Here is a 56,993-nt window from a genome sequence, read left to right as displayed (position 1 = left end):
ACCCGCCACCTCGCCGACGCGGGGTTCCTGGCCCGCATGAAGGACGGCGCCCTCCTCGTGAACGTCTCGCGCGGCCCGGTCCTCGACACCGACGCGCTCCTCGCCGAGACCGAGCGCGGCCGGATCACCGCCGCCCTGGACGTCACCGACCCCGAGCCGCTGCCCGCCGGACACCCGCTGTGGCACGCGCCCGGCGTCCTGATCAGCCCTCACGTCGGCGGCTCCACCTCCGCCTTCATGCCCCGCGCCAAGCGGCTGCTGGCCGAGCAGCTCACCCTCTTCGCCAAGGGAGAGCCCCTGCGGAACGAGGTGCTCACTACCACGTGAACACGCTCCGGAGCGGAACGCGCGCGGTACGCACCCGTAACTCCGATGATCGTCACGGAGCGTAGATAGGCCCTGTCCCTGAGTGACGGATCTGGTGTATCGTCCCGATCTGGGGGCACGCGTCGACACGGAATGACGCAGGGGAGCGACGTGATTGCCGATCAGAATCCGAGGGGGGCGACGGGCGATGCACGGTCGATGGACCAACGAACCGACGCGACGGGGCACTCGGCTGCGATCCCGCCGCACACCGGTCAGCACAGCGGACAGCGCGCCGGCCGGCGCACCGGTCCGCACACCTGCCGGCGCGTCGGCGCCCGCGTCGGCGCCGTTCCGGCCGCCCCAGCGCCGCCCGCTCGCCGGGGCGTTCCGATGAGCGCCCCCGGGATGCTGATCGAGCGCCCGTCCGTCGCCCACGGCGGCGGCCCCGGGCCGGGAGCGGGCGGCGAGCCCGGCGGTGCGGGCAGCCTGCTCTGCCAGTTCGCCCTCGCCCTCGTCTGCGCGGCCTACGCCACCGGCGCCGCCCTCGGCTGGGGCTCCGAGAAGATGGCCCAGGTGATGGGCGACTTCGGCCTCAGTGCCGCCGCCGTCACCGCCTCCGTCTCCTGCTTCCTGTACGCACGCGCGCGGGGCAGCCGCTTCCGCCCGGCCTGGCTCCTGTTCGCGTTCTCCTCCGCCATGGCCGCCGCCGGGAACTGTGTCTGGGGCTGGTACGAAGTCGTCCTGGACCGGCCGGTACCGAGCCCGTCCCTCGCCGACCTGTTCTTCCTGCTCTTCGCGCCGCCCGCCATCGTCGGGCTCCTCGTCCTCGCCAAGCGTCCGGTCACCCGGGCGGGCTGGGTCTGCCTCGCGCTGGACTCCTGGCTCATCGGCGGCTCCCTGCTCACCCTGTCCTGGAGCCTGGCCCTCACGCACACGGCCCGCTTCGACGGCGAGAGCGTCGCCCACGCCGCGCTCTCGCTCGCGTACCCGCTGCTCGACATCGTGCTGGTGAGCATGGTCCTGGCGCTGCACTTCCGGCGCTCGCAGGCCAACCGCTCCGCCGTCCACACGGCCATCGCGGCCCTCGCGCTGACCGTCCTGTGCGACGCCCTGTTCACCTCGCCGCTGCTGCGCGAGAACTACCGCTCCGGCCAGCTGCTGGACGCCGGCTGGTTCGCCGGGTCGCTGCTCCTCGCGTACGCCCCCTGGGGCGCGCGTCGCACCGTCGAGAGCGCCGCACCGCCGCGCGGCCCGCGCCACCTGGGGCACCCGCGCCACCCGGGCCGGCCCATCGCCGGCTCCCTCGCCGCCCTCACGCCGTACCTGGCGGCGGCCGTCTGCACCCTGGGGATCCTCTACAACGTCATCGAGGGCCGCCGCGTGGACCGCGTCGTGGTCTTCACCGGCTGCACCGTCGTCCTCGCCCTCGTCGTACGGCAGGGCATCATGCTCGTCGACAACATCGCCCTCACCCACGAACTGGCCCAGAAGGAGAACCACTTCCGGTCACTCGTGCAGGGCTCCAGTGACGTCATCATGATCGCCGCGCCCACCGGTGTCCTGCGCTACGTCAGTCCCGCCGCGTCCGGGGTGTACGGGCGCGAGGCCGACGAGCTCATCGGCTCGGAGCTCGCCTCCCTCATCCACCCCGACGACCTCGGAGCCGTGGTCCACGAGGTGCGGCGGTTCCTGGCCGCTCCTCCTTCGGAGGAGCCCACGACCCGGATCGAGTGCCGCTTCAAGTCGGGCACCGGCGAGTGGCTCAACGTCGAGTCCACCGTCAACCGCCACCAGGGCGGCCTGATCTTCAACAGCCGGGACGTCACCGAGCGGGTCCGCCTACAGGCACAGCTCCAGCACAACGCCGAGCACGACCCGCTCACCGACCTGCCCAACCGCGCCCTGTTCACCAAGCGCGTCCGCCAGGCCCTCAGCGGCCGCCGGGCCGGCGACTCCGGCACCGCCGTGCTCTTCATCGACCTCGACGGCTTCAAGGGCGTCAACGACCGGCTCGGCCACCAGGCCGGCGACGAGCTGCTCATCCAGGCCGCCCGCCGCCTCCAGGACTCCGTACGGGCCGGGGACACCGCCGCCCGGCTCGGCGGCGACGAGTTCGCCGCCCTCATCCTCGGCGACGGCGGCCACGAAGAGGGCGCTCGCGAGATGCAGGTCCACGAGATCGCCGACCGCCTGCGCCTCACGCTCTCGGAGCCGTACCGCGTCGAGGGCCAGGAGGTGCGCGTCGCCGCCTCCATCGGCGTCGCCTTCGCCGAGCCCGGCATCAGCGCCGGGGACCTCCTGCGCAACGCCGACCTCGCCATGTACCGCGCCAAGGCGGGCGGCAAGAACCGCGTCGAGCTGTACGCCCCCCAGATGCAGGCCGAGGTCGTCCGCCGTACGGCCCTGGCCACCCGGTTGCGCAGCGCGCTGAAGGACGGCGAGTTCGCGCTGCTCCACCAGCCCGTGGTCAACCTCGCCACCGGTCGGGTCGCCGCCGTCGCCGCCCAGGCCCGCTGGCGCTCCGCGCAAGGCATCCTCTTCACCCCGGCGGAGTACCTGCGGGTCGCCGAGGACGGCGAGCGCGCCGGCGAGCTCAACCGCTGGCTGCTCGAAGCGGCCGTCGAGCAGGCCGCCGAGCGCGGCCGCAGCGGCCACCACGTGCCCGTCACCGTCCGCCTTCCGGCCCGGGGGCTGCTCGACCGGTCCCTGCCGCTGTCGACCGTCGAAGCGCTGCTCGGCCGGCACGCCCTGCCCTCCGGCTCCCTGATCATCGAGCTCGCCGACAGCGATCCGCGGCTCTCCTTCGACGAGCTGGAGCACCGCCTGGTGGCCCTGCGCCGCCTGGGCGTACGCATCGCCCTCGACGGTTTCGGCAGCGGATACGCCGCCATCACCGCGCTCCGCCGCCTCCCCGTGGACATACTGAAACTGGACAGAGGTCTGGTCGAAGGTGTGGTCGAGTCACCCCGGCTGCACAAGATCACCAGTGGGCTGCTCCGCATCGCCTGCGACCTCGGCATGCAGTCGGTGGCCGAGGGCGTGGACGTACCGGAGCAGGTGCCGGCGCTGCGCGCGATGGGATGCACGCATGGGCAGGGAATGGCCTTCTCCGGGCCGCTCGACGAGTACCGGCTGCGCCGTGCGCTGGTCCGGGACGCCTTCCCGGTGCCCGGCGGCGGCGTCGGCCTCCCCGTCCTCACCGGCTCCAGCGTGCCCGCGTCCCTGCCCGTCCTGCCCACGGCCCTTCCCTCGATGCGCTCACATAATGAGACGCGCGTCCCACCCACTTGACACTGATGGTGCGCCGGGTGGAGGGTCAATGCCATGCGCACCCGAATTCTCGTACTTGGAAAGCGCGTCGGCTGAGCACGGCCCCTCGACGGCCGTGCGGACCCACACCGGCGCGCTCCCCTCGCTTGCCTCACGGCACGAGGGGTTTTTTGTTGCACTGGCACCCCGCCGAACCAGCTAAACCCACGCAAAAACCCTCAGCTTCGAGAAGAGAATGCCGATGACCGAGCAGGCCACCGGGGCCCACCATCCGCAGCCGCGGCCCCGTACCGGCGGACAGGGACCGTCCTCCGCCACCGTTGAGCACGTCACGGGTGCGCAGTCCCTCATCCGCTCTCTCGAGGAAGTGGGCGCCGACACGGTATTCGGCATCCCCGGCGGCGCCATCCTCCCCGCCTACGACCCGATGATGGACTCCACCCGGGTCCGTCACATCCTGGTCCGCCACGAGCAGGGCGCGGGCCACGCCGCGACCGGCTACGCCCAGGCCACCGGCAAGGTCGGCGTCTGCATGGCGACCTCGGGACCCGGCGCCACCAACCTGGTCACCCCGATCGCCGACGCCCACATGGACTCCGTCCCGCTGGTCGCGATCACCGGCCAGGTCGCCTCCAAGGCGATCGGCACGGACGCCTTCCAGGAGGCGGACATCTGCGGCATCACCATGCCGATCACCAAGCACAACTTCCTGGTCACCAAGGCCGAGGACATCCCGAAGACGATCGCCGAGGCGTTCCACATCGCCTCCACCGGCCGCCCCGGCCCGGTGCTGGTCGACATCGCCAAGGACGCCCTCCAGGCCAAGACCGTCTTCAGCTGGCCTCCGCAGCTCGACCTGCCCGGCTACCGCCCGGTCACCAAGCCGCACGCCAAGCAGATCCGCGAGGCCGCCAAGCTCATCACCCAGGCCAAGCGCCCCGTCCTGTACGTCGGCGGCGGCGTCCTCAAGGCCGGCGCGACCGCCGAGCTGAAGGTCCTGGCCGAGCTCACCCAGGCCCCGGTCACCACCACCCTGATGGCGCTGGGCGCCTTCCCCGACAGCCACCCGCTGCACGTCGGCATGCCCGGCATGCACGGCGCCGTCACGGCCGTCACCGCGCTGCAGAAGGCCGACCTGATCGTCGCCCTCGGCGCCCGCTTCGACGACCGCGTCACCGGCAAGCTGGACAGCTTCGCGCCGTTCGCCAAGATCGTCCACGCGGACATCGACCCGGCCGAGATCGGCAAGAACCGCGCCGCCGACGTCCCGATCGTGGGCGACGCCCGCGAGGTCATCGCCGACCTGGTCCAGGCCGTCCAGGCCGAGCACACCGAGGGCAACGCCGGCGACTACAGCGCCTGGTGGAAGGACCTCAACCGCTGGCGGGAGACCTACCCCCTCGGCTACGACCAGCCCGAGGACGGCACCCTCGCCCCGCAGCAGGTCATCCAGCGCATCGGCCAGCTCGCCCCGGAGGGCACCATCTACGCGGCCGGCGTCGGCCAGCACCAGATGTGGGCCGCCCACTTCATCGACTACGAGAAGCCGGCGACCTGGCTGAACTCCGGCGGCGCCGGAACGATGGGCTACGCCGTCCCGGCCGCCATGGGCGCCAAGGCAGGCATGCCGGACCGCACGGTCTGGGCCATCGACGGCGACGGCTGCTTCCAGATGACCAACCAGGAGCTGGTCACCTGCGCGCTGAACAACATCCCGATCAAGGTCGCCATCATCAACAACGGCGCCCTCGGGATGGTCCGCCAGTGGCAGACCCTCTTCTACAACCAGCGCTACTCCAACACCGTGCTGCACTCCGGCCCGGAGGCCACCGGCAAGGAGCCGAGCGCCGGCACCCGCATCCCGGACTTCGTGAAGCTGTCCGAGGCCATGGGCTGCGTCGCGCTGCGCTGCGAGCGCCCGGAGGACCTGGACAAGGTCATCGCCGAGGCCAACGCCATCAACGACCGCCCGGTCGTCATCGACTTCATCGTCCACGAGGACGCCCAGGTGTGGCCCATGGTCGCCGCCGGCACCTCCAACGACGAGGTCATGGCCGCCCGCGGCGTCCGCCCCGACTTCGGCGACAGCGAAGACGACTGAGAGAGAGCTGAGTCAAGAAACATGTCCAAGCACACGCTCTCCGTCCTGGTGGAGAACACCCCCGGCATCCTCGCCCGGATCGCCGCCCTGTTCTCCCGCCGCGGCTTCAACATCGACTCGCTCGCCGTCGGTGTCACCGAGCACCCCGACATCTCCCGCATCACCATCGTGGTCAATGTCGAGGACCTGCCGCTGGAGCAGGTGACCAAGCAGCTCAACAAGCTGGTCAACGTCCTGAAGATCGTCGAACTCGAGCCCAGCGCCGCGATCCAGCGCGAGCTCGTCCTGGTGAAGGTCCGCGCCGACAACGAGACCCGCTCCCAGATCGTCGAGATCGTCCAGCTGTTCCGCGCCAAGACCGTGGACGTCTCGCCCGAGGCGGTCACCATCGAGGCCACCGGTTCGAGTGACAAGCTCGACGCCATGCTGAAGATGCTGGAGCAGTTCGGCATCAAGGAGCTGGTCCAGTCCGGCACGATCGCCATAGGGCGTGGCGCCCGGTCCATCACCGACCGCAGCCTGCGGGCCCTGGACCGTTCCGCGTAAGCCTTCCGCGCAACCCTGGTTTCTCGCGTAGCGAGACCCCTCAACTTTCACATCCCTCCCCGCCGTACGGTGGGACGCACCATCAGCACACCAAGGAGAAACCCAGTGGCCGAGCTGTTCTACGACGACGACGCCGACCTGTCCATCATCCAGGGCCGCAAGGTCGCGGTGATCGGTTACGGCAGCCAGGGCCACGCCCACGCGCTGTCGCTCCGTGACTCGGGTGTCGACGTCCGCGTCGGTCTGCACGAGGGCTCGAAGTCCAAGGCCAAGGCCGAGGAGCAGGGCCTGCGCGTGGTCACGCCGGCCGAGGCCGCGGCCGAGGCCGACGTCATCATGATCCTGATCCCGGACCCGATCCAGGCCCAGGTCTACGAGGAGTCCATCAAGGACAACCTCAAGGACGGCGACGCCCTGTTCTTCGCCCACGGCTTCAACGTCCGCTTCGGCTTCATCAAGCCCCCGGCCGGCGTCGACGTCGCGCTCGTCGCCCCGAAGGGCCCGGGCCACCTGGTCCGCCGCCAGTACGAGGAGGGCCGCGGCGTCCCGGCGATCGCCGCCGTCGAGCAGGACGCCACCGGCAACGCCTTCGCGCTCGCCCTGTCGTACGCCAAGGCCATCGGCGGCACCCGCGCGGGCGTCATCAAGACGACCTTCACCGAGGAGACCGAGACCGACCTCTTCGGCGAGCAGGCCGTGCTGTGCGGCGGCGCCAGCGCCCTGGTGAAGGCGGGCTTCGAGACCCTGGTCGAGGCCGGCTACCAGCCGGAGATCGCGTACTTCGAGTGCCTCCACGAGCTGAAGCTGATCGTGGACCTGATGTACGAGGGCGGCCTGGAGAAGATGCGCTGGTCGGTCTCCGAGACCGCCGAGTGGGGCGACTACGTCACCGGCCCCCGCATCGTCACCGACGCCACCAAGGCCGAGATGAAGAAGGTCCTCGCCGAGATCCAGGACGGCACGTTCGCCAAGAACTGGATGGACGAGTACCACGGCGGTCTGAAGAAGTACAACGAGTACAAGACCCAGGACTCGCAGCACCTGCTGGAGACCACCGGCAAGGAGCTGCGCAAGCTCATGAGCTGGGTGGACAACGAGGAGGCGTAAGCCTCTTGGCGGCGGGTCCGGAGGAGCGCTCCGGCCCGCCGCCTTCGTGTCGCTCAGGGTTGGTTCGGGGTTGGACACCGAGGCCAACCACGGATGGGTGATCCTTCCGCAGTGGCGGAAAAGAAACCCCTCATCCGCACTACACTTCTGAACAACAACGCGTCAGGCCCACAGCGTCGTGCGTCTTCCACGCGGCATGCCCCCTCCACCGCCTGCGGCCGTCGGGACGGCCTCCGCACTGGACTTGTGAGGACTCACGTGAGCTCGCACCCCACGAATAAGCCGGTTGTACTCATCGCTGAAGAGCTGTCGCCCGCCACTGTCGACGCGCTGGGTCCGGACTTCGACATCCGGCACTGCAACGGCGCCGACCGGGCCGAACTGCTCCCCGCCATCGCGGACGTGGACGCGATCCTGGTGCGCTCCGCGACCAAGGTCGACTCCGAGGCCATCGCCGCCGCCAAGCGGCTGAAGGTCATCGCCCGCGCGGGCGTCGGCCTCGACAACGTCGACGTCTCCGCCGCCACCAAGGCCGGCGTGATGGTCGTCAACGCGCCGACCTCCAACATCGTCACCGCCGCCGAGCTCGCGTGCGGCCTGCTCATCGCCACCGCGCGCAACATCCCGCAGGCCAACACCGCCCTCAAGAACGGCGAGTGGAAGCGCAGCAAGTACACCGGCGTCGAGCTCAGCGAGAAGACCCTCGGCGTCGTCGGCCTCGGTCGCATCGGCGTCCTGGTCGCCCAGCGCATGTCGGCCTTCGGCATGAAGATCGTCGCGTACGACCCCTACGTCCAGCCGGCGCGCGCCGCCCAGATGGGCGTCAAGCTGCTCTCCCTGGACGAGCTGCTGGAGGTCTCCGACTTCATCACCGTCCACCTGCCGAAGACCCCCGAGACGCTCGGCCTCATCGGCGACGAGGCGCTGCACAAGGTCAAGCCGACCGTCCGCATCGTCAACGCCGCGCGCGGCGGGATCGTCGACGAGGCGGCGCTGTACGCGGCGCTCAAGGAGGGCCGCGTCGCGGGCGCGGGCCTCGACGTGTACGCGAAGGAGCCGTGCACCGACTCCCCGCTGTTCGAGCTTGACCAGGTGGTGTGCACCCCGCACCTCGGCGCGTCGACGGACGAGGCGCAGGAGAAGGCCGGTATCGCGGTCGCCCGCTCGGTGCGCCTCGCGCTCGCCGGTGAGCTCGTGCCGGACGCGGTCAACGTCCAGGGCGGTGTCATCGCCGAGGACGTCAAGCCGGGCCTGCCGCTCGCCGAGCACCTCGGCCGGATCTTCACCGCGCTGGCGGGCGAGGTCGCCGTACGACTGGACGTCGAGGTCTACGGCGAGATCACCCAGCACGACGTCAAGGTGCTGGAGCTCTCCGCGCTCAAGGGCGTCTTCGAGGACGTCGTCGACGAGACCGTCTCGTACGTCAACGCCCCGCTGTTCGCGCAGGAGCGCGGCGTCGAGGTCCGTCTCACCACCAGCTCCGAGTCCCCCGACCACCGCAACGTGGTCACCGTGCGCGGCACGCTCTCCGACGGTGAGGAGGTCGCGGTCTCCGGCACCCTGGCCGGCCCGAAGCACCTCCAGAAGATCGTCGCCGTCGGCGACTACGACGTCGACCTGGCGCTCGCCGACCACATGATCGTCCTGCGGTACGAGGACCGTCCCGGTGTCGTCGGCACCGTGGGCCGCATCCTCGGCGAAGCCGGGCTCAACATCGCCGGCATGCAGGTCGCCCGTGCGGCCGAGGGCGGCGAGGCACTCGCGGTCCTCACCGTGGACGACACCGTGCCGCAGCAGGTCCTGAACGACGTCGCGGAGGAGATCGGCGCCACGTCGGCCCGTTCGGTGAACCTGGCCTGACGCGTACCTCTGTACGTTCCCGCACCCGGCCCGCGGAAAGCTCCGCGGGCCGGGTGCGTTGCTGTTCGCGCTTCAGGTGCACGTCCGGACCGCACAGCACCGCAGCGAAAGGCCCTGGCATGAGCAACACCGACAAGCGGCAGCGGTTCGACGCGATCGACACGGACGGGGACGGTTACATCACCGCCGAGGAGCTGAGGGTGGCCCTCGATCGACTTCGAGGAGTACGCGCAGTTCGTCCGCTAGGGACCTCTGCTCCGCCAGGACCTCTGCTCACAGCCGGTGGGACTTGAGCGCCATGTGGAGCAGGAGCCGGTCCTCGCCCTCGTCGAGGTCGAGGCCGGTCAGCTGCTCCACGCGTGAGAGGCGGTAGTAGAGCGTCTGCCGGTGGATGCCCAGGGCCGCCGCCGTGCGGCCCGCCTGGCCCGCGCAGTCGAGGAACACCTCGGCCGTGCGGGCCAGTTCCGTATGGGCGGGTGCGAGCAGGGTGCGGACCGCCGGGTCGGAGGGCGCGGTCGCCGGGAGGGACGTCAGGAGCCGGTACGGTCCGATCGACGCCCACGGGGCGAGCGGCCCGAGCCGGGGCTGGGCCATGGCCGCACGGGCGGCGGACGTCGCCTCCCGCCACGCCCCCGCGAGGTCGCCCAGCCCGCGCCGAGGGTCGGCCACCCCGGCGACGACGCCGTCACCGGCGCTCCTCCCGGCCGCGGCGCGCGTCGCCCACGCGGCGGTGGGCGTGGCGGCCGACGGGGTCGGCGACGCGGCGCCGGCCGCGTCCCGGAGGCGGGCGGCCGCGGTGAGCGCGGGGGCCGGGGCGTCGGCCGAGCGGAGCCGGATCAGGGCGGCGAGAGCCTGTGGACCCGGGGCCGGGGCCGACTGCGGGGCCTCCCGGTCCGGCCACGGCAGCGTGCACAGAGCCGCCGCGCCCGGCGCGATCCGTACCGACGGGGTGTCCGCGCCCGGCCACGGGGCCACGCACACCAGCGCGTGCACGCCCTCCGCGTCCGGGCCCAGGGCCGTGCGCAGCGCCGCCAGCGCCATGTCGTACTGCCAGCCGCGCTCGGCCGTGAGGACGGCGCGCAGCTCGCGCGAGAGGTCGGCGCCCGCGCGCTCCTCGTCCGCCAGCAGCGCGCCGATCCGGGAGGCCACCTCCATGGCGGCCGTCAGCCGTTCGGGCGAAGGCCCCGGGTCGGCGTCGAGGAGCCAGACGTACCCGAGGACGACACCCCGATGGCGTACCGGCAGACAGATCCGGCCGCGGTAGACGCCCGCGTCCGGGGCGGCGGGGATGCGGACCGGGCCGGTCGCCCGCGTGATGCCGAAGCCCTCGAACCAGGCGCGCACCGCGGGCGTGGACTTCCGGGTCAGGATCGACCGCGTCCGGACGGGGTCCATCGCGGAGTCGTCGTCGCTGTCGTGCGCGCCGAAGGCGATCAGCCCGAAATCCCGGTTCTCCAGCGTCGCGGGGGCGCCCAGCAGCGCCGAGATCTCATCGACCAGGTCCTGGTAATCCGCCTTCACCCGGACATTCTGTCACCCCTCTCAGACAGATGTATGAGATGCGGGGCACGGATGCGTGACAGCTGTCGATGGCAGCGCATCCGCGCGATCCTTAGGTTTCACGGTGGTTCTCCGTGCTGTTCCGGATCTGTTCCGGAACGGCCTCCTTCCATCCGTGTTCCGTGGAGGTGCCCCGTGCTGGGTCCCGTGATCCTTGCCGCCTCGCGCAGCGACAAGATGCGCCGTTTCGTCTCTGCCGCCCCGGGCACCAAGCAGGTCGTCGCCCGCTTCATCGCGGGCGAGACGGTCGACCAGGTCGTCCCGATCGTCGAGGAGACCATCGCCAAGGGCCTGGAAGTCACCCTGGACGTCGTCGGCGAGGACATCACGACCCGGGAGCAGGCCGCCGCCGCGCGCGACGCCTACCTGGAGCTCATCGAGCGCCTCAAGGTGCTGGACCTCGGCGCGAAGGCCGAGATGTCGGTCAAGCTGTCCATGTTCGGCCAGGCGCTGGAGGGCGGGCACGAGCTGGCCCTCGCGAACGTCCGCCCGGTCGTCGAGGCCGCCGCCGCGATCGGCACCACCGTGACGCTGGACGCGGAGGACCACACCACCCTCGACTCGATGTTCGCCATCCACGAGGAGCTGCGGAAGGACTTCCCGCAGACGGGCTGCGTCATCCAGGCGTACCTCTTCCGCACCGAGGAGGACGCCCGCCGCCTCGCCGCGAACGGCAGCCGCGTACGGATCGTGAAGGGCGCCTACAAGGAGCCCGCCGAGGTCGCGTACCAGGACAAGCACGAGATCGACAAGGCGTACGTCCGGATCCTGAAGATCCTGATGGAGGGTGACGGCTACCCGATGATCGGGTCGCACGACCCGCGGCTCATCGCCGTCGGCCAGGAGCTCGCGCGCCGCGCCGGGCGCAAACTGGACGAGTACGAGTTCCAGATGCTGTACGGGATCCGCAGCGACGAGCACGTGCGGCTCGCCGCCGAGGGGCACCGGATGCGCGTCTACACCGCGTACGGAACGGACTGGTACGGGTACTTCATGCGCCGCCTCGCGGAGAAGCCGGCCAACCTGCTGTTCTTCGTCCGCTCGATGATCACCAAGAACTGAAGAATCAGAAGGAGATTCGGAACTCATGGACGCTGTGACCCAGGTCCCCGCTCCGGTCAACGAGCCGGTTCACACCTACGCCCCCGGCTCGGCCGAGCGCATCCGCCTCGAGGCCAAGCTCAAGGAGCTCGCCGAGAACCCGATCGACCTGCCGATGACCATCGGCGGCGTCAAGCGGATGGGCGGCGGTGAGCGCGTCGACGTCGTACAGCCGCACAACCACGCCAAGGTCCTCGGCACCTTCGCGGCCGCCACGCAGGCGGACGCCCAGGACGCCATCGACGCGGCCCTCGCCGCCGCCCCGGCGTGGCGCGCGATGTCCTTCGACGACCGCGCGGCGATCATCCTGCGCGCCGCCGAGCTGCTGGCCGGCCCGTGGCGCGAGACCATGGCCGCCTCGACCATGCTCGGCCAGTCCAAGACCGCCCAGCAGGCCGAGATCGACACGCCGTGCGAGCTCGTCGACTTCTGGCGCTTCAACGTCAAGTACGCCCGCGACCTGCTCGCCGAGCAGCCGCCGGCCAACTCCCCGGGTGTCTGGAACCGCCTCGACCACCGCCCGCTGGAGGGCTTCGTCTACGCGATCACGCCCTTCAACTTCACGGCCATCGCGGGCAACCTCCCCACCGCCCCGGCGCTCATGGGCAACGTGGTGGTCTGGAAGCCGTCCCCGACGCAGACCCACGCCGCCGTGCTGCTCATGGAGCTGCTGGAGGAGGCCGGGCTGCCCAAGGGCGTCATCAACCTGGTGACGGGCGACGGCATCGCCGTCTCCGAGGTGGCCCTGAACCACCCGATGCTCGCCGGCATCCACTTCACCGGTTCGACCAAGACCTTCCAGCACCTGTGGAAGACGGTCGGCAACAACATCGAGAAGTACCGCTCCTACCCTCGCATCGTCGGCGAGACGGGCGGCAAGGACTTCGTCGTCGCGCACCCGAGCGCCGACCGCGCCGTCCTGAAGACCGCGCTGACCCGCGGCGCCTTCGAGTTCCAGGGCCAGAAGTGCTCGGCGACCTCGCGCGCGTACATCCCGGCCTCGATCTGGAACTCCGGCTTCAAGGAGGAGTTCGCCACCGAGGTCGACGGCATCAAGATGGGTGACGTCACCGACCTGACGAACTTCATCGGCGCCGTCATCGACGAGCGGGCCTTCGCCAAGAACAAGGCCGCCATCGACCGAGCCAAGGCCGACCCGACCTGCACGATCGTCGCGGGCGGCACGTACGACGACTCGGTCGGCTACTTCGTCCGCCCGACCGTCATCGCGTGCACCGACCCCGAGAACGAGGTCTTCACGACCGAGTACTTCGGCCCGATCCTCGCGGTGTACGTGTACGAGGACGACCAGTACGACGCGATGCTGGAGCAGATGGAGTCGGTGTCGGCGTACGCCCTGACCGGCTCGGTCATCGCCAACGACCGCGCCGCCGCCGCGTACACGATGGAGAAGCTGCGGTACGCCGCGGGCAACTTCTACATCAACGACAAGTCGACCGGCGCCGTCGTCGGCCAGCAGCCCTTCGGCGGTGGCCGCGCCTCCGGTACGAACGACAAGGCGGGCGCCCCGCAGAACCTGATGCGCTGGACGCTGACCCGCGCCATCAAGGAGACGCTGGTCCCGCCGACGGACTACACGTACCCGCACATGGGCTGATCTCCGCCCGCTGAGCGGCGCTCCCTCGCGCGTCGCCCCCTGAGCGCCGCCCCCGTCCCGGCCCCCACGCCGGACGGGGGCGGCTCCCTGTGCGCGCACCCTTGTGCTCATGTGATGGACATGTCAAATTCCCGGTACCCCACCCGTCATTCACGACGAAGGAGACCCGGGATGAGACGACGCACCACCCGTGCGCGCATCGCCCTGTCCGCCGCACTCGTCTTAGGCTCGCTCGGCTTCGGCGCCACCCCCGCCGGAGCCGCGGACCCCGTCAGCGTCCACGCCGTCGACTCCGCCGTCGAGCGGCAGCTCGGCGCCGACAGCGCCGGTACGTACGTCGAGGACGGCCGGCTGATCGCCACCGTCACCTCCGAGGCCGCCGCCGAGCGGGCCCGCGCCGCCGGGGCCGTACCGCGGATCGTCGAGCGCGGTGCCGCCGAACTCGACGCCGCCATGGCCGCGCTGGAGTCCCGGGCGAAGATACCCGGCACCTCCTGGGGCCTGGACCCGCGCACCAACCAGATCGCCGTCGAGGCCGACTCCTCCGTCTCGGCCCGCGACCTGGCCCGGCTCCGGAAGGTCGCCGCCTCGCTCGACGGAGCGGTACGCGTCAGCCGCGTACCGGGCGTCTTCACGCGCGAGGTGGCGGGCGGCGACGCCGTTTACGGCGGCGGCTACCGCTGCTCGGCGGCCTTCAACGTCCAGAAGGGGAGCACCAGGTACTTCCTGACGGCCGGGCACTGCACCAACGCCGCCTCCAGCTGGTCGGCCACCTCCGGCGGTGCGCAGATCGGCGTCCGGGAAGGCACCAGCTTCCCCACCAACGACTACGGCCTCGTGCGCTACACCAACACGGCCGACACGCCCGGCAGCGTCACCCTCTACAACGGCTCCTTCCAGGACATCGCCTCCGCGGCGGACGCGGTCGTGGGCCAGGCCATCAAGAAGAGCGGCTCCACGACCAAGGTGACCAGCGGGACGGTCACCGCCGTGAACGTCACCGTCAACTACAGCGACGGCCCGGTCTACGGCATGGTCCGCACCACCGCCTGCTCCGCCGGCGGCGACAGCGGCGGCGCCCACTTCGCCGGCTCGGTCGCGCTCGGCATCCACTCCGGCAGCTCGGGCTGCACGGGTACGAACGGCTCGGCCATCCATCAGCCGGTGCGGGAGGCGCTGAGCGCGTACGGCGTCACCGTCTACTGATCCGCGCTCGTCAGGCGGCCACGCGGCGGGTGAGGAAGTCGTCCATCAGAGCGGCGATCTCCGCCGCGTGCGTCTCCAGCGCGAAGTGGCCGGTCGGCAGGAGGTGCACCTCCGCGTCGGGCAGGTCCCGGCGGAACGCCTCCGCGCCGGCCGGCACGAAGATCTCGTCGTACGCGCCCCAGACCGCGAGCAGCGGCACTCCGCTGTCGCGGAAGTACGCCTGGAAGGCCGGGTAGAGGGCGAAGTTGGAGCCGTAGTCGGCGATCAGGTCGAGCTGGATGCGGTCCTGGCCCTCCCGGGCCATCAGCGCCGCGTCGTGGTGCCAGGCGTCGGGGTTGAGCAGCGACCGCAGGTCGTCGGGTACGCCGTGGGTGTACTGCCACCGGATGCCGTCGAGCGAGCGGATCGCACGCACCGGCGCCTCGGTGTCCGGGGTGCGGTCGGCGATCAGTGCCAGGACCGGCGCCCACGCGTCGGCGCCGAGCCCCTCCTCGTACGCGTTGCCGTTCTGCGTCACGATCGCGGTGATCCGCTCGGGGTGGGCGAGGGCGAGGCGCAGGCCGATGGGGGCGCCGTAGTCCTGGATGTAGAGCGCGAACCGGGTGAGTCCGAGCTGCTCGGTGAACTCCCGCGTCAGGGAGGCCAGTTCGGCGAAGCCGTACGGGAAGGCGTCGGGGGAGGGCGCGGCGGAGCGGCCGAAGCCGAGGTGGTCGGGGGCGATGACGCGGTAGCGGTCGGCGAGCCGGGGGATCAGGTCGCGGAACATGTGCGAGCTGGTGGGGAAGCCGTGCAGCAGGAGCAGGACGGGGGCGTCCGCGGGTCCGGCCTCCCGGTAGAAGATCTCGTGGCCGCGGACGGTGGTGGTGCGGTGGTGAACGGGCATGCCTAACCCCCTGTAGATGCATGACTGGTTAGTCGAGAGATAACCACGCCGACATCCAACCCGTCAATGCCTGTTGAGGGGTTAGGGGGAGGTCGCGTGAAGGTGGTCAGTTTCGGAGCGCCTCAGCCGGTTACACGGAACCCCATGGCGCAGACGACGAAGACAAACCAGAAGCAGGAATCCACCACGGCCCCCAAGAAGGCCGTCCAGGACGCCGCCGAGTCCGCGCGGGGCATCGGCGGGGTGACCGCCGACAAGGCACTCGCCACGGCGCGGACCGTGCAGCGGACCGCCGTGTCCGCCGCGTCGACGGCCGCCGAGCGGGCCGCCGGCACGGCGGGTGTCGTGTGGACGGTGGTCAAGGCCCGCAAGGCCGTCGTGGCCGGGGCGGGCGCGAGTGTCGCCACCGCCGTGGCCGGCTCCTACGTGCTCGGCCGGCGCGCGGGCCTGCGGCAGCGCGGGCCGCTGTCGCGTCTCACCGGCGGTCGGCTGTAAGCCCGACGGGCCGTCAGGCCCGGACTGTCGGGCCCCGGGCCGTCAGACCTCGACCAGCACCTGGTCCAGGGACTTCCGTACGAGATCGGGCACCTCGCAGTCGTCCGCGGGGTAGCCCACCGGGACGACCGCGAAGGCCTTCTCGTTCTCGGGGCGGCCCAGCACCTGGGACAGGAAGCGCATCGGGCTCGGTGTGTGCACCAGGGCCGCCAGGCCCGACAGGTGCAGGGCCGACAGCAGCATGCCGACGGCGATGCCCACCGACTCGTCCACGTAGTAGTGCTTGTGCTTGGTGCCGTCGGCGCCCAGCCAGTAGCGCTGCTGGAACACCACGATCAGGGCCGGGGCGTCCGTCAGGTGCGGCTTCACCGCGTCCGTGCCGAGCGGCCGCAGTGCCGCCAGCCACTCCTCGCCGAGCCGGCCGTCGTACGAGACCTGCTCCTCCCGCTCGGCGGCCTCACGGATGCGCCGGCGGACGTCCGGGTCCTTGACGAGGACGAACGTCCACGGCTGCTGGTGCGCGCCGGACGGGGCGGTCGACGCGCACGCGATGGCGTCGCGCACCACCTGCTCCGGAACCGGGTCGGGCGCGAACTGCCGTACCGTACGCCGCTGGTCCATGCGCTCGCGCAGCTCCGCCGCGCGGGCCAGGGACTCGGCCGCGGACATGCGCTCGGGGCGGTACGGGACGGGGCGGTAGGCGGCGCCGTGGGTGGGCGTCCACCGTCGTTCGGTCGTGGATGACATGAGGCCGAGTGTGCGGCGCGGATGTGGCCCACGGGAAGACCGTGGCGCACGTACGCCGCTACCGGACGCGGTCCCGCCGCCCGTCCGTCACCGGACGTCTCCCTTCAGGACGTCGCCGCTCCATGCCGCCAGCCGCTGTTCGAGCTCGCCTTCCCCGCTCAGCACGTGCCTGGTGAACGCGTCCCGCTCGTGCGCCAGCACCGCTTCCTCCCATACGCAGGGGGCGAGGCCCTGCCGCCCGGGGCGCATCCGACCGGGGTCTCCTGCGGGTCCTGCGAAGATCGCCAGATCGGACATGTACCCCTCGATCCAGGTGTGGACGAGGGTGTAGTCACCGTCACCGCCGGCGTGCACGAGCAGCACGGCGAGCCCGAGGGAACCGCGGGCCCCCGCCAACGCCAGGTGGTCCGCGGCCAGCTTCAGCGCCGCGGACCTCTCCTGGTCGGCGACCACACGTCCGGGCGCCTCGATCGCGTACACCTTCACGAGGTGCCCCGACGCCTCGTGCGTGCCCAATGGGGTGACGGCGCGGGCGTGGTACCCCGCGGCGAGTTCCAGCAGATCAGGCGCGGTGACGGATGCCGGCAGCCGTCCCGGCGTCACAAGATCGGTCATACGGGCATTCTGCCCTGCGGATTCCGTGCCGGTCGGGGCCGGACGGGACCTGGGCCGTGCGCTCACACGCCGATCGCTCCGTCGATCCGCTCCCGGAGCAGGTCGGCGTGCCCGTTGTGCCGGGCGTACTCCTCGATCATGTGGATGAGCACCCAGCGCAGCGACACCGTCCCGCGCCACTCGTCGTGGCCCTCGACGTCGAGGTCGGGTGCCTCGGCGGCGAACCGTTCGGCGAAGGCCACTTCGGAACGCCACGCCTCCCACGCCTCCGCGATGACCGCGGGGTCGGACACCGCACCGTCGAAGTCCCCGTCTGGGGCCGCGCTCGACGAGAAGCGAAGGGCCGCGTCCTGCCCGGCCAGCACCTGCCGGAACCAGCGGCGCTCGACATCCGCGAGATGCCTGATGAGGCCGAGCAGCGAGAGTGTGGACGGTTCCACGGACCGCCGAGACAACTCCCCGTCCAGACCTGTGCACTTCAGCTCCAGGGTCGCGCGCTGGGCCGCCAGGACGCTGACCAGCATGCGCCGCTCGTCACCGGTCGCGGGGCCGCTGAACCGGCCGTCGTCCTCCGTACCCGTAAAGAATTCGGCTCTCCTGCTCAGGCTCGTCATGCTCCCATCATTCACCACGCGCGCCGGACGTGGACGCCGGGCATGGCCCCAACGGGCGGGTTTCAGGCGGCGATTGAGGTGGGCGATCCCCGTCCGCTCAGCCGCCGGCTGCGTATCCTGGTGGTCATGACCCCCCAGCCACCGGAGCCCTCTCCGCGCCGTGTCCCCTTCGGAGAGCTCCGCGCCTCTCACGACGAACGGGAAGCAGTGGTGGAGCAGCTGCGCGATGCGGCAGCCGAGGGGCGCATCGATTTCGACGAGCTGGACGCGCGCGTTGAGCAGGCGCTCACGTCCAAGACCCGAGCCGAGCTGGCTGCCCTCACCGCCGACCTGCCGAGGCCGCACTCCTCGGAGGGCCGACCGCCGCTGGCGCTCAAAGGCGGCGTGTTCGGCGCCTCCGTAGGCCCCGGCCGCTGGGAGGTTCCCGGTCGCGTGATCGCTCACGGAGACGTGGGGGGCGTGAAGGTCGACTTCACCCGGGCCGAGTGCCGCCTCGCGGAGGTCGCGGTGGAGGCGTACGGGGAGACCGCCGGTGTCACGATCGTCATCCCCGACGGCTGGGCCGCGGACACCAGCGGCATGGACCCCGGCCTCGGCGGCCTGAAGGACGAGACCACCCCCGGCCGGCTCCCGGGAACGCCGCTGATCAGGCTCACCGGGTCCGGCGGCATGGGGGGAGTGGTCATCCGCCACCCGAATCGCCGGGAACGGCGCAAGCTGAGCAGCAACCCGCCCGCCGACTAGGCGGTCTGGCCTGGCCGGATCCCCACCATGGAGCGGTCGCGCACGTGAGTTCGGCGTACCGGGACTGCCACAGTGGGCCGTATGACCGACTCGCTGCGCACCGCGCACACCTACGCGCTCACCCCCGCCGCGCTCGACGCCCTCCGCGCGATGCTGGAGACCGCCTTCGACGGGGACTTCGGTGAGGAGGACTGGGACCACGGACTCGGCGGCGTCCACGCCTACGTGGAGGACGAGCGCGGCATCGCGGCGCACGGCAGCGTGATCATGCGCCGGGTGGTGCACGCGGGGCGCGCGTACCGCGTCGGGTACGTCGAGGGCGTCGCCGTACGGGCCGACCGGCGCCGGCAGGGCCTCGGCGGCCGGGTGATGGCCGCGCTGGAGGAGGTCATCGACGGGGCGTACGCGTTCGGCGCGCTGTCGGCGTCCGACGAGGGGGCCGAGCTGTACCGGGCGCGCGGCTGGCAGCTGTGGAACGGCCGGGTCGAGGCGTACGGGCCGGGCGGCGTGGTGCACCTGCCCGACGAGGAGGACTCCACCTATCTGCGGCCCGCCGCAGGGCGGCCGCTTCCGGCGGCGGAGACGGGCGCGCTGATGTTCGACTGGCGCGACGGCGACGTGCTGTAACCCCCGCATTCGGGCCGCGGGGGCGGCCGCGTCTCAGATAGTAGGAAGTCCGAGTAATTGTGGAGACAGATGCGTGGCCCACGCGTAGCGTTGTAGAAGCCGAACGTCTCGCTCCATCCAGCGAATGGCGGTCGCGAGCGCCCGTGCCCGAGCAGGTCACCCCTGCGGCAGCGCTCCCCGCCCCTTCCGGCGCCTTCGATCATCTCGCTGATCCCCCGCTGATCCTCCAGCCGACCAGCTGATCTCAAGGAGTCGACCACCATGGCCTCTCAGACCCTCCGCCGCCGTGTCCGCCACACCGCGGCCCGCCCCGACGACGCCGAGCGCAAGAACGCCGCCGCCGCCCTCCAGCGGGCCCTCGACCGCAGGGACAACGGCGGCGCGACCGGCCACTGAGCTCACCGTTCAGCTCGAGCGCCGCACCTCGAAATGATCGATCCGCTGCCCGCTCTCCGCGAGCGCCGACACCTTGAGGACCGGCGAGGAACCGCTCACGGCCTCCACCGCGAGGAACGAGAAGCCGGTGTACCGCACGCGTGACCACTCCACGACGTCCGGGTCCGGCAGCCGCGCCTTCGTCCAGTGGAACGTCAGGATGTGGTCGTGGTCGTGGACACGCCCCTCGTAGCTGTCCCGCACGCCCGGCCCGAAGCCGTACAGCTCCCTGCCCGCGCCGCCCGCCGTCACGTACACGATCCCGTCCCGCACCGGATCGGTGGTGGCGCCGATCGGCACCGGCCGCCCCACCTCGCCGCCCTTGATCGCGTCGGTCCGCTCGTAGACGTGGTTGTGGCCGTTGATCACCAGGTCCACCTGGTGCTTGGCGAACAGCGGCACCCACGCGTCCCGGACTCCGCCGTCCGAGGCGTGCGTCGACGTCGAGTACGCGCAGTGGTGGAAGAAGACCACGACGAAGTCCACCGCCGGATCGCGCCGCAGCGCGCCGAGCCGCCGGTCGAGCCAGGCGGTCTGGGCGCCGTCCGTGTAGCCCAGGTTGGCCGGGATCTCGTACGACACGTCGTTGGCGTCCAGCGCGACGACGCCGACGTTGCCATAGACGAACGAGTAGACGCCGGGTGCCCGCGCCGGGTCCGGGCCGTTCTCCGGGAGGGAGAAGCGGGCCGACTGGCCGCCGTAGCCGTGGGGCGAGTACCACGCCTCCATGTCGTGGTTGCCGGTCGTCACCATCCACGGCACGCTCGCCGCCACGCTCTCCGTCTGCGCCAGGAACTGGTCCCAGACGCGCGCGTCGTACGTGTCCGACGTCGTGCCGTGCCCGCTGTCGTCCGCGTAGCAGATGTCGCCCGCGTGGAGGTGGAACGCCGGGCCCTGCCCCAGGATCAGCTGGTCGTTGGCGAGCGCGTGGTAGCTCACGCCCTGGTCGCCGAAGGCCGTGAAGACGAACCGCTCGGGCGGCGTTGCCGGAGCCGTACGGAACGAGCCGATCGTGCCCAGCCGGGCGGGGGCGGCCGGGTCGAAGCCGTCGTGCCCGACGCCGTAGTAGTACGTGGTCCCCGGCCGCAGCCCGTCCAGTCCGGCGTGCAGGTAGTACTGGTCGACCGCCGGCAGCTTGCGCGACAGCGACGGCGTGTGCAGCGGCCGCACCTCGGCCTCGATCTTCCGGCTCAGCTCCCAGGGCGCGAGCCCGATCCGTACGTACGGCCGGGACACCGCGAGCGGCACCTGCCAGGAGACGCGCATCTGCGTCCTGGGGTCGGCGCCGAAGGCGAGGTGGCGCCCGAAGGGGGCGACGAGCGAGCCGTCGACACCCGCGGTGGCGGGCGCGGTGACGAGGGTGGGGGAGGTGAAGGCGGGGGAGGCGGCGGAGGCCGGGGCCGCCGACAGGCCGACCGCCGCGCCGGCGGCCGCCGTTCCCGTCAGCACCCGCCGACGGGAGAGCCTCGCCCGCAGGTACGCGTGCTGCTCGGGCATGGACATGCGGCGGGTGAGGGGCTCGGGGATGCCGAAGCGTGGGGTGTCTTCAGTCATGCCAGGCAACTTGCCAGTAACTTCCGACGCGCCGCCAGACTCCGGATGAACGAAATCCGACGAACACGCGCGCGGGAAGTCGGCCGAAAGGCGTCCACATCATGGACTGTGCATGTCCGGGCACTGGACCCGGGAGTAGGGTGCCGTCATGTCTCGCAGCATCAATCTCGCAGTGATCCCCGGTGACGGCATCGGCCAGGAGGTCGTGGCCCAGGGCCTCAAGGTCCTTCGCTCCGTCCTTCCGCAGGATGTGAAGCTGGAGACCAAGGAGTACGACCTCGGCGCCCAGCGCTGGCACCGCACCGGGGACACCCTCCCCGACGCGGAGCTGGAGTCGCTCAAGAACCACGACGCGATCCTGCTCGGCGCGATCGGCGACCCCTCCGTGCCGTCCGGCGTCCTGGAGCGCGGCCTGCTGCTGAAGCTGCGCTTCGCCTTCGACCACTACGTGAACCTGCGCCCGTCGAAGCTCTTCCCGAACACCGCGACCCCGCTGGCCGGCCGCCCCGACATCGACTTCGTCGTCGTCCGCGAGGGCACCGAGGGCCCGTACACCGGCAACGGCGGCTCGCTGCGGACGGGCACGGATCACGAGGTCGCCACGGAGGTCAGCCTCAACACGGCGTACGGCGTCGAGCGTGTCGTCCGTGACGCGTACGAGCGGGCCAACGCCCGCCCGCGCAAGAAGCTGACGCTGGTCCACAAGAACAACGTGCTCGTCTACGCCGGCCACATGTGGAAGAAGATCTTCGACAAGGTCGGCGCGGAGTACCCGGACGTCACCACCGACTACCTGCACGTCGACGCCGCGACGATCTTCTTCGTCACGCAGCCGGAGCGCTTCGACGTCATCGTCACCGACAACCTCTTCGGTGACATCCTCACCGACCTCGCCGCTGCCGTGACCGGTGGCATCGGCCTGGCGGCCTCCGGCAACATCAACCCGACGGGTGCCTTCCCGTCGATGTTCGAGCCCGTCCACGGCTCCGCGCCCGACATCGCGGGCCAGGGCAAGGCCGACCCCACCGCGACGATCCTCTCCGTCGCGCTGCTCCTGCGCCACCTCGGGTACGAGGCCGAGGCCGTCCGCATCGAGGACGCCGTCGCCGCCGACCTGGCGGCCCGTGACGGCTCGACGCCGCGTACGACGGACGAGATCGGCGACGCGCTCGCGGTACGCGTAGCGAGCTGACCCGCCGACTGGAGAACCCTCAGACACAGCCGCCGGGTCGCATCCGCACCCGGCGGCTTCTCCTGTGCGGCCCCGGGTGCCACCATCAACCCCTGGACCGCACTCAACCGCTCCTCCTCCATACCGTTTCGTTCATGGGCTCACGCGGGCGATAATCGAACGCGGGGCCGCGGCATGCGGGAAAGCTCGGACGTCCTAGCAAGTCGTAGCGGCGTGAGCGCGGTCCGTCACAACCAACCGGTGAAGGACACAGCACTCATGACGACGACGCCCACGATCGAGCTCAAGCCCTCCTCGAACCCGCTGTCCGACGCGGAGCGCGAGGCGATCCTGGCCAACCCCGGATTCGGCCGCCACTTCACCGACCACATGGTGACGATCAAGTGGACGGAAGGGCGCGGCTGGCACGACGCCCAGCTGACGCCGTACGCGCCGCTGTCCATCGACCCGGCGAACATGACCCTGCACTACGCGCAGGAGATCTTCGAGGGCCTGAAGGCGTACCGCCGCCCCGACGGCTCGATCTCGATGTTCCGGCCCGAGGCGAACGCCGAGCGGTTCCAGCGCTCGGCGCGCCGCCTGGCGATGCCGGAGCTGCCCATCGAGACGTTCGTCGCCGCCTGCGACGCGCTCGTCCGGCAGGACCAGGCGTGGGTGCCGCCGCACGGCGGCGAGGAGTCGCTGTACCTGCGGCCGTTCATGATCGCCAACGAGGTCGGGCTCGGTGTCCGCCCGGCGAACGAGTACCTCTTCATCGTCATCGCCTCGCCCGCCGGCGCGTACTTCCCCGGCGGCGTGAAGCCCGTCTCGGTCTGGCTGTCGGAGAACTACGTCCGCGCCGTCCCCGGCGGCATGGGCTTCGCCAAGACCGGCGGCAACTACGCGGCCTCGCTGCTCGCGCAGGCCGAGGCGGCCGAGAAGGGCTGCGACCAGGTGGTCTGGCTCGACGCGCTGGAGCACAAGTGGGTCGAGGAGATGGGCGGCATGAACCTGTACTTCGTGTACGGGGACAAGATCGTCACCCCCGAGCTCACCGGCTCCCTCCTCGCCGGCATCACCCGTGACTCGCTCCTCCGGCTCGCCCGCGACCTCGGGTACGAGTCCGAGGAGGGCCGCATCTCCACCGAGCAGTGGCAGCGGGACACCGAGAACGGCACCCTCACCGAGGTCTTCGCCTGCGGTACGGCCGCCGTCATCACGCCGGTCGGCCTGGTCAAGTCGGAGAAGGGCGAGTGGACCCAGTCGGGCGGCGAGCCGGGCGAGGTCACGCTGAAGCTGCGCCAGGCGCTGCTGGACATCCAGACCGGCGCCGCCGAGGACCCGCACGGCTGGACGCACAAGATCGGCTGAACCGGTCCCGGAGAGCATGGGAACGCCCGCACCCCCCGCTCGAGGGTGCGGGCGTTCCGCTGTGCCGCGCGTCAGGACGCGGCGGTCTCGGGTTCCGGCGCGGAGGCGGGCGCCGGGTCGGCGGCCGGGGCGGCCGCCTTGGAGGTGGCGGTGAGGGCGGCGTACACGACCCCGCCCACCAGCCCCGACAGGATGAAGGAGCAGTCCACGCCGCCGGTCAGCGACAGCAGCGGACCCTCGTACAGCGGAGTCGAGACCGCCGAGAGGCCCACGACCGCGCCCAGCGTCCAGGCGGCCGTCGCGCGCGGCTCCCAGCCGGCGCGGTACCAGTAGGCGCCGCCCTTCGCGCGCCGGTTGTAGACCTGGAGCGCCTCGGGGTCGTACGCACCGCCGCAGCGGGCGTGGCCCATCAGCGTGATGACCGCCCACGGGGTGCCGATCGCCGTCAGCAGCAGCACGAACGACGTCATCGCGGACTGCGCGTCCCACGCGAAGTGGCCGAGGAAGACGAACGCCGTCGCGACGACCGCCACCACCAGCGTGGCCGCGGTGCGCGTGGCCCGCGGGATGATCGCGTCCAGGTCGAGGCCCATCGAGTAGAGCATCAGGCCCGCGTTGCCCACCGAGCCCGCCGTGGCGGCCAGGAACAGCGGCACGAGGTACCAGACCGGCGAGGTGTCGACGAGCGGCCCGGCGTAGTCCAGCCCGGCGCGGGCGGCGAGCGCCGTGAACGTACCGAACAGCTGCGGCACGAGCAGCCCCAGCAGCAGGCCCGCGCAGGTCGCCCACCACACCGTGCGCGAGCTGTGCCGCTGGGGGGACATGTAGCGCGTGTAGTCGCCGAGCAGCGTGATGAAGGCGATCGGCCCGCTCAGGCCCGCCGCCACGGCGGACAGCAGCCAGGTCGGCCAGAAGGAGCCCAGCAGGTACGGCGTGTCCGGCGGCGGCGCGGCCGTGAAGTCGCCCGCGTACGCGACGATGCCGAGGGCGAGCAGCAGCGTCATCCCGATGGCGAGCGCCTTGCTCAGGCGCAGCAGCAGCCGGTAGCCGTACACGGCGGCGACCACCGTGCAGCCGGCGAGCACGGTGTACACCGCGGCGTGCACCGCTCCGCCGTCCGGCAGGCCGACCAGCCGGGCCAGCGTGCCGATCATCACGTCGCCGCCGATCCACAGCGTCAGCGCGGTGTACCCGAGCGACAGCAGGAGGCCCACGATCGAGCCGACGAGCCGGCCGCGTACGCCGAAGAAGGCGCCGCTGGAGGTGGAGAGGTTGGTCGCGGTGCGCAGGGAGACGAGCGCGAGCGGCGCCGTCACGATCACGCCGACGACCGTGCCGGCCAGGACCGAGGTGACGGCGGGCCACAGGCCGAGGCCGAAGGAGACCGGCAGCCAGCCGAAGACGATCACGCCCAGGCACAGGTTCGATCCGAGCAGGATCGAGATGAGGTCACGCGGCCCGCTGGTGCGTTCCGCTTCGGGGATGGTGTCGACTCCGCGCTGTTCGATCTGCATGCGCTGCTCCCTCTTTTGGGGGCTCGGTTCACTTCCGGGGCGCCCAAGGCGGTCTCGACGGTCGATCGTGCTCGGTCCGCTGGTCCCTCACGAACCTCCGCGCGTTCTCCCTTTCGACACCGCCGCGCCCCTTCGGCTCACTCGCCTGGTGCTGCGTTCGTAGATTTGAGTGTCGCTCTAATTGGAGCGGCGCTCAATGTGACCCACGTCGCGCACCCGCGTCAATGCTTCTCGTTAAGAAATCTTGTGGTTAGAGTGGTGCTCAAACAGGAAGGTGTGGTGACGTGCGACTGACCCCCACGGAACGCGACCGGCTGCTGCTCTTCGGCGCCGCCGAGCTCGCCCGGGCCCGCCGGGCCCGTGGCCTCCGGCTCAATGTGCCCGAGGCGACCGCCCTCATCGCGGACACCGTCTGCGAGGCCGCCCGCGACGGCAAGCGCCTCGCCGAGGCGATCGAGGCCGCCCGGTCGGTGCTGGGACCCGACGACGTCCTGCCGGGCGTCGCGGACGTCGTGACCGAGGTCCATGTCGAGGCCGTCTTCGACGACGGCTCGCGGCTCGCCGTGGTCAGCGACCCCATCGGGGGAGGCCTGGGCGACCAGGCGCCGGGCGCGCTGCTGCCGGGCCCGGAGCACTCCGACCCCGAGCCCGTGGTGCGCCTGCGGGTCACCAACACCGCGAAGGTGCCGGTCTCCGTCACCTCGCACTTCCACTTCTTCGAGGCCAACCCGCGGCTCGACTTCGACCGCGCCCGCGCCTACGGCATGCGGCTCGCCGTCCCCGCCGGATCGTCCGTCCGCTTCGGGCCGGGCGAGAGCGAGGAGGTCGGGCTGGTGCCGATCGGCGGCGACCGCATCGCGATCGGCTTCGCCGGCCTGGTCGACGGGCCGCTGGACGCCCCGGGCGCCCGCGAGGAAGCACTGCGCCGCGCCGCCGCCTGCGGCTACCTCGGCGTACCGGACACCACTGAGCAGGAGGTCGAGCGATGAGCCGCCCCGGAGGCCACCCCGCCGAAGCGCGCCGCCTCACCCCGTACGAGTACGCCGCCACCCACGGCCCCCGCGCCGGCGACCGCGTCCGCCTCGGCGACTCGGGCCTGACCGTCCGGGTCGAGTCCGACTCGCAGCGGTACGGCGAGGAGTTCCTGGCCGGCTTCGGCAAGACGGCCCGCGACGGCCTGCACCTGAAGGCCGCGGCCGTCCGCGAGACCTGCGACGTCGTGATCAGCAACGTCCTCGTGATCGACGCCGTCCAGGGCATCCGCAAGGTGTCCATCGGCATCCGCGAGGGCCGCATCCACGCCATCGGCCGCGCCGGCAACCCCGACACCCTCGACGGCGTCGACGTCGTCATCGGCACCGGCACGTCCATCGTCTCCGGCGAGGGCCTCATCGCCACCGCGGGCGCCGTCGACACCCACGTCCACCTGCTGTCGCCGCGCATCATGGAGGCGTCGCTCGCCTCCGGCGTGACCACGATCATCGGCCAGGAGTTCGGCCCGGTGTGGGGCGTCGGCGTCAACTCGCCGTGGGCGCTGCGCCACGCCTTCAACGCCTTCGACGCCTGGCCCGTCAACATCGGCTTCCTCGGCCGCGGCTCGTCCTCCCACGAGGCCCCGCTGGTCGAGGCGCTCGCCGAGGGCGGCGCCTCCGGCTTCAAGGTCCACGAGGACATGGGCGCCCACACCCGCGCGCTGGACACGGCGCTGCGCGTGGCGGAGGAGTACGACGTCCAGGTCGCGCTGCACAGCGACGGCCTCAACGAGTGCCTGTCGGTGGAGGACACCCTCAAGGTCCTGGAAGGCCGCACCATCCACGCCTTCCACATCGAGGGCTGCGGCGGCGGCCACGTCCCCAACGTCCTGAAGATGGCGGGCGTGCCGAACGTCATCGGCTCGTCCACCAACCCCACCCTCCCCTTCGGCCGGGACGCGGTCGCCGAGCACTACGGCATGATCGTCTCCGTCCACGACCTGAAGACCGACCTGCCCGGCGACGCGGCCATGGCCCGCGACCGGATCCGGGCCGGGACGATGGGCGCGGAGGACGTCCTCCACGACCTCGGCGCGATCGGCATCACGTCGTCGGACGCGCAGGGCATGGGAAGGGCCGGCGAGACCGTACGCCGGACCTTCGCCATGGCCGGGAAGATGAAGGCCGAGCTCGGCCCGCTGGACGGCGACGGGGACGGGGACGACAACGCCCGCGTCCTGCGCTACATGGCCAAGCTCACCATCAACCCGGCGATCGCCCACGGCCTCGCGCACGAGGTCGGCTCGATCGAGGTCGGCAAGCTCGCCGACATCGTGCTGTGGCGGCCGGAGTTCTTCGGCGCCAAGCCGCAGCTCGTGCTCAAGTCGGGCTTCCCCGCGTACGGGGTCGTGGGCGATCCGAACGCCGCCACCGACACGTGCGAACCGCTCGTGCTCGGCCCGCAGTTCGGCGCGCACGGCGCCACCGCCGCCGACATCTCCGTCGCCTTCGTCTCGGGCGCGGCGGCGCAGCTCGGCGCCGACAAGATGCCGACGCGCCGACGCCGGGTCGCGGTGCGCGGCACGCGCGGCATCGGCCCCGGAAACCTGCTCCTCAACTCCCGTATCGGAGAGGTGGCCGTCGACGAGCGCACCGGGCTCGTCACGCTCGACGGCGACCCGGTCCGCTCGGACCCCGCCGACTACGTCTCCCTCAACCGCCTCTACTTCCTCTGAAGTACCTCCTGTGAAGGATCACGCGATGTTCCGCATGCCCGCCGAATGGGCCCCGCACGAGCGCACCTGGATGGCCTGGCCCGGCCCCAACCCGACCTTCACCAACGACGAGGAGCTGGCGGAGGCGCGCCGCGCCTGGGCGTCGGTCGCCCGAGCCGTCCGGCGCTTCGAGCCGGTCACCGTGGTGCACGGCCCCGGCCAGGAGGAGTCCGCCCGCGAGCTCCTCGGCCCGGACATCGACCTGGTCGAGCGGGACCTGGACGACGCCTGGATGCGCGACATCGGCCCGACCTTCGTCACCGACGGCGAGCAGCTCGCGGCCGTGGACTGGGTCTTCAACGGCTGGGGCGCCGCCGACTGGGCGCGCTGGGAGCACGACTCCAAGATCGCCCGCCATGTCGCGGACCTCGCGGGCGTGCCCGTACACAGCAGCCCCCTCGTGAACGAGGGCGGCGCCATCCACGTCGACGGCGAGGGCACCGTCCTCCTCACCGACACCGTGCAGCTCGGCCCCGAGCGGAACCCCGAGTGGACCCGCGAGCAGGTCGAGGCCGAGATCCACGCCAAGCTCGGCACCACCAAGGCGATCTGGCTGCCGCGCGGCCTGACCGGCGACTACGGCATGTACGGCACCCGCGGCCACGTCGACATCGTCGCCGCCTTCGCCCGCCCCGGCACGGTCGTCGTCCACACCCAGCCCGACCCGGCCCACCCGGACCACGAGCTGTGCAAGGCCAACGTCGAGCTGCTGCGCAACCAGACGGACGCCAAGGGCCGCCGCCTGGAGGTCGTCGAGATCCCCGCGCCGACCGTCCTCCAGGAGGACGGCGAGTGGGTCGACTACTCCTACATCAACCACTACATCTGCAACGGCGGCGTGGTGCTGTGCGCCTTCGACGACCCGCGCGACGAGATAGCGGCCGGCATCTTCCGCCGCCTCTTCCCGGACCGTACGGTCACGCTGGTCGACGCCCGCGCGATCTTCGCGGGCGGCGGCGGCATCCACTGCATCACCCAGCAGCAGCCCAAGGTCTGAGCCCGATCGGGTACAACGTACGAGTGAACGAACCACCCCAGGCGCCTTCAGGGCCCCTTCCCGTCACGCGGCGGCGAGGCCGCAACGCCGCGCCGCCGCGCGAAGAGGTGCTCGCCGCCGCCATGGAGACCATCGCCGAGCGCGGGCTCGAAGGGCTCACCATGGCGGGACTCGGGCGGGAGGTCGGGATGAGCAGCGGTCACCTGCTCTACTACTTCCGCACCAAGGACGAGCTGCTGCTCCAGACCCTGGAGTGGAGCGAGGGCAGGCTCGGCGCCGAGCGCAGCGCGCTGCTCTCGCCCCAGTCGACACCGGTGCGGGAGCGGCTCGCGGCGTACGTCGACCTGTACGTGCCCGACGGGCCGCGCGACCCGCACTGGACGCTGTGGCTGGAGGTGTGGAACCGGTCGCAGAACGCCGACGACGACGCCCGCGCGCGCCAGGCCGCCATCGAGGGTGCCTGGCACCGCGACCTGGTGGCGCTGCTCGCCGAGGGCGTCTCGCGTGGCGAGCTGCGGCCCGTCGACCCCGACCGGTACGCGGCGCGGCTGCGCGCGCTGCTGGACGGGTTCAGCGTGCATGTCGCCGTGGGCATCCCGGGCACCGGGCGGGCGCAGGTGCTCGACCACGTCCGGGAGTTCATCGAGGACAGCCTCATACCGTGACACCCACAACCGTGACCCGCATACCGTGACCGCGAGAGGGGGGCGGGCGACCGCATCGTGAGACTCGCCCCCACCGGTCTTCCCATCTGTGGCAAACTGCCCGGGTGCTTGCTACCACCATGATTATGGGCAGCAGCGCGCCGGTCCGCAGTGACCGCTGAACTCGCGGCAAGAACCCCCGCGGCAGTGGACACCGTGCCTCAGACCCGCGCGCAGACCTCTCGCACCCGCGAGAGGTTTTTTCGTTTTCCGGCACCTACCCCCGGCGGAAGCGAGCGGCGCGCGACGATGGGGGCAGTGGAGCTAAACGTCCGGAGCCGTATCCAACAGGAGCCATCACCGTCATGACCACGGAGACCGACAGCCATTCCGTCGACGCGAGCCCCGTCGACGACAGTTTCCATGTCTTCGACACCACGCTGCGCGACGGCGCCCAGCGTGAGGGGATCAACCTCACCGTCGCCGACAAGCTGACCATCGCCCGGCACCTGGACGACTTCGGCGTGGGCTTCATCGAGGGCGGCTGGCCCGGCGCCAACCCGCGCGACACCGAGTTCTTCGCCCGCGCGGCGAGCGAGCTGCGGCTGAAGCACGCGCAGCTCGTCGCCTTCGGCGCCACCCGCCGCGCCGGCACCACCGCCGCCGAGGACCCGCAGGTCAAGGCGCTCCTCGACTCGGGCGCCCCGGTGATCACGCTGGTCGCCAAGTCCCACGACCGCCACGTCGAGCTGGCCCTGCGCACCACGCTGGACGAGAACCTCGCGATGGTCGCCGACACCGTCTCGTACCTGCGCGAGCAGGGCCGCCGGGTCTTCGTCGACTGCGAGCACTTCTTCGACGGCTACCGGGAGAACCCCGCCTACGCCAAGGCGGTCGTCCGCGCCGCGTACGAGGCCGGGGCCGACGTCGTCGTGCTGTGCGACACCAACGGCGGCATGCTGCCCGCCCAGATCCAGGCCGTCGTCTCCACCGTCCACGCCGACACCGGCGCCCGCCTGGGCATCCACGCCCAGGACGACACCGGCTGCGCCGTCGCCAACACCCTCGCCGCCGTGGACGCGGGCGCCACCCACGTCCAGTGCACCGCCAACGGCTACGGCGAGCGCGTCGGCAACGCCAACCTCTTCCCGGTCGTCGCCGCGCTGGAGCTGAAGTACGGCCGCAAGGTCCTCCCCGAGGGCGCGCTGCGCGAGATGACCCGCATCTCCCACGCCATCGCCGAGGTGGTCAACCTGACCCCCTCCACCCACCAGCCGTACGTCGGTGTCTCCGCCTTCGCCCACAAGGCCGGGCTCCACGCCTCCGCGATCAAGGTGGATCCGGACCTCTACCAGCACATCGACCCCGAGCTGGTCGGCAACACCATGCGGATGCTCGTCTCCGACATGGCGGGCCGCGCCTCCATCGAGCTCAAGGGCAAGGAGCTCGGCATCGACCTCGGCGGCGACCGCGAGCTGGTCGGCCGGGTCGTCGAGCGCGTCAAGGAGCGCGAGCTCAAGGGCTACACGTACGAGGCCGCCGACGCCTCCTTCGAGCTGCTGCTGCGCGCGGAGGTCGAGGGCAGGGCGCGGCGCTACTTCCGTACGGAGTCGTGGCGCGCGATCGTCGAGGACCGCCCCGACGGCACCCACGCCAACGAGGCCACCGTCAAGCTGTGGGCCAAGGGCGAGCGCATCGTCACCACCGCGGAGGGCAACGGCCCGGTCAACGCCCTGGACCTCGCCATGCGCGCCGGGCTGGAGCGGATCTACCCGCAGCTCGCCAAGCTGGAGCTGGTGGACTACAAGGTCCGCATCCTGGAGGGCGTGCACGGTACGCAGTCGACCACCCGCGTCCTGATCACCACGAGCGACGGCGCCGGCGAGTGGTCGACGGTCGGCGTCGGCGAGAACGTCATCGCCGCGTCGTGGCAGGCGCTGGAGGACGCGTACACCTACGGACTGCTGCGGGCGGGCGTGGAGCCCACGGACTGAGCACTGAGCCGAACCACGTTGTCGTCGGTCGCCCATGGCCCCCGTAGCCCTTCGGGCAACGGGGGAGGCTCCCTCCTCCGCCTTGCGATCCGACCCCTACCGTGAGGCCGCGACTGCGTCACGCTCCCCTTATGTACCGATTAGCCCCTTTGGAGTAGCGTCGATGGTATGAGGACCAGGCCGTTTCTCCCTCTGTCGGCGGCGCTGGCCGCGCTGGCGGGGTTGGTGCTGATGCTGCTGGTCGCCTTGGCTCCCGGAGCGGGGGCCAAGGCCACGGGGCTGTCCGACGCCGGTGACGCCCTCCGGGCGGGCCCGGTGTACGTCCATCCGGAGGCGGCCGGTGAGCTGCCCCAGGCGGACGCGGACGCCCTCGCCGACAAGATCCTCGACGCGGACAAGCCGGTCTTCGTGGCGGTGCTGCCGGCGACCGAGGAGTTCCCGCGCGAGAACCTGCTGCGCAATCTGCGCACCGAGACCGGCGTCACCGGTGTGTACGCCGTGCGGCTCGGTGACGCGTTCGCCGCCGGGGCCGACCGGGCCGTGATGTCGAACCAGGCCGTGCAGAACATCGTCACGGCCGTCCGCCAGCCCGGCGTGGACGCCGCGACCGAGCTGAACGCCTTCGTCGACCAGGCCCTGCCGCTGGCCCGTGGCTCGGCACCCAGCACCTGGGAAGGCGTCCCCGGTGACGGCGTGCCCGTCGGCGGGCTGGTCACCCTGGGCGCGGTCGCCGCGGCCGGCGGCGCGACCGCCTTCACGGTCGTACGGCGCAGGCGGCAGCGGCGGGAGGCCGAGGAGCGCGAGGCGCTGGAGCGGATGCGGGTCGTCGTGGACGAGGACATCACCGCCTTCGGCGAGGAGCTCGACCGGCTGGACTTCCACCCGGCCGAGCCCGGCGCGGACGACGCGATGCGCGCCGACTACGAGCACGCCCTCGACGCGTACGACAAGGCCAAGTCCCAGATGGGCCAGGCCCGGCACCCCCATGACGTACGGGGCGTGACCGAGGCCCTCGAGGACGGCCGCTTCGCGCTGGCCGTCCTCTCCGCCCGCCGCGAGGGCCGCCCGCTTCCCGAGCGGCGGGCACCTTGCTTCTTCGACCCGCGCCACGGCCCGGCGGCCACCGAGGCCCCGTGGGCCCCGCCCGGCGGCGCGGTCCGCGAGGTGCCGGTCTGCGCGGCGGACGCGGCACGCCTGGAGGCGGGCGAGGAGCCGATGGCCCGCACCGTCGACACCGGCTACGGCCGCCGCCCCTACTGGGAGGCCGGCCCGGCATACGGCCCCTGGGCGGGCGGCTACTTCGGCGGCGGCCTGCTGCCGGGCCTGCTGATGGGCACCATGCTCGGCTCGATGCTCGCCACCCCGGCGTACGGGGCGGAGTACGGCGGCGGCGAGTTCAGCGGCTACGAGGGCGGCGACTTCTCCGGCGGCGACTTCAGCGCCGGTGACTTCGGCGGCGGTGGCGACTGGGGCGGCGGTGGCGGCGGCTTCGGCGGCGGAGACTTCGGCGGCGGCGGCTTCTGAGGCACGAGCCGCGACGCGCACGGGCCGCCTCCGCCAGGGTTGTCAGCTTGGCTGTTCAAGCTGCTGGAGGCGGCGGTTCGCCGCGTTGCGGACACGGCGGGTTCGTCCGCGTGCACCGAGCAGTCTGAGGGCATCGGGTGCGGTCACGGCCTCTGTGGCCGCGACCATGCGCTGAAACCAGTCGGAGGCCCCGGTGAGATCCTCGGCTGCCCACGGCTCGCCCAGGGCGATGGATCTGAGCAGGCTCCACTCGCGCAGCCGACGCGTGAGGAAGCCGCGCTCGTCGATCACCTCCGTCATGGCCTGGGCCCAAGCGGTGAACCGAGGGTCGGTCAGCAGCTGTGCGGCCCGACGGTCCACATGGCGGCCCACCGCGCTGTCCGCCATCGCTGCGTCCCGGTCGCACAGCACAGATGCCACCAGGTCGGCTTCATCCGCCTCGGCTACCACCTCCAGCGCTTGCAGGTACCCGGCAAACCGCCGGTGCTCGGCGGGCTCTTCGTCGCGATGGGGTCCGGTCATGCCAGTCATCCCTTGCAGGTGGTCTCCGTCCAGGTCGCCTGCAGGTCACGGCAGGTGATGGTGAGTGTGCCGTCCCAGCAGGCGATCTCGTGGCTGCAGCCGTCCCTGTGCGGCAGGATCTCGTCGAGGATCACAGCCCCGAGGTCCGTCCCTCGGTCCTCGTCGGCGGGATCGATGGTGAAGCTGGACACCCCTGCGTAGCGTATGACCAGGTCACGGTCATGCTTCCAGCAGTTGTGCTGGAATTCGACCTCCATCTCCTCACCGCCGGCACCCCGGACGGCCCGAAGCGTCAGATCCTTCACACATCGCCGGCTCTGGAAGTCGTAGTGGTCCGTGTCAGTGGCGAAGGCCCGGGCACCGGGCGGCAGATCGTCAGAGAGCGAGGGCAGCTGGTCCAGGTAGCGGCCTGGGTCCAAGACCCCTGACAGCTCGCCGACCTGCGCATCGAGATCGACGTACTCCATCGGCCTTCGCCCCCGCCCATGACTTTCTACCGGCCGACGCATCGTCGCATGCCTCCCGTGGCTGTGCCGCAACCGGCCGGCCTGCGCCCGGTCGCCACAGCCGGGCCGTCGGACCTCTGTGCGGACCGTTGACCGGAAAGCGCTTTCCTCCTAGCGTCTGTTCGCCAGCGTGACCCGCATTCAGCTAGCCGTACACCCTCCCGGAAGGGACGCCCGCATGCCCGCGCGCCGACTCCTCCCGGCGGTCACCACCGCCGCCGCCCTTCTCGCCCTGACCGCCGCCCTCCCGCCCTCCGCCGCCCGCGCCGCCGAGACGCAGATCTACGTGGCGCCGGGCGGGAGCGACAGCAATCCCGGCACCATCTCCCAGCCGTTACGCAGCATCCAGCGCGCCGTGGACCTCGCCCAGCCGGGCGCCACCATCCATCTCAGAGCCGCTACGTACGCGCCCACCACGAACATCCGGCTGAACAAGAGCGGCACCGCGAGCCAGCCCCTCACCCTCCGGGCCTACGCCGGGGAGCGGGCCGTCATTGACGGCGAGAACATGCCGCACACCCCCGCGCCCGTGGGCGCGAGCATCCCTCGGGCCGAGCGCGGGGCGATCCACATCGAGGGCGAGTACTGGCGGATCATCGGGCTGGAGATCGCGAACGGCCCGTACGGCGTGTTCGGCGTCGACACCAGCCACAACGTCTTCGACCGCCTCACCACCCGGAACAACTACGAGAGCGGCCTCCACCTCCAGGGCGCCTCGGGCGACAACCAGATCCTCAACCTCGACAGCCACGGCAACCGCGACCCCCGCAAGAACGGCGAGAGCGCGGACGGCCTGGCCATCAAGGAGGGCTCCGGCACCGGCAACGTCGTGCGCGGCGCGCGGCTCTGGAACAACTCCGACGACGGCTTCGACGCCTGGGAGTTCCTCACCCCCATCCGCATCGAGAACAGCCTCGCCTGGGGCAACGGCTACAACCGCTGGAACCTGCCCGACTACACCGGCGACGGCAACGGCTTCAAGCTGGGCGGCGGCGGTGACACCGACCCGCCCGCCGCCCACGTCACGCGCAACAGCATGGCCTGGGACAACTCGGCGGGCGGATTCATCGACAACGCCAACCCGGGCGCCCTTGTCGCCGACCACTGCACGGCCTGGCGCAACGGCGGCACCGGCTTCGACTTCGCCGACGCGGACGGCACCCTCACCGCCAACCTCGCCGTCGCCAACCGTACGAACGTGTCACTGGGCTCGCAGTCCGGCGGCAGCGGCAACTCCTGGAACCTCGGCGGCACCTGGTCGTTCGCCAGTACGGACCCGAGCTCCCTCACCGGCCCCCGGCGGGCCGACGGCTCCCTGCCGTCGAGCACCTTCCTGCGCCCCGCCAACGGCGCGGACGTCGGGGCCCGCTTCTGAGGCGGCTTTTGGGCGGCGGCAAACCTACACGATCCGGCGATGTCCTCACCGGACAGGGCCTGGCTACGCTGACTGCACCGGCGCTGACCTGCGTCAGCGCCGTGGGGCCCCGCCGTTCGCGGGAGCCCGGCCTTGTCCTGTCCTTGCGACGGAAGTGGGTCCGCCATGATGCACCGACGCCATCTGAAGTCCGCCGCCGTGGGGTTGTCCTCCGTGCTGCTCCTCGGTTTCCTCACCCAGCACGGCTCCGCCGCCGTGGCCGCCCCCGGGCAGTGCGGGGGCAGCGAACGCGACTTCATCGATCCACCGCAACCCGGCGCACGGGCGGCCTTCGAGCTGTCCAAGCCGTACACCCAGGCCGGCACCAAAGTGCAGACGGTGCAGTTCAACGAAGGCGGCTCGCTCACGGTCGTGCCGACCGAGGACTCCGCGACGGCGACCGGGTCGTGGATCTTCGAACCGCCGAACGGCAGCAACCCCGCCAAGAAGGGCGTGGTCAACTTCGTGACGCAGGTGACCACGTCCGACGGGACCAGATACGTCACTGTCTTCACCGTCACGGTCCCGGAATGCAACCCCCGGAACACTCAGCGGCCGACCAACGTCTTCCAGATCAGGGGCGATCGTACGCAAACGGTCATCGCCGCTGACGGCAGGAGGGCCACGGGCGCGGACGCGGCCTACCAAGCCGACCGCTGACCGCTGACAGGGGCTGGCGTACTGTCGCGCGCATGGTCGAACACGCTGCCCTGAGTGCCACCCGCGAGGCCTACGATGCCGCTGCCCCCGCCTACGCGGAGCTGTTCAGTGACACGTTGCGCGACAGGCCCCTGGAGCGGGCGATGCTCGGCGCCTTCGCCGAGGTCGTGAGGGCGAGTGGGGACGGGCAGGACGGGCAGGACGGGCAGGTCGCGGACCTGGGGTGCGGGCCCGGTTATGTCACCGCGCATCTGGACGAGTTGGGGCTGGCGGCGTTCGGCGTGGACGCCTCTCCCGCGATGATCGAGCTGGCTCGGCAGGCCTATCCGGGCCTGCGGTTCGAGGTCGGCTCGATGGCCGCGTTGGAGATCGGCGACGGCGAGCTGGGCGGCGTCCTCTCCCGGTGGTCCATCATCCACACCCCGCCGCACGAACTCCCGGCTGTCCTCGCCGAGTTCCACCGCGTGCTGGCGCCCGGCGGCCACCTGCTGGTTGGCTTCTCGGCGACCGAAGACCCGTCTCACCCGACACAGGTCTTCGATCACGCGGTCGCTCCGGCCTATCGGTGGTCGCCCGATCACCTCGCGGGGCTGCTGCGCAAGGCGGGGTTGGTGGAGGTGGCCCGCATGGTGTGCGAGCCGCAGCCCACCGACCGGCGGCAGTTCCAGGAGGTTCAACTCCTCGCCCGCAAAGCCTAAGCAGGGCTGTCCGCACACCTTGTGACCGGTGTCAGTGGCGCGGATACTCGACAGCTACCCGGCACAGCGCCGGGAGCCGCGGGGCGGGGGGCGCCGTATGAGCGAAGGCCTGAGCGTAGTCCTTTTCTGGCTGGGGATGTTCGCTTCCCTCCATGCCGCCCTGCTGATCCGCCGGGCCGTGCGCAACCGCACCGACCGGCGGATCGTGAATGAGGTCATCGACTCCCGCCCCAACCTGGTGCAGGCCGCCCACCTCGCCGAACCGGACGATGTCGACGCCATCGCGGTACGTCTGCTGCTCGCCGGCCGCGTGGTCCGGGTGGATGCCGACGGGGTGATCCTGCCGACGGCCGATCAGCCGCCGCCCGCCATCGACAGCGGTACGGGCCAGGCGGCCCTGGACGCCCTGTCGGACACCGTACGCGCCCGGCCCTCGGGTACGAGGCTGTACGAGGTGCGGGGGGAGAGCCCGGACTTCTCGGACTACCGGCGCCTCCGTGACGAGGCCGTACGGCGCATTCCCCATGAGACACGGATCGGCCGGATGACCGAGAACGGCCGCATCCCCGTGCTGATCGCGGCCTTCGCGCTGATGGCGGGCATGGCCATGCACGGCTTGGCGGTGCGCGCACCCGTGCCCTGGCTCGGCGACTTCGGCTGGTGGATGTTCGCCTGGGTCCCGCTGTGGGGCCTGGCCGCGCTGACGGCGCTCGCCTGGCCGGACGGGGATCCCCGCCCTCAGCTGGTACGGCTGCGGGCGCACTGCGGCGACATGCTCCGCACGGCACTCGGGGACGAGGATCCGGTCGCTCTGACCGCGCTCCGGTCGAGCAAGTACGGCCCCGTCCGGTCCGGCAGCTGGTGGGAGCGCGGTGGCGCGGACGGCGGTGCGGATGGCGGCGGCTGCGGCAGCTCGTGCGGAAGCGGCTGCGGAGGTGACTGACGTGAGCTCCACCGACTCGGAGGATGCCCCATGAGAGGACGTCTCGCTGCCGCGGCCATGACCGTGGCCACGGTGGCCACCATCGTCGCGGCCGTCATGGTCCAGTGGACACCGGTCTCCGTCGCGGCGCTCGCCATGGCGGGTGCCACATTCGTCGCCTGGGTCTTCGTCGCCACCGGATTCCCGGGCCCCTCCGGGCATTCTTCCTCCGGCGACGGAGGCCATGGCCCAGGTGGTGGGTGCGGCGGTGACGCCGGCGGGTGCGGAGGCGGCGGCGGGTGCGGCGGAGGGCTTTGAGCGCTGCTCGCGGCCCTCCTTGAGCGTTACGCCTGCCCGGCCACGAACGCGGACCAGGTGGCGGGGGAGACCGTGAGGACCGGGCCGTCCTGGACCTTGGAGTCTCGCACGTGGACGGCGGCAGGGTGGGCGGCCACCTCGACGCAGTTACCGCCCTCGCTGCCGCTGTAGCTGGACTTGCGCCAGTCGTAGGCGACTTCGACGCAGGCGCCGCCTTCATCGCTGCTGTAGCTGGACTTGAACCAGGTCAACGCTGCTGCGGGTGTCATGACTCTCCTGCCAGATCGTCCAGCAGGCCCATGCTCTCCTCGGGGCTCAGGGCCTGTGCTCGCAGCATCCCATATTTCTGGTGGAGCACACTGACCTCGTCAGGATCATCGATGAGGAAGCTGACACGCTGGCCTTCGATATAGGCCAGTTGGTCATGGTCGGGAGTCTCCAGTAGCACCATGGGGCCGTCGAGTCCGGCGTGCTTCTCGCGCGAGGACAGCATGATCTGGATGCCCATGAAGGGCAGTTCGGCGCAGCGGCGCAGATGGCGGATCTGCTCCCGCAGGACATGGCGGCCACCGAGCGGCTGTTCCAGCACGGACTGCTCGATGATGAAGCTCATCATCGGCGGCCACGGCTTGCGGTCGAAGAGCTTCTGCCGGTCAAGCCGGGCAGAGAGCCGCTCCTCGGCGTCCTCCGGGCTGATGGGCGGGAAGAGGGAAGCGAAGACCGCCGCCGCGTACTCCTCCGTCTGGAGCAGGCCCGGCACGACCTGGTTCTCGTACGACAGCAGCGTCAGCGCCTGCTGCTCAAGCTCGATGAAGTCCTGCGCGAACGCCGGGTACCTCTCCCGCTCCGGTACGCGCAACACCCCCGCCGCCAGCACGCCCCCGGTGTTCAGCAGTTGGTCGATCTCCACGGCCAGGTCGTACTTCAGTGTTCTCCGGCCCTGCTCGATGGAGGCGAGCGTCTCGACGCTGATGCAGAGCTGCTCGGCCAGTTCGGGTTGCTTCATCCCCGCCGCTCTGCGGAGTTGGCCCAGTTGGGCACCGAGTACGTGCCATGTGGCGTTCTTCCTGGGCTTGTTCGCTGGGTGCATGGTCGCCCTCTTCCCACCCGCTGGAGTACCTGACCGTGCGCGCGCCGTACAAACGACTTGTACGGCTTGACACTGTGTTCAAGCGTAGTGACCCGCAGTGACAGTGGGCGCCATGAACGACGAACTGGAACTGCCCTACCTCTGCGAGGCGTTCTTCCGGCGCGAGCGCAGGTCCGTGCGGGCCGCCCGGCGCTTCACCGCCGAGGCGCTCGCCCGCTGGGGGATCAAGGAGCGCGCCGACGACGTCGTGCTCTGCGTGAGCGAGCTCGCGACCAACGCGCTCCTGCACGGCGTGCCCCCGGGCCGCGGCTACCGGCTGCGCCTGCTGCGGCTGGTGGAGGACGGGCCGCTCCGGGTGGAGGTGCACGACAGCGGCGACGGCACCGTACTCGCACGGCAGCCCGACGCCGGGGCGGAGTCCGGGCGCGGACTGCCGCTGGTGGCGGCGCTCGCCGACACCTGGGGCGTGGGGGAGCGGAACCCCGGGAAGCTCGTGTGGTGCGAGTTCCGGTCTAAAGTGCTTCCGTCCCCTACACGTACCCGCGAGGAGCAACCGTGACCGACCTGGCGTCCATACCCCAGCAGCAGCGGATCGCCCAGGACCTCCAGGTGAGCGCGTCCTTCGACGCGCGGCAGGAGATCGAGCGGCGGGTGGCCTTCCTCGCCGACCGGCTGACCTCCACGGGCCTGCGCTCCCTGGTGCTGGGCATCAGCGGCGGGGTGGACTCCACGACCACGGGCCGGCTCTGCCAGCTCGCGGTCGAGCGGGTCCGGGCCGCCGGGCAGGACGCGACGTTCTACGCGATGCGCCTGCCGTACGGCGTCCAGGCCGACGAGAAGGACGCGCAGCTGGCGCTGGAGTTCATCCGCGCCGACCGCGTCCTGACCGTCGACGTGAAGCCCGCCAGCGACGCCGCGCTGGAGGCGGCGCTGGCCGGGGGCACGGAGTTCCGCGACGCGCACCACCAGGACTTCGTCCACGGCAACATCAAGGCCCGGCAGCGCATGATCGCCCAGTACGCGGTGGCGGGCGCGCACGACGGCCTGGTCGTCGGCACCGACCACGCGGCCGAGGCGGTTTCGGGCTTCTTCACGAAGTTCGGCGACGGCGCGGCCGACGTGGTCCCGCTCACCGGTCTCACCAAGCGGCGCGTCCGTGCCGTGGCGGAGGCGCTGGGCGCGCCCGCCGAGCTGGTGTGGAAGACGCCGACGGCGGACCTGGAGACGCTGGCTCCGGGCAAGCCCGACGAGGAGGCGCTCGGCGTCACGTACGACCAGATCGACGACTTCCTGGAGGGGAAGCCGGTCGACGAGGCCGCCTCGGCGGCCATCATCCGCCGCTACGAGCTCACGGAGCACAAGCGGCAGCTGCCTATCGCCCCCTGACGCCCCTCTCGGTCAACCTGATGGCCGGTCTCGCCCACCATGGGGTGAACCGGCGTCATCACTCGGCGTGGTCGGTCGTTACCCGGCGCTAGGGTCCGCGCCATGAGCATCCCCACCGAGCCGATCGGTAGCATCCCCCGGCCTCGTGCCCTCGTCGAAGCCCTCGCCGCGCACGCGGCAGGACGGCTGAGCGACGCCGAGCTGGCGAAACTCCAGAAGCAGGCCACCGCCGACACGCTGGCGAAACTGGAGGAGCTCGGCTGCCCCGTCCTGGTGGACGGCGAGCAGTCCAAGCCGAGCTTCGCCACGTACCCGGTCGCGGGTCTCGCCGGGCTCGCCCCGGACGGCGCCGTCATCCCCTTCGCCGACGGCCACACCCGGCAGCTGCCCCGCCTGACGGCGGGGCCGTTCCGGTACCAGGTCCGCGCGGACAGCTATCTGCGCAACGCGCAGAACCACACGGGCCACCCGATCAAGCAGGCGGTCATCGCGCCGTCCGCCCTGAGCCTGCTCTACCCGGGCGCGGCCATCGCCGGCTACTCCCGTGAGGCGTTCCTGCGGGACCTCGCCGACGAGGCCGAGGCCGACATCCGGGGCTGCCTGGAGGCGGGCGCCCACCGCGTGCAGCTGGACTTCACGGAAGGGCGGCTGTCGCTCAAGCTGGACTCGAGCGGGGGTCTGCTGGACGACTTCATCGCGCTCAACAACGAGGTGCTGGGCCGGTTCTCCGAGGACGAGCGGGCCCGCATCGGCGTCCACACCTGCCCGGGCGGCGACCAGGACTCCACGCACAGCGCGGACGTCGACTACGCCGAGCTGCTGCCCAAGCTCTTCCAGCTCAAGGCCGGCAACTTCTATGTCCAGCTGGCGAGCGAGTCCGACCCCGAGCGCGTACTCCGGATCATCGCCGAGCAACTGCGCCCGGGCATCCGGGTGTTCGTCGGCGTGACCGATCCGATCAACCCGAGGGTCGAGACGCCGGAGGAGGTGCGCGACCGGGTGCTGCTCGCGGCCGACCACATCTCCGTCGGCCAGCTCGGGACCTGCGACGACTGCGGCTTCGCGCCGTTCGCGGACGACACCTCCACCTCGCGCGACATCGCCTTCGCCAAGATCGAGGCGCGGGTGCGGGGGACCCGGATGGCAGCCGAGGCGCTCGGCGCGTGAGACGGCCCTCCGGCGCGGGGGCCCCGCGCCGGATCGGGCATCGTGTCGACGTGTCGCGTCAGGCGTTGCGGATCGCGGAGATCTCGAAGGTCAGCTTGATCTTGTCGCTGACCAGCACGCCGCCGGTCTCCAGGGCCGCGTTCCAGGTCAGGCCCCATTCGGAGCGCAGCAGCTCGGCCTTGCCCTCGAAGCCGACGCGCTCGTTGCCGAACGGGTCCTTGGCCGAGCCGTTGAACTCCAGGTCGATGGAGATCGGACGCGTGACGCCCTTGATGGTCAGGTCGCCGGTGATCCGGTAGTCGCTGCCGCCGAGCGCCTCCGCGGAGGTGGAGCGGAAGGTCATCAGCGGGAACTGCTCGGCGTCGAAGAAGTCGGCGCCGCGCAGGTGCGCGTCACGGTCGGCGCTGCCCGTGTCGATCGAGTCGATCTTGACGTCGATCGACGCGGCGGAGGCGGCCGGGTTCGCGCCGTCGAGCGTCAGCGTGCCGGAGTAGTCGGCGAAGGCGCCCCGGACGTTGGTGACCATGGCGTGGCGGGCGGTGAAGCCGATGCTGCTGTGGGCCGCGTCGATGGCGTACTCGCCGGTCAGGGCGGCGAGCGCCGGGTCCACGGCGGCGGGGGTAGAGGTGGCCGGGGTGGCGGGGGTGGTGTTGCGGCTGAAGAGGCCCATGATGACGCGCTCCCTTGGTAGTGGTTTAACGTTCAACAAGAACGACGGTAGACCCATTCCGTTTAATCTTCAACCACTAGATTCGACCGCACGGCCCGACCGGACGCGCTTATGCTGCCGTGAGCATTTCAAGATCGTCTGCTGAAACTCACGGGGACATGAACAAGTACACAGTGATGGCCACCGGCCTCCTCCTGTCGCTCGGGCTCGTCACGGGCTGCAGCTCCTCCGACGCCGAGAAGCCCACCGCCGCCCAGTCGAAGGACGGCAGCTCGGCGACTCCGGGGGCGAGCGCCGCGCCCAAGGGGCCCGTCTACAGCGGGCCCGCGATACCCGGCCTCGCGGCGAAGCCGGCGTGGAGCCTGCCGACCGCCGACGCGATCGACCTCGGCGACACCCTGCTGTTCGTCAAGGACGCCCAGGGCGCCTACGCAAAGGGGGGTGGGAGCAACGACGATCCCGTCGACGGCACGGTCGGCACCCTGCACGCCGCCGGCGAGCCGGAACCGGCCACCCTCGAGTTCCGCGACGTGAAGACCGGCGAGGTGCGCAAGACCCTCAAGGTGACGACCACCCGGGTGGCCGCCACGACCTGGCACAACGGTGTCCCCGCGGTCGCCGTGTACACCGCTGCCACCACCGAGTCCGACGGCCTGAGCGCCGAGAAGACCACCACCACCGTCACGGTCTACGGCGCCGACGGCAAGGAGCTCGGCAAGGCCCAGCGTGAGGGCGACAAGTTCCACCTCCGCGAGGGCTACGTCATCGAGCAGGACGGCGAGCTGAGCCTGAAGCTCACGCCCGTCGAGGGCGGGGCCGCGCGCAAGGTCACCTGCACCGGCCGGTGGGGGAGTTGCTCCTACGACCCGCGCACGGGCGAGATCGACGGGGGCCAGGCCCATGCACCGTTGATCATCGGTACGCACGCCTTCCACATCGAGAACGTGTCCGGCTACGACAACAAGCGCGAGCAGCTCGTCATGACGGACCTCGCCACCGGCAAGAAAGCGTGGAGCACCGCGGACGTCACCCCGCCCACCGGCGTGGAACTGGATGACGACGGCATGCGCACCACCGGCGCCGTGCGCGTGCTCGACGTACGCGACGGCCGCGTCCTCACCTCCTGGGGCGCGGGGGCCCTCACACCGGACACCTGGGTGACGGCGACGTACGACCTCGCGACCGGCAAGCAGATCGGCGGGTCCACCACGTACGCGTACGCGGACGACCCCGCCGACACCGTCAGCACCGAGGGTACGTCCGTCTTCTCCCCCGACCGCACCCTTGCCGCCGCCGAGACGGAGAAGGGCACCGCCGTGTGGCAGCCCGCCGACGGCAAGGAAGTCTGGGCGCAGAAGGAGGACGAGAAGGCGCTGACGCCACTGCGCTTCTCCCCGAACGGCGTGCTGTACGGCATCAGGGTGGAGGAGCTCGGCGAGGACGTGTTCCTCGCCGTCGACGGCCGCACGAAGAAGGTGCTTGCCAAGAGCCTGCCCGAGGAGAACGTCCCGCTGTTCACCAAGCAGTCCGGGTACGGCTACATCAGCACGCACAAGGGCTTCTTCCTGTTCCCGGCGGTCTGATGGACGCTTGTCCACCAACAGAGGGGTGACCGGTCATGGCCAAGGCCAAGGTGCTGCGCGGGCTCGTACTGGCGATGGGGTACGCCTGCGTGGCCATCGGGCTCTTGCACGTGCTGCTCGGCAACGCCGCGATCCCGGGCGCGGATTCGGCGGGTGCGACGGTGGACAGCCTTGGGCGGTTCCTCGGCGCGGCCTTCGCCGGATACGGCCTCGGCTGGCTCTGGGCGGCACGGCAGTCACCGATTCCCGCGTCGGCGGTGCGGTGGCTGGCGGGGGTGTTCGGGCTGGGTGCGCTCGGGCGGCTGCTGTCGCTCGCCGTGCACGGGTGGCCGCACTGGTTCCAGGTGGCACTGGCGGTCGTCGAGCTGGTGCTGACGCCGGTGCTCTTCTGGCTGGCGGACGCCGAGGAGAAGACCCTGCGGGACCGGGTCCAGGGCCGCAGCTAGGCCCTTGACCTCAACTTCGGTTCAGGTTTTAGCGTGACATCTCCGCAGCACCAGTGGGGCCGGCCCGGGCATGGGCCGGCCCCCTGCAACCGGGGAGAAGCGACTTCGATGAACACTGCCTCAGAACACACCATTGCCCAGCCGGCCGTGACCGTGATCGGTCTGGGCGAGATGGGCTTCGCACTCGCCGGGGCCTTCTTGGACGGTGGGCACCCGACGGCGGTGTGGAACCGCACGCCGGAGAAGGCCGAACCGCTGGTCGCCAAGGGGGCCGAGCGGTCCGCGACGGTCCGCGACGCCGTCGCCGCCAGCCCTCTCGTCGTCGTCAGCGTGAAGGGCAACGCGACCGCCCGTGCGGTTCTCGAGTCGTCGGGCGACGCGCTGTCCGGCCGCTCCGTGCTCAACCTCACGGACGGGACGTCCGCGGAGGCCAGGGCCGTGGCCGAGTGGGTCACGGGCCAGGGCGCGCGGTATCTCCACGGGCAGATCATGACGATCGCTCCGGGCATCGGCGCAGCGGAGACGGTGATCTTCTACGGCGGCTCCGACGCCGTCTTCGAGGAGTTCCAGCCCACGCTCCGGCTCCTCGGCGGCCGGGGAACGCTGATCTCGGCCGACGCCGGAGTGCCCGCCCTGTACGGAATGGCCGTACACGGCACCATGTGGGGCGCGCTCAACGGGTTCCTGCACGCGGCCGCCCTGCTGTCCGGCGCCGGCATCGAGGTGAAGCGGTTCCTGGACGACGCCCGCCCGTCCGTCGAGGCACTGCTCGGGTTCTTGCCGATGCTCGCCGACGAGGTCGACCGGGCTGAGTACGCGACGCCGTACGGAGCGCTCCAGCACCACCGGCCCTCGGTCGAGGACCTGATCCGCGAGAGCGAGGCGCGGAACGTCGACGTCGCCTTCCCCGCCTACACCCTCGGCCTCGTGAACAAGGCCGTGGAAGACGGCCACGCCACCGACAGCTACTCGCGTCTGATCGAGTACTTCAGGAAGCGGTGAGTTGGATTAACCGGGGGGCGTTGTTGGACTGGCGTCGCCGCACGGAGTCCGTTTCGTTGACGGTGCCCTGAGGCGACCGTTACGCCAGAGGCCATGTCGCCACGATTCCGCGCGGTGTGCGCCCTCGCCGCCGCCTCCTCCGTCGTGTTCGCCCTGGCGCCCCCGGCCACCGCCGGACCGCCACCCGCGCCCGCCGCCGCTGCCGGGGTGCCGCTCCTCATCGGCTCCCCGCAGCTGGCGGTGGCCGTCGCCCCCGACTTCCCGCGCGTCGTCTCGTACACCGACCGCGCGAGCGGCGCGCGCCTGCTGGGCAGTACGAGCCCGGTCACGCACGTCACGCTCAACGGCACGGCGTACGAGGTGCGGCTCACGGCCCCGCCCGTCCTCGGGGCGGCGAACGCCCGCTACACGCTGGCGTTCCCCGCCCTGCCCGGCGTCGAGATGGACACCCTTCTCGCGGTCTCCGGCCGCGTCACCACCTTCAAGGTGACCGCCGTCCGGGACACCGACGCCTTCCGGGTCGGGACCATCGACATACCCGGGCACGACCTGGTGTCGGTCGGCTCGGACGAGCCGGGCGCCGCCACCGCGTTCACGCGGCTCGACGTCGACTCGACGCGTACCGCCGACGTGTTCGCGGCCGTGCCCGAGCGGGCGGAGGCCGCGCCGGTCGGGGCGAGCTACGCGCTGGTCAACACCGGGTCCCTCGCCGCCGCCGTCGAGTCCAACTCCAGCTACGACAAGCCCTCCGGCGCCACCAACGGCGACGACGCCCGCTTCTGGCACCAGGCCCGGCAGGCGGAGGGCGGCGGCGGTGTGCGCGTCGGCGTGTGGTCCGGGCAGTGGACCTACCGGGGCGCCGGGGCGCCCCGGCCCGAGAGCGGTGCCGACCTGCCGTGGGCCAAGGTCGTCGTCACGCCGGACGCCAACGGCGACAGCCGGACCGACTGGCAGGACGGCGCCATCGCCTTCCGTTCGATCGGGGTCCGAGCGCCCGGCAGCGAGCGGACGCCGGAGCGGGTGGTCACCCACATCCCGTTCAACTTCGCCAGCCAGGCCACGCACCCCTTCGCCCGCACCCTCGACGACGTGAAACGCGTCTCGCTCGCCACGGACGGCCTCGGGCAGCTCGCGGTGCTCAAGGGGTACGGCTCCGAGGGCCACGACTCGGCCCACCCCGACTACGGCGGCAACTACAACAAGCGCGCGGGCGGCCTCGACGATCTCAACAAGCTGCTGCGCAACGGCGAGAAGTGGGGCGCCACCTTCGGCGTCCACGTCAACGCCACCGAGTCGTACCCCGAGGCCCGCCACTTCAGCGAGACCCTCGTCGACAAGACCAAGCCCGGCTGGAACTGGCTCAACCAGAGCTACTACATCAACCAGCGCCGCGACGTCACCAGCGGCGACCTGGCCCGCCGCTTCCAGCAGCTGCGCGACGAGACCGACCGGAACCTCAGCTTCCTCTACATCGACGTGTACTACACGCACGGCTGGATCGCCGACGAGACCCTCCGGGCCGTGCAGGCGCAGGGCTGGCACGTCGGCACGGAGTGGTCGGACAAGTTCGAGCGGGCCTCCCTCTGGTCGCACTGGGCCAACGACCTCGACTACGGGGGCGCGACCAACAAGGGCCTCAACTCGAAGATCATCCGGTTCATCCGCAACGGCGAGAAGGACGTCTGGAACCACCACCCCGTCCTCGGCCAGACGGCCCTGGAGGACTTCGAGGGCTGGACCGGCGAGACGGACTTCACCGCCTTCACCGCGAACATCTGGCAGAAGAACCTGCCCGCCAAGTACCTCCAGCGGCAGAAGATCCTCCGCTGGAACGGCGACGACATCACCTTCACCGGCGGCGTACGCGGCACCGTCGAGAACGGCCGCCGCACCTTCCACGAGCACGGCCGCAAGGTCCTCGACGGCGACCGGTACCTCCTGCCCTGGGAGGGCGGCAAGAAGCTGTACCACTACAACAAGGCGGGCGGCACCAGCACGTGGGCCGTGCCGCCGGGCACGTACACCGTCCACAAGCTCACCGACAACGGCCGCGTGAAGACGGGGACGGTCCGCGCGGAGAACGGCAGCGTCACCCTCAGCGCCGCGCCCGGCCAGGCGTACGTCCTCTACCCGGACCGCGCCCCCGCCCCGCCGCTTCCCGATCCGCGCTGGGGCGAGGGCACGCCGGTCGCGGACCCCGGCTTCAACGACGCGCGGCTCGGGGCCTGGACCACGTCCGGGGCGGTCGCCCGCCACACCGACGAGCAGGGCCGCACCAGCGCCGCGCTGACCGGTGCGGCGGAGGCGGGGCTGGCCCAGCGGATCGAGGGCCTCACGCCCGGTGCGCGGTACAGCGCCTCCGCCTGGATCGAGGTCCAGCCGGGCGCCTCGCGCCGTTCGACCCTGACCGTCGGCGGCGCGTCCGTCACCGTCGAACGCTCGGCCGTGACGAACCGCGTCGCCGCCTCCGACTGGCACGGGACGCGCATGCAGCGCGCCAAGGTCCACTTCACCGCACCCGCCGACGGCCGCGCCATGCTCGCGATCCGCGCCGAGGGCGGGAGCGCGGCGACCGTACGCGTCGACGACGTACGGATCGTCGCCAACGACCCGGCGGGCAGGGCGGACGCGGTCGTGTACGAGGACTTCGAGGCCGTCGACCAGGGGTGGGGGCCGTTCCTGAAGGGCGACGCGGGCGGGGCGAACGATCCCCGTACGCACGTGAGCCAACTCCACGCGCCCTACACCCAGGCGGGCTGGAACGGGAAGCTCGTCGACGACGTCCTGGAGGGCGGCGAGTCCCTCAAGGCCCACGACGAGAACACCGGCCTCGTCTACCGCACCGCGCCCTGGACCGCGCCGATGAAGGACGGGCACAGCTACCGGGTGGAGTACGACTACCAGTCCAGTCACGCGGGCGCGTACGAGTGGGTGACCGGGTACGACCGGACCGACGGCACCTCGGTGGAGACCCGCCGCACGCCGATCCCGCACCAGCACACCACCGGCCGCTTCACCGAGACCGTCACGGCCGGCTGCGGCGACACGTTCACCGGTCTGCGCAAACGCGCCGACGCCCCGGACGGCGCCGACTTCGTCCTCGACCGGTTCACCGTCACCGACCTGGGCCCGGCCGCCCGGCCCGCCGCCTGCGGCACGCTCGCCCTCGCGACGGGCGAGACCCTCGAACCGGGACGGGCGAACGACATCACGGCGACCTTCACCCACGACGAGACGGCCGCCGTGACCCCGGCCCTCACCCTCACCCTGCCGCACGGCTGGACCGCCGAGCCGTCCGGCCCGATCACCCTGGACGCGGTCGCGCCCGGCGCCAAGGCCACCGCCACGTGGAAGGTCACCCCACCGGCGGACGCGCCGTACCAGGCGTACGAGCTCCGCTCCTCGGCGTCGTACGCGGCCGGCGGCACGGAACGGACCCTCACCGCCGCCACGACCGCCCGCACCCTGCCGCCCCCGCCGACCACCGACGCCTGGGCGAGCGACCTGGACTGGGCATCCGCCCGCAGCGGCTGGGGCCCCGTCGAACGCGACATGTCCAACGGCGGGACGGCGTCGGGCGACGGCACCCCGCTGCGGATCGGGGGAGTGGCGTACGCCAAGGGCCTCGGCACCCACGCCCCGGCGACCGTGCGCTACTACCTGGGCGGCAAGTGCGCCGCGTTCACCGCCGAGGTGGGCGTGGACGACGCCCAGGCGACGCGGGGGAGCGTGCAGTTCACCGTCCTGGCGGACGGCGCGCAGAAGGCGGCGTCACCCGTGCTGAGGGCGAGCGACGCCGCCTGGCCGCTGACGGCCGACGTCACGGGCGCGTCCTACGTCGACCTGGTCGTCGGCGACGGCGGTGACGGCAGCGGCAACGACCACGCGGACTGGGGGAACGCCCGGTTCGGGTGCGGCGGCTGACGGCGGCTGACGTCTCGGAACCTGCGGGTGAACGGTTGAGCGTTCGATCGATTTTGAGCGATCGTGCGCGATTCATTGACCACTTGCTCATGGTGTGGGAAAAACCGTTCACCCGAATGGTTCTCGGTTCAACGACGTACTGCCTTCCGGAGGTTCCCCGTGCCCTCCCGCCGCGCCCTGCTGCTCGCCGCCGCCGCCGCACCGCTCACCCTCTCCGCACTCCACGCGACCCCCGCCTCCGCCGCCGACGCCCACGACACCCTCCGCCTCACCTGGCGCGACCTCATCCTCGGCACCGGCTTCAGCCCCACCGCCGAGCCGTACGCGTCCAAGCTCGCCGACCTCGGCACCACCGCCCGGGGCCTGCGCTCCACCATGGCCCCGGCGGGCGGGTCCCTGTGGCCCGACCTGCCGTACGCCGACCCCGAGCCGGACACCGACGCCGAGTCGTACACGTACTCCGGCAACCTGGGCACCAGCTTCAACCGCCTGCGCACCATGGCCGAGGCGTACGCCCAGCCGGGCACCGGGCTCACCGGTGACGGCGGCCTGCGCGGCGAGATCCTCGCCGGGCTCGACCACCTCCACGACCAGGCGTACAACGCCTCCCAGGCCCGCTACGGCAACTGGTACAACTGGCAGATCGGCATCCCGCAGGCCCTGCTCGACATCGACGTCCTGCTGTACGACCACCTCGGTGCCGCCCGCGTCGCCGCACACTGCGCCGCCGTCGACCACTTCGTCCCCGACAGCGCGGTCGCCGCCTACTCCGGCACCTCCACCGGCGCCAACCGCGTCGACCTGTGCCGCGTCCTCGCCCTGCGCGGCGTCCTCGGCAAGACCCCGGCGAAGCTGGCCCTCGCGCGCGACGCGCTCTCGCCCGTCTTCCCGTACGTCACCTCCGGCGACGGGCTGTACGCCGACGGCAGCTTCATCCAGCACCTGTACGTGCCGTACGCCGGGTCGTACGGCGCCGTGATGCTCGGCGGGCTGTCCCACCTCTTCGCGCTGCTGAAGGGGTCGGCCTGGGAGGTCACCGACCCCGGACGGCAGGTCGTCCTCGACTCCGTCGAGAAGGCGTACGCGCCCTTCCTCTTCAACGGCCTCGCCATGGACGGCGTCTCCGGGCGGGCCGTCAGCCGGGGCGTCCAGAAGGCCGACACCCGCCGGATCCGCCAGGACGACCACCTGCGCGGGCACGGGATCATCGCCTGCGTCGCGCTGCTCGCGCGCACCGCCTCCGCCGCCGAGAAGGCGCGCTGGGACTCCATGGTCAAGGGCTGGATCGCCCGCGACTACTACAGCCCCCTCCTGTCCAGCCCGGCCCTCGGCGTCGCCGCACTCTCCCGGCTGGGGGCCGTCGACGACGGCCCGGCCGCACCGAGCCCCGAACCGGTCGGGCACCGGCTCTTCCCCGGCATGGACCGGGCCGTCCACCGCCGCCCCGGCTGGGCCGCCGCCCTCTCCATGGCCTCGCAGCGCATCACGTACTACGAGAACGGCAACGGCGAGAACCTGCGTGCCTGGCACAGCGGTTCCGGAATGCTCTACTGGTGGGGCGACACCTACGCCAACGGCCAGTACAGCGACGACTTCTGGCCCACCGTCGACCCCTACCGGCTGCCCGGCACCACCGCCTCGCGCAAGGCCCTGGCGGACGGGGAGGGCGGCACCTGGGGCGTGGCGCGGCCCGACGTGCGCTGGGTCGGCGGCGCCACGGACGGCACGTACGCCGCCGTCGGCCAGTACCTCAAGGGCCTCTCCTCGACGCTGCTCGCCAAGAAGTCCTGGTTCTTCCTCGACGACGCCGTCGTCTGCCTCGGGGCCGGTATCCACGGCCGCGACGGCGCCCGCGTCGAGACCACCGTCGACAACCGCAACCTGGGCGCCGCCGGAGTCCACGCCTTCACCGTCGACGGCTCGGCCCAGTCCACCAGCCCCGGCTGGAGCGCCGGCCTCACCGGCGCCCGCTGGGCGCACCTCGCCGGGCACGGCGGGTATGTCTTCCCCGGGGGCGCGTCCAGCGGCCTCAAGGCGCTGCGCGAGGCGCGCACCGGCGCCTGGTCCACCATCAACAAGGGGGCGAGCACCGACCCTGTGACCCGCCGCTATCTGACGCTCTGGTTCGACCACGGGACCGATCCGACGTGGGCGACGTACGCGTACGCCCTCATGCCGGGCGCCACGGCCGCACAGACCGCCGCCCGCGCCGCCGACACGGCGTGGCTGAGCGTGGTCGCCAACACCGACGAGCAGCAGGGCGTCCGCGTCCCGGCGCTCGGCCTCACCGGCGTGAACTTCTGGTTCGCCGGGACGGCCGGGCCGGTGACGGTCTCCGCGCCCGCGAGCGTACTGATCCGCGAGAGCGGCGGCACCGCCACCGTCTGCGTCTCCGGGCCCCTGCGCGACGGCGCCGTGATCGACCTGACCTGGAACCGGGCCGTCGCGTCCGTCTCGTCCAAGGACCCCTCCGTTCAGGTGCTGTCGACCGGCACCGCGCTGGCGCTGCGGATCACGCCCGGCACACTGGGCGCCGTTCACAAGGCGGTGGTGCGACTGGCGTGAACCGCGCTCGACCGGTCCACACCACTTCCCCCGGGAGGCTCCCGTGCCGCCGAACGTGCCGCCGAACGTGCCCCACTGGACCCGCCGCACCTTCCTCGCCGCCACCGCTCTGGGATTGACCGTGACAGCAGCCCCCGGCGCTCATGCCGCCGCCGACGCCGACTTCGAGACCCTCCGCCTGCGCTGGCTCGGCCTCCAGCTCGGCACCGGCTACGACCCGGCCGCCGAACCGTACGCCTCCCGCCTCGCCGAGACCGGCGACCTCGCCGCCCGCTTCCGCGCCTCCATGGCCCCCACCGCCACCACGCTGTGGCCCGGCTACCCCTTCAACCCGCCCTCCGGCATCACCCAGAGCTACCACCGCCTGTGGGCCATGACCCAGGCGTACGCCCAGCCGGGCACCGGCCACACCGGCGACCCCGGCCTCCTCGCCGACGTCCTGCGCGGCCTCGACCACCTCTCCGAGCGCGTCTACAACCCCTCCACCACCCGCTACGGCAACTGGTGGGAGTGGCAGATCGGCAGCCCCCGCCTCCTCATGGACATCACCGCCACCCTGTACGAGGAGCTGGGCCCGGCCCGGGTCGAGGCCGCCTGCGCCGCCGTCGACCACTTCATCCCGGACGCGATGCTCACCGACTACAGCGGCACCTCCACCGGCGCCAACCGCGTCGACCTGTGCCGCTCCGTCGCCCTGCGCGGCGTCCTCGGCCGCCGCCCCGACAAGATCGCCCTCGCGCGCGACGCGCTCTCACCCGTCTTCCCGTACGTCACCTCCGGCGACGGGCTCTACGCCGACGGCAGCTTCGTGCAGCACACGTGGGTGGCGTACTCGGGTACGTACGGGCAGGTCGTGCTCGACGGCCTCGGCCGCCTCTTCGCCCTGCTCACCGGCTCCCCCTGGGCCGTCACCGACCCCGCCCGCCAGATCGTCCTGGACTCGGTCGAGAAGGCGTACGCGCCCCTCCTCTACAACGGCCTGATGATGGACAGCGTCAGCGGACGGGCCATCAGCCGCGGCCTGCTCCGCAACGACGTCCGCGGCACCATGCGCAGCGACCACTACCACGGGCAGGGCGTCATGGCCGCCATCGCGCTGCTCGCGGACGCCGCGGGCCCCGCCGAGCGCGACCGGTGGCACGCGCGCGTGAAGGGCTGGATCGAACGCGACACCGTCTCCCCGGCCCTCACGGCCGGTCAGTTCGGCGTCGCCGACCTCGCCCGGCTGCACGCGGTCGCCGCCTCACCCGTTCCCGCCGCGCCCGAACCGGTCGCCCACACCCTCTTCGCGTCCATGGCGAGGGCCGTGCACCGCCGCCCCGGCTGGGCCGCCTGCATCGCCATGGCCTCCGACCGCATCGCGTACTACGAGTGCGGCAACGGCGAGAACCCCCGCGGCTGGCACACCGGCGCCGGAATGCTCTCCTGGTGGACCGACACCACCGGCGACCAGTACACCGACTGGTTCTGGCCCACTGTCGACTGGTACCGGCTGCCCGGCACCACCGTGTCGACGAAGCGGCTTCCCGACCGCGCGGGCGGCGAATGGGGCGCGCCCAAGCCCGACGTGCGGTGGGTCGGGGGAGTGACGGACGGCGAGTACGCGGCCGTCGGCCAGCACCTGCGCGGCCTCGGCTCGACCCTGGAGGCCCGTAAGTCCTGGTTCTGCGCCGCCGACGCCGTCGTCTGCCTCGGCGCGGGCATCACCGCCGCCGACGGCGTCCCCGTCGAGACCATCGTCGACAACCGCTGCCTCGGCGAAGCCGGTACGCAGCGCCTCACCACCGGCACCCACTGGGCCCATCTCGAAGGCCACGGCGGCTGGGTCCTCCCGGCCGGTACGGCGGCGCTGCGCACCCTGCGCGAGGACCGCACCGGCGCCTGGCGCGACATCAACACCACCTCCACCACCGAGCGCCGCACCCGCCGCTACCAGACCCTCTGGCTCGACCACGGCACCGACCCGGCCGACGCCTCGTACACGTACGTCCTGATGCCCGGCGCCTCCCTGCGTACCGTCGCCGCCCGCGCCCACGACCCCCACTGGCTCGACGTCCTCGCCAACACCGCAGCCCAGCAGGCCGTTGCCGTACGCTCCCTGGGGCTGACCGCCGCGAACTTCTGGCAGCCCGGTACGGTGGGGCCGCTCACCGCGACCGCCCCGGCGAGCGTGCTCGTCCGCCGGAGGGGCCGTACCGCCACCCTCCACATCGGCGAGCCGCCGCGCACCGGGGAGCCGCTGGAGATCATCTGGCACCATCCGGCCCACCGCGTCCTCGGCCGCGATCCGGCCGTCGAGGTCCTGGCGACCGGACGTACGCTGCGGCTGCGCGTCACACCGGGCACGGCCGGCGCGGGCCACCGCTGCCAGGTGGCCGTCGGCTGAAGCACAGCCGAACCTTGTCGGACCCCCACAAGGACGAGTGGTCCGGGGCTGGCACTTCCACCGCTCGGCCGAATGGTTCTGTTCAAGGCTCACAGGAGATCAGTCTGGAGACTGTACGGAGTCGACGGCGGGTTTTTCTTGGTCGGCTTCGTAGGGTCGGTACATGACCGTTGTGGACGAAACCCAGGGCGAGCCGACCGACGCCCGGGGGCGTGTGGCCGAGCTGCACGCCCTGCGCGAGGAGGCCCTCCGTGGCCCGAGTGACCGTGCGACGGAAGCGCAGCACGCCAAGGGCAAGCTGACCGCGCGTGAGCGGATCGAGCTGCTCCTGGACCCGGACTCGTTCCACGAGGTCGAGCAGCTGCGGCGGCACCGCGCCACCGGCTTCGGTCTGGAGAACAAGAAGCCGTACACCGACGGTGTGATCACCGGCTGGGGCACGGTCGAGGGCCGCACGGTCTTCGTCTACGCGCACGACTTCCGGATCTTCGGCGGCGCGCTGGGCGAGGCCCACGCCACCAAGATCCACAAGATCATGGACATGGCCATCGCGGCGGGCGCGCCGCTGGTCTCCCTGAACGACGGCGCGGGCGCTCGTATCCAGGAGGGCGTCTCCGCGCTCGCCGGCTACGGCGGCATCTTCCAGCGCAACACGCGCGCCTCGGGCGTCATCCCGCAGATCAGCGTGATGCTCGGCCCGTGCGCGGGCGGCGCGGCCTACAGCCCCGCCCTGACGGACTTCGTCTTCATGGTCCGCGACACCTCGCAGATGTTCATCACCGGCCCCGACGTGGTCAAGGCGGTGACGGGCGAGGAGATCACCCAGAACGGCCTGGGCGGCGCGGACGTCCACGCCGAGACGAGCGGCGTCGCGCACTTCGCGTACGACGACGAGGAGACCTGCATCGCCGAGGTGCGGTACCTGCTGTCGATGCTGCCCTCCAACAACCGCGAGAACCCGCCGGCGCACCCGAGCGACGACCCGGCGGACCGCCGCTCGGACGTCCTGCTCGACCTGGTCCCGGCCGACGGCAACCGGCCGTACGACATGGCCAAGGTCATCGAGGAGCTCGTCGACGACGGCGACTACCTGGAGATCCACGAGCGCTGGGCCCGCAACATCATCTGCGCGCTCGCCCGCCTCGACGGCCAGGTCGTCGGCATCGTCGCCAACCAGCCGCAGACGCTGGCCGGCGTGCTGGACATCGAGGCGTCCGAAAAGGCCGCCCGCTTCGTCCAGATGTGCGACGCCTTCAACATCCCGATCATCACGCTGCTGGACGTGCCCGGCTTCCTGCCCGGCGTCGACCAGGAGCACGGCGGCATCATCCGCCACGGCGCCAAGCTGCTGTACGCGTACTGCAACGCCACCGTGCCGCGCATCTCGCTGATCCTGCGCAAGGCCTACGGCGGCGCGTACATCGTCATGGACTCCCAGTCCATCGGCGCCGACCTCACCTACGCCTGGCCGACGAACGAGATCGCGGTCATGGGCGCCGAGGGCGCGGCCAACGTCATCTTCCGCCGCCAGATCGCCGACGCCGAGGACCCCGAGGCCATGCGCGCGCGCATGGTCAAGGAGTACAAGGCCGAGCTGATGCACCCGTACTACGCCGCCGAGCGCGGTCTCGTGGACGACGTCATCGACCCCGCCGAGACCCGCTCCGTGCTCATCGCCTCGCTGGCGATGCTCCGCACGAAGCACGCCGACCTGCCTTCCCGCAAGCACGGCAACCCGCCCCAGTAAGCCCCTCAGAGGAGACCTTTCGTGACCAACGCTTCCCTCCTCCGCGTCGAGAAGGGCCACGCCGACCCCGAGGAACTGGCCGCCATCACCGCCATCCTCATGGCCCGCGCGGGCGCCCGGCCCGCCGACACGGCCACCGGGCCCCGCCGCTCCACGGCCGGCTGGCGCCGCCTGGAACGCCAGTCCGGCTTCCGCGCCCCGCACAGCTGGCAGGGCTGACACCTCAGCACCGACGAAGGGCCCCGCACTCCGCAGAGGAGCGCGGGGCCCTTCGCCGTGCCGCCCTTTTGGCGAGCCGCCCGCAGGGCCGGGAGCACGAAAGGGCCCGCATACCTTCAGGTGTGCGGGCCCTTTCGACGGAAGACCTACCGGAGGCGTGCCATCAGCGCATGCTCGACGAGCGTGATGAGGGCGCTCTTGGCGTCGGCGCGGTGGCGGGCATCGGTGGTGATGATGGGGGTGTCGGGGCCGATCTGGAGGGCTTCGCGGACCTCGTCGGGGGTGTACGGCTGGTGGCCGTCGAAGCCGTTGAGGGCGATGACGAAGGGCAGGCCGCTGTTCTCGAAGTAGTCGACGGCGGGGAAGCAGTCGGCGAGGCGGCGGGTGTCGACCAGGACGACGGCGCCGATGGCGC

Annotated in this window: 50 protein-coding genes (1 of these 50 running past the window's edge); 37 read left to right on the top strand and 13 right to left on the bottom strand. The window is 71.6% G+C overall.

Translation table 11 applies throughout. From position 1 onward, the window contains the following. The 7 genes from ABZX67_RS23905 to ABZX67_RS23875 all read left to right on the top strand — a co-directional run. On the top strand, positions 1–327 hold the end of the coding sequence (locus tag ABZX67_RS23905) for a 2-hydroxyacid dehydrogenase (protein ID WP_355363403.1). 624 nt of this gene lie to the left of the window's left edge; 327 of the gene's 951 nt are visible here — the last part of the coding sequence; its start codon lies off the left edge, out of view; its stop codon occupies positions 325–327. Between the two features lie 372 nt (positions 328–699). After that, the gene (locus ABZX67_RS23900) at positions 700–3,600 is read left to right on the top strand and encodes an EAL domain-containing protein (protein ID WP_355363449.1); all 2,901 of its coding nucleotides are present in this window, start codon (positions 700–702) and stop codon (positions 3,598–3,600) included. A gap of 220 nt (positions 3,601–3,820) precedes the next feature. Next, complete coding sequence (locus tag ABZX67_RS23895) at positions 3,821–5,680, top strand: acetolactate synthase large subunit (RefSeq protein WP_355363401.1); 1,860 nt, start codon at positions 3,821–3,823, stop codon at positions 5,678–5,680. Between the two features lie 21 nt (positions 5,681–5,701). Continuing rightward, positions 5,702–6,226: an acetolactate synthase small subunit gene (gene ilvN / locus ABZX67_RS23890; protein ID WP_019889675.1), complete on the top strand. Its 525-nt coding sequence runs from the start codon at positions 5,702–5,704 to the stop codon at positions 6,224–6,226. Between the two features lie 105 nt (positions 6,227–6,331). Then, positions 6,332–7,333 carry a ketol-acid reductoisomerase gene (gene ilvC, locus ABZX67_RS23885; RefSeq protein WP_355363398.1) on the top strand — a complete coding sequence of 334 codons (1,002 nt, stop codon included), beginning with the start codon at positions 6,332–6,334 and terminating at the stop codon, positions 7,331–7,333. A 258-nt stretch (positions 7,334–7,591) separates the two neighbouring features. Next, positions 7,592–9,193 carry a phosphoglycerate dehydrogenase gene (serA, locus tag ABZX67_RS23880; protein ID WP_355363396.1) on the top strand — a complete coding sequence of 534 codons (1,602 nt, stop codon included), beginning with the start codon at positions 7,592–7,594 and terminating at the stop codon, positions 9,191–9,193. Positions 9,194–9,312: 119 nt separating this feature from the next. Then, positions 9,313–9,486: a hypothetical protein gene (locus ABZX67_RS23875; protein ID WP_355363394.1), complete on the top strand. Its 174-nt coding sequence runs from the start codon at positions 9,313–9,315 to the stop codon at positions 9,484–9,486. Here ABZX67_RS23875 and ABZX67_RS23870 read toward each other — a convergent pair. Further along, positions 9,467–10,714, bottom strand: a complete 1,248-nt coding sequence (locus ABZX67_RS23870) for a helix-turn-helix domain-containing protein (protein WP_355363392.1) — start codon at positions 10,712–10,714, stop codon at positions 9,467–9,469. The genes ABZX67_RS23875 and ABZX67_RS23870 overlap by 20 nt on opposite strands. Before the next feature lie 174 nt (positions 10,715–10,888). Between ABZX67_RS23870 and ABZX67_RS23865 the strand changes: the two genes are divergently transcribed. The 3 genes from ABZX67_RS23865 (at position 10,889) to ABZX67_RS23855 (ending at position 14,678) form a co-directional block, all read left to right on the top strand. Continuing rightward, positions 10,889–11,815: a proline dehydrogenase family protein gene (locus ABZX67_RS23865; RefSeq protein WP_355363390.1), complete on the top strand. Its 927-nt coding sequence runs from the start codon at positions 10,889–10,891 to the stop codon at positions 11,813–11,815. A 25-nt stretch (positions 11,816–11,840) separates the two neighbouring features. Continuing rightward, positions 11,841–13,472, top strand: coding sequence for an L-glutamate gamma-semialdehyde dehydrogenase (pruA, locus tag ABZX67_RS23860; RefSeq protein WP_355363388.1), 1,632 nt, complete (start codon positions 11,841–11,843; stop codon positions 13,470–13,472). Between the two features lie 171 nt (positions 13,473–13,643). Beyond that, complete coding sequence (locus tag ABZX67_RS23855; protein ID WP_355363386.1) at positions 13,644–14,678, top strand: S1 family peptidase; 1,035 nt, start codon at positions 13,644–13,646, stop codon at positions 14,676–14,678. A 10-nt stretch (positions 14,679–14,688) separates the two neighbouring features. On the opposite strand, the gene ABZX67_RS23850 is transcribed toward ABZX67_RS23855, so the two are convergent. After that, a complete protein-coding gene (locus tag ABZX67_RS23850) occupies positions 14,689–15,561 on the bottom strand; it encodes an alpha/beta hydrolase (RefSeq protein WP_355363384.1) in 873 nt (290 codons plus the stop codon). Between the two features lie 144 nt (positions 15,562–15,705). On the opposite strand from ABZX67_RS23850, the gene ABZX67_RS23845 reads away from it, so the two are divergent. Beyond that, positions 15,706–16,056 (top strand): hypothetical protein, encoded by a 351-nt coding sequence (locus tag ABZX67_RS23845; protein WP_355363382.1) that lies wholly within the window; start codon positions 15,706–15,708, stop codon positions 16,054–16,056. A gap of 42 nt (positions 16,057–16,098) precedes the next feature. On the opposite strand, the gene ABZX67_RS23840 is transcribed toward ABZX67_RS23845, so the two are convergent. The 3 genes from ABZX67_RS23840 to ABZX67_RS23830 form a co-directional block, all read right to left on the bottom strand. Next, positions 16,099–16,803 carry a nitroreductase family protein gene (locus ABZX67_RS23840; RefSeq protein ID WP_355363380.1) on the bottom strand — a complete coding sequence of 235 codons (705 nt, stop codon included), beginning with the start codon at positions 16,801–16,803 and terminating at the stop codon, positions 16,099–16,101. Between the two features lie 87 nt (positions 16,804–16,890). Continuing rightward, positions 16,891–17,418, bottom strand: coding sequence for a hypothetical protein (locus tag ABZX67_RS23835; protein ID WP_355363378.1), 528 nt, complete (start codon positions 17,416–17,418; stop codon positions 16,891–16,893). Between the two features lie 62 nt (positions 17,419–17,480). Continuing rightward, positions 17,481–18,032 carry a DinB family protein gene (locus ABZX67_RS23830; protein ID WP_355363376.1) on the bottom strand — a complete coding sequence of 184 codons (552 nt, stop codon included), beginning with the start codon at positions 18,030–18,032 and terminating at the stop codon, positions 17,481–17,483. A 126-nt stretch (positions 18,033–18,158) separates the two neighbouring features. Here ABZX67_RS23830 and ABZX67_RS23825 point away from each other — a divergent pair, with 126 nt between their 5' ends. The 3 genes from ABZX67_RS23825 to ABZX67_RS23815 all read left to right on the top strand — a co-directional run bounded on the left by ABZX67_RS23825 (position 18,159) and on the right by ABZX67_RS23815 (position 19,799). Further along, complete coding sequence (locus tag ABZX67_RS23825) at positions 18,159–18,776, top strand: DUF1707 domain-containing protein (protein WP_355363374.1); 618 nt, start codon at positions 18,159–18,161, stop codon at positions 18,774–18,776. Between the two features lie 81 nt (positions 18,777–18,857). After that, positions 18,858–19,403, top strand: coding sequence for a GNAT family N-acetyltransferase (locus ABZX67_RS23820; protein WP_355363372.1), 546 nt, complete (start codon positions 18,858–18,860; stop codon positions 19,401–19,403). Between the two features lie 261 nt (positions 19,404–19,664). After that, on the top strand, positions 19,665–19,799 hold the full coding sequence (locus tag ABZX67_RS23815) for a hypothetical protein (protein WP_355363370.1): 135 nt from the start codon (positions 19,665–19,667) through the stop codon (positions 19,797–19,799). 9 nt (positions 19,800–19,808) lie between these two features. Here the strand turns inward: ABZX67_RS23815 and ABZX67_RS23810 are convergent, their stop codons facing one another. Beyond that, positions 19,809–21,392: a metallophosphoesterase family protein gene (locus ABZX67_RS23810; RefSeq protein WP_355363368.1), complete on the bottom strand. Its 1,584-nt coding sequence runs from the start codon at positions 21,390–21,392 to the stop codon at positions 19,809–19,811. Positions 21,393–21,540: 148 nt separating this feature from the next. Here ABZX67_RS23810 and ABZX67_RS23805 point away from each other — a divergent pair, with 148 nt between their 5' ends. Then, a complete protein-coding gene (locus tag ABZX67_RS23805) occupies positions 21,541–22,584 on the top strand; it encodes a 3-isopropylmalate dehydrogenase (protein ID WP_355363366.1) in 1,044 nt (347 codons plus the stop codon). A gap of 258 nt (positions 22,585–22,842) precedes the next feature. Then, positions 22,843–23,934, top strand: coding sequence for a branched-chain amino acid aminotransferase (locus ABZX67_RS23800; protein WP_355363364.1), 1,092 nt, complete (start codon positions 22,843–22,845; stop codon positions 23,932–23,934). A 71-nt stretch (positions 23,935–24,005) separates the two neighbouring features. On the opposite strand, the gene ABZX67_RS23795 is transcribed toward ABZX67_RS23800, so the two are convergent. Then, positions 24,006–25,448, bottom strand: coding sequence for a cytosine permease (locus ABZX67_RS23795; RefSeq protein ID WP_355363362.1), 1,443 nt, complete (start codon positions 25,446–25,448; stop codon positions 24,006–24,008). A gap of 284 nt (positions 25,449–25,732) precedes the next feature. On the opposite strand from ABZX67_RS23795, the gene ureA reads away from it, so the two are divergent. From ureA to ABZX67_RS23765, 6 genes are all read left to right on the top strand, one after another. Further along, positions 25,733–26,437: an urease subunit gamma gene (ureA, locus tag ABZX67_RS23790; protein ID WP_355363360.1), complete on the top strand. Its 705-nt coding sequence runs from the start codon at positions 25,733–25,735 to the stop codon at positions 26,435–26,437. Further along, positions 26,434–28,155, top strand: a complete 1,722-nt coding sequence (locus tag ABZX67_RS23785) for an urease subunit alpha (protein WP_355363358.1) — start codon at positions 26,434–26,436, stop codon at positions 28,153–28,155. Before ureA ends, ABZX67_RS23785 begins: the two co-directional genes overlap by 4 nt. 25 nt (positions 28,156–28,180) lie before the next feature. Next, positions 28,181–29,191 (top strand): agmatine deiminase family protein, encoded by a 1,011-nt coding sequence (locus ABZX67_RS23780; protein WP_355363356.1) that lies wholly within the window; start codon positions 28,181–28,183, stop codon positions 29,189–29,191. A 122-nt stretch (positions 29,192–29,313) separates the two neighbouring features. Continuing rightward, positions 29,314–29,856 (top strand): TetR/AcrR family transcriptional regulator, encoded by a 543-nt coding sequence (locus ABZX67_RS23775; RefSeq protein WP_355363447.1) that lies wholly within the window; start codon positions 29,314–29,316, stop codon positions 29,854–29,856. A 344-nt stretch (positions 29,857–30,200) separates the two neighbouring features. Beyond that, positions 30,201–31,829: a citramalate synthase gene (cimA, locus tag ABZX67_RS23770; protein ID WP_355363354.1), complete on the top strand. Its 1,629-nt coding sequence runs from the start codon at positions 30,201–30,203 to the stop codon at positions 31,827–31,829. Positions 31,830–31,997: 168 nt separating this feature from the next. Continuing rightward, entirely contained in the window at positions 31,998–33,353 is a 1,356-nt protein-coding gene (locus ABZX67_RS23765; protein ID WP_355363352.1) for a hypothetical protein, read from the top strand. Between the two features lie 42 nt (positions 33,354–33,395). Here ABZX67_RS23765 and ABZX67_RS23760 read toward each other — a convergent pair whose 3' ends face one another. After that, entirely contained in the window at positions 33,396–33,875 is a 480-nt protein-coding gene (locus ABZX67_RS23760; RefSeq protein ID WP_355363350.1) for a hypothetical protein, read from the bottom strand. Between the two features lie 5 nt (positions 33,876–33,880). Then, positions 33,881–34,342: a hypothetical protein gene (locus tag ABZX67_RS23755; protein ID WP_355363348.1), complete on the bottom strand. Its 462-nt coding sequence runs from the start codon at positions 34,340–34,342 to the stop codon at positions 33,881–33,883. A gap of 217 nt (positions 34,343–34,559) precedes the next feature. Between ABZX67_RS23755 and ABZX67_RS23750 the strand changes: the two genes are divergently transcribed. From ABZX67_RS23750 to ABZX67_RS23735, 4 genes are all read left to right on the top strand, one after another. Beyond that, entirely contained in the window at positions 34,560–35,756 is a 1,197-nt protein-coding gene (locus ABZX67_RS23750) for a right-handed parallel beta-helix repeat-containing protein (protein WP_355363346.1), read from the top strand. Positions 35,757–35,921: 165 nt separating this feature from the next. Then, complete coding sequence (locus tag ABZX67_RS23745) at positions 35,922–36,455, top strand: hypothetical protein (protein WP_355363344.1); 534 nt, start codon at positions 35,922–35,924, stop codon at positions 36,453–36,455. Between the two features lie 32 nt (positions 36,456–36,487). Continuing rightward, positions 36,488–37,153, top strand: a complete 666-nt coding sequence (locus ABZX67_RS23740; protein ID WP_355363342.1) for a class I SAM-dependent methyltransferase — start codon at positions 36,488–36,490, stop codon at positions 37,151–37,153. Between the two features lie 136 nt (positions 37,154–37,289). Further along, on the top strand, positions 37,290–38,096 hold the full coding sequence (locus tag ABZX67_RS23735) for a hypothetical protein (RefSeq protein WP_355363340.1): 807 nt from the start codon (positions 37,290–37,292) through the stop codon (positions 38,094–38,096). 323 nt (positions 38,097–38,419) lie between these two features. Here ABZX67_RS23735 and ABZX67_RS23730 read toward each other — a convergent pair whose 3' ends face one another. Together ABZX67_RS23730 and ABZX67_RS23725 are read right to left on the bottom strand one after the other, a co-directional pair. Beyond that, positions 38,420–38,662 carry a DUF397 domain-containing protein gene (locus ABZX67_RS23730; protein WP_355363338.1) on the bottom strand — a complete coding sequence of 81 codons (243 nt, stop codon included), beginning with the start codon at positions 38,660–38,662 and terminating at the stop codon, positions 38,420–38,422. Continuing rightward, positions 38,659–39,483 (bottom strand): helix-turn-helix transcriptional regulator, encoded by an 825-nt coding sequence (locus ABZX67_RS23725; RefSeq protein WP_355363336.1) that lies wholly within the window; start codon positions 39,481–39,483, stop codon positions 38,659–38,661. Before ABZX67_RS23725 ends, ABZX67_RS23730 begins: the two co-directional genes overlap by 4 nt. Positions 39,484–39,595: 112 nt before the next feature. Between ABZX67_RS23725 and ABZX67_RS23720 the strand changes: the two genes are divergently transcribed. The 3 genes from ABZX67_RS23720 (at position 39,596) to ABZX67_RS23710 (ending at position 42,036) form a co-directional block, all read left to right on the top strand. After that, positions 39,596–40,042, top strand: a complete 447-nt coding sequence (locus ABZX67_RS23720) for an ATP-binding protein (protein ID WP_355363334.1) — start codon at positions 39,596–39,598, stop codon at positions 40,040–40,042. Beyond that, on the top strand, positions 40,039–40,869 hold the full coding sequence (gene nadE / locus ABZX67_RS23715) for an ammonia-dependent NAD(+) synthetase (RefSeq protein WP_355363332.1): 831 nt from the start codon (positions 40,039–40,041) through the stop codon (positions 40,867–40,869). Before ABZX67_RS23720 ends, nadE begins: the two co-directional genes overlap by 4 nt. Positions 40,870–40,971: 102 nt before the next feature. Beyond that, the gene (locus tag ABZX67_RS23710; RefSeq protein ID WP_355363330.1) at positions 40,972–42,036 is read left to right on the top strand and encodes a cobalamin-independent methionine synthase II family protein; all 1,065 of its coding nucleotides are present in this window, start codon (positions 40,972–40,974) and stop codon (positions 42,034–42,036) included. A 58-nt stretch (positions 42,037–42,094) separates the two neighbouring features. Here the strand turns inward: ABZX67_RS23710 and ABZX67_RS23705 are convergent, their stop codons facing one another. Continuing rightward, positions 42,095–42,706 (bottom strand): YceI family protein, encoded by a 612-nt coding sequence (locus tag ABZX67_RS23705; protein ID WP_355363328.1) that lies wholly within the window; start codon positions 42,704–42,706, stop codon positions 42,095–42,097. A 158-nt stretch (positions 42,707–42,864) separates the two neighbouring features. Between ABZX67_RS23705 and ABZX67_RS23700 the strand changes: the two genes are divergently transcribed. From ABZX67_RS23700 to ABZX67_RS23665, 8 genes are all read left to right on the top strand, one after another. Continuing rightward, positions 42,865–44,289: a hypothetical protein gene (locus ABZX67_RS23700; RefSeq protein WP_355363326.1), complete on the top strand. Its 1,425-nt coding sequence runs from the start codon at positions 42,865–42,867 to the stop codon at positions 44,287–44,289. A 35-nt stretch (positions 44,290–44,324) separates the two neighbouring features. Next, positions 44,325–44,735 carry a DUF4345 domain-containing protein gene (locus ABZX67_RS23695; RefSeq protein ID WP_355363324.1) on the top strand — a complete coding sequence of 137 codons (411 nt, stop codon included), beginning with the start codon at positions 44,325–44,327 and terminating at the stop codon, positions 44,733–44,735. A gap of 108 nt (positions 44,736–44,843) precedes the next feature. Further along, the gene (locus tag ABZX67_RS23690; RefSeq protein WP_355363322.1) at positions 44,844–45,737 is read left to right on the top strand and encodes an NAD(P)-binding domain-containing protein; all 894 of its coding nucleotides are present in this window, start codon (positions 44,844–44,846) and stop codon (positions 45,735–45,737) included. 93 nt (positions 45,738–45,830) lie between these two features. Continuing rightward, positions 45,831–49,661 carry an endo-alpha-N-acetylgalactosaminidase family protein gene (locus ABZX67_RS23685; protein ID WP_355363320.1) on the top strand — a complete coding sequence of 1,277 codons (3,831 nt, stop codon included), beginning with the start codon at positions 45,831–45,833 and terminating at the stop codon, positions 49,659–49,661. Positions 49,662–49,820: 159 nt separating this feature from the next. Further along, on the top strand, positions 49,821–52,226 hold the full coding sequence (locus tag ABZX67_RS23680) for a polysaccharide lyase 8 family protein (protein WP_355363318.1): 2,406 nt from the start codon (positions 49,821–49,823) through the stop codon (positions 52,224–52,226). Positions 52,227–52,347: 121 nt separating this feature from the next. Next, on the top strand, positions 52,348–54,612 hold the full coding sequence (locus ABZX67_RS23675) for a polysaccharide lyase 8 family protein (protein ID WP_355363445.1): 2,265 nt from the start codon (positions 52,348–52,350) through the stop codon (positions 54,610–54,612). Positions 54,613–54,775: 163 nt separating this feature from the next. After that, positions 54,776–56,359, top strand: coding sequence for an acyl-CoA carboxylase subunit beta (locus ABZX67_RS23670; RefSeq protein WP_355363317.1), 1,584 nt, complete (start codon positions 54,776–54,778; stop codon positions 56,357–56,359). A 21-nt stretch (positions 56,360–56,380) separates the two neighbouring features. Next, positions 56,381–56,578 carry an acyl-CoA carboxylase subunit epsilon gene (locus tag ABZX67_RS23665; RefSeq protein ID WP_355363315.1) on the top strand — a complete coding sequence of 66 codons (198 nt, stop codon included), beginning with the start codon at positions 56,381–56,383 and terminating at the stop codon, positions 56,576–56,578. Between the two features lie 146 nt (positions 56,579–56,724). Here ABZX67_RS23665 and ABZX67_RS23660 read toward each other — a convergent pair. Next, positions 56,725–56,993 (bottom strand): ATP/GTP-binding protein (locus tag ABZX67_RS23660; protein WP_355363313.1); only part of this gene is annotated, 269 nt, incomplete at its 5' end.

The organism is Streptomyces sp. NPDC003036, assembly GCF_040611175.1.
In the GTDB taxonomy this organism is placed as follows: Bacteria; Actinomycetota; Actinomycetes; order Streptomycetales; family Streptomycetaceae; genus Streptomyces.
Note: the sequence above shows the minus strand (reverse complement) of the source record. Positions and strands in the feature narration are given on the sequence as shown.

Excerpts from the sequence above, each read along its gene's own strand:
- ABZX67_RS23900 (WP_355363449.1), top strand. The coding sequence starts at position 700 with ATGAGCGCCCCCGGGATGCTGATCGAGCGCCCGTCCGTCGCCCACGGC.
- ABZX67_RS23895 (WP_355363401.1), top strand. The coding sequence starts at position 3,821 with ATGACCGAGCAGGCCACCGGGGCCCACCATCCGCAGCCGCGGCCCCGT.
- ilvN (WP_019889675.1), top strand. The coding sequence starts at position 5,702 with ATGTCCAAGCACACGCTCTCCGTCCTGGTGGAGAACACCCCCGGCATC.
- ABZX67_RS23875 (WP_355363394.1), top strand. The coding sequence starts at position 9,313 with ATGAGCAACACCGACAAGCGGCAGCGGTTCGACGCGATCGACACGGAC.
- pruA (WP_355363388.1), top strand. The coding sequence starts at position 11,841 with ATGGACGCTGTGACCCAGGTCCCCGCTCCGGTCAACGAGCCGGTTCAC.
- ABZX67_RS23855 (WP_355363386.1), top strand. The coding sequence starts at position 13,644 with ATGAGACGACGCACCACCCGTGCGCGCATCGCCCTGTCCGCCGCACTC.
- ABZX67_RS23850 (WP_355363384.1), bottom strand. The coding sequence starts at position 15,561 with ATGCCCGTTCACCACCGCACCACCACCGTCCGCGGCCACGAGATCTTC.
- ABZX67_RS23845 (WP_355363382.1), top strand. The coding sequence starts at position 15,706 with ATGGCGCAGACGACGAAGACAAACCAGAAGCAGGAATCCACCACGGCC.
- ABZX67_RS23840 (WP_355363380.1), bottom strand. The coding sequence starts at position 16,803 with ATGTCATCCACGACCGAACGACGGTGGACGCCCACCCACGGCGCCGCC.
- ABZX67_RS23835 (WP_355363378.1), bottom strand. The coding sequence starts at position 17,418 with ATGACCGATCTTGTGACGCCGGGACGGCTGCCGGCATCCGTCACCGCG.
- ABZX67_RS23830 (WP_355363376.1), bottom strand. The coding sequence starts at position 18,032 with ATGACGAGCCTGAGCAGGAGAGCCGAATTCTTTACGGGTACGGAGGAC.
- ABZX67_RS23825 (WP_355363374.1), top strand. The coding sequence starts at position 18,159 with ATGACCCCCCAGCCACCGGAGCCCTCTCCGCGCCGTGTCCCCTTCGGA.
- ABZX67_RS23820 (WP_355363372.1), top strand. The coding sequence starts at position 18,858 with ATGACCGACTCGCTGCGCACCGCGCACACCTACGCGCTCACCCCCGCC.
- ABZX67_RS23815 (WP_355363370.1), top strand. The coding sequence starts at position 19,665 with ATGGCCTCTCAGACCCTCCGCCGCCGTGTCCGCCACACCGCGGCCCGC.
- ABZX67_RS23810 (WP_355363368.1), bottom strand. The coding sequence starts at position 21,392 with ATGACTGAAGACACCCCACGCTTCGGCATCCCCGAGCCCCTCACCCGC.
- ABZX67_RS23805 (WP_355363366.1), top strand. The coding sequence starts at position 21,541 with ATGTCTCGCAGCATCAATCTCGCAGTGATCCCCGGTGACGGCATCGGC.
- ABZX67_RS23800 (WP_355363364.1), top strand. The coding sequence starts at position 22,843 with ATGACGACGACGCCCACGATCGAGCTCAAGCCCTCCTCGAACCCGCTG.
- ABZX67_RS23795 (WP_355363362.1), bottom strand. The coding sequence starts at position 25,448 with ATGCAGATCGAACAGCGCGGAGTCGACACCATCCCCGAAGCGGAACGC.
- ABZX67_RS23785 (WP_355363358.1), top strand. The coding sequence starts at position 26,434 with ATGAGCCGCCCCGGAGGCCACCCCGCCGAAGCGCGCCGCCTCACCCCG.
- ABZX67_RS23780 (WP_355363356.1), top strand. The coding sequence starts at position 28,181 with ATGTTCCGCATGCCCGCCGAATGGGCCCCGCACGAGCGCACCTGGATG.
- ABZX67_RS23775 (WP_355363447.1), top strand. The coding sequence starts at position 29,314 with ATGGAGACCATCGCCGAGCGCGGGCTCGAAGGGCTCACCATGGCGGGA.
- cimA (WP_355363354.1), top strand. The coding sequence starts at position 30,201 with ATGACCACGGAGACCGACAGCCATTCCGTCGACGCGAGCCCCGTCGAC.
- ABZX67_RS23765 (WP_355363352.1), top strand. The coding sequence starts at position 31,998 with ATGAGGACCAGGCCGTTTCTCCCTCTGTCGGCGGCGCTGGCCGCGCTG.
- ABZX67_RS23760 (WP_355363350.1), bottom strand. The coding sequence starts at position 33,875 with ATGACCGGACCCCATCGCGACGAAGAGCCCGCCGAGCACCGGCGGTTT.
- ABZX67_RS23755 (WP_355363348.1), bottom strand. The coding sequence starts at position 34,342 with ATGGAGTACGTCGATCTCGATGCGCAGGTCGGCGAGCTGTCAGGGGTC.
- ABZX67_RS23750 (WP_355363346.1), top strand. The coding sequence starts at position 34,560 with ATGCCCGCGCGCCGACTCCTCCCGGCGGTCACCACCGCCGCCGCCCTT.
- ABZX67_RS23745 (WP_355363344.1), top strand. The coding sequence starts at position 35,922 with ATGATGCACCGACGCCATCTGAAGTCCGCCGCCGTGGGGTTGTCCTCC.
- ABZX67_RS23740 (WP_355363342.1), top strand. The coding sequence starts at position 36,488 with ATGGTCGAACACGCTGCCCTGAGTGCCACCCGCGAGGCCTACGATGCC.
- ABZX67_RS23735 (WP_355363340.1), top strand. The coding sequence starts at position 37,290 with ATGTTCGCTTCCCTCCATGCCGCCCTGCTGATCCGCCGGGCCGTGCGC.
- ABZX67_RS23730 (WP_355363338.1), bottom strand. The coding sequence starts at position 38,662 with ATGACACCCGCAGCAGCGTTGACCTGGTTCAAGTCCAGCTACAGCAGC.
- ABZX67_RS23725 (WP_355363336.1), bottom strand. The coding sequence starts at position 39,483 with ATGCACCCAGCGAACAAGCCCAGGAAGAACGCCACATGGCACGTACTC.
- ABZX67_RS23720 (WP_355363334.1), top strand. The coding sequence starts at position 39,596 with ATGAACGACGAACTGGAACTGCCCTACCTCTGCGAGGCGTTCTTCCGG.
- ABZX67_RS23710 (WP_355363330.1), top strand. The coding sequence starts at position 40,972 with ATGAGCATCCCCACCGAGCCGATCGGTAGCATCCCCCGGCCTCGTGCC.
- ABZX67_RS23705 (WP_355363328.1), bottom strand. The coding sequence starts at position 42,706 with ATGGGCCTCTTCAGCCGCAACACCACCCCCGCCACCCCGGCCACCTCT.
- ABZX67_RS23700 (WP_355363326.1), top strand. The coding sequence starts at position 42,865 with ATGAACAAGTACACAGTGATGGCCACCGGCCTCCTCCTGTCGCTCGGG.
- ABZX67_RS23695 (WP_355363324.1), top strand. The coding sequence starts at position 44,325 with ATGGCCAAGGCCAAGGTGCTGCGCGGGCTCGTACTGGCGATGGGGTAC.
- ABZX67_RS23690 (WP_355363322.1), top strand. The coding sequence starts at position 44,844 with ATGAACACTGCCTCAGAACACACCATTGCCCAGCCGGCCGTGACCGTG.
- ABZX67_RS23685 (WP_355363320.1), top strand. The coding sequence starts at position 45,831 with ATGTCGCCACGATTCCGCGCGGTGTGCGCCCTCGCCGCCGCCTCCTCC.
- ABZX67_RS23670 (WP_355363317.1), top strand. The coding sequence starts at position 54,776 with ATGACCGTTGTGGACGAAACCCAGGGCGAGCCGACCGACGCCCGGGGG.